A 55,516-nucleotide genomic window follows, 5' to 3' on the forward strand; every position below is an offset into this window, starting at 1 on the left:
CGCGCCAGCGTCCGGCGGGCGGATCGAAATGGAGGCGGAGGCCCCGCCGCCGCCGCAGCCGCCGGCCACCGCTGGCGCGGAGCCGGCTGCCGGTCAGGTTCGGGGCCGTGGCAGCAGGGCGAAGCGAGGCACTGCTGACGCTGCGCTGACGATCCGCGACGACCCAAACCAAGGGGTGCTTTTCCATTGAAGCGCGCCCCTCAACCGGCGCGGCGCCTAGCCGCGCCACCCACCAATCCCGCTACCGGCGCTTTTGCCGGTGGCGTCACGCAGGAGCCTACCATGGCCCTTCCCACCCCAGCGGCTCTGAGCGCTGCCCTTTCTCGCCTCGAAAGTCCGGCTCAGCGGCAGGCGGTCGCAAAAACAGCGAAGCCGCCGGCCACCTCCGAGACCCTTCGTGCGCGGCTAGTCGCGGCGAGGCACGCGCACCATGAGGCCGGCCTGCACGTCGCCCGCGTCGAAGCCAGGATCGCCAAGGCAGGCTTCACCGTGCCGCCGGCGCCCATCCGCAAGGCAGCCGGCGAGTCTCGACGCCCAGCGATTCCGCCAGCAGCGGCACCGAAGGCGCTCACCAGCGCAGATGCAGAGCTTGCGCAGTTGCGCGAGATGGGCCGCCAAGCCCGGGCGCTGCTCGCCTCTGCCTCTGGCGATGCCCAACGCGCAGAACTGGCGGCTTTGGCGGCTGGGGTGGACCGGCAGTTAGCCGCGCGGGGCGCCACCCCTTCGCCGCAGGTGGTCGAGAAAGCCAACGGCACGCCGGCGCTGCATCCGCTGCGGCGCGCGGCGCTGGCGGCTACGGGAACAGCGCCCGAACCCGTGCGAAAGGCTGCCGAGCACCCGCTGATCCGCGATGCACGGCGCCGCGCGGCTGCGGCGAAAGGCAGCCGGTGAGCGCCCCGGCTGTTGCCCTTCGCACGCGCTACGCCGAGCGGCGGCCCGCCCTGGACCAGTTGGCTGACGCGATGCGGCTGAGGGATGAGGCCGCCCGCCGCGAGGCGGTGCGGCGCGCGCTGCCCGGTGCTGCCTGCGAGGCCGCCGACGTTGCGAGCGAAGCCGGCCGAGCCGCCGCGCTGAACTCCGCTGCTGCCGACCTGATCCGCCGCGCTGTCGCGGCATCCATTTGAGGAAACCTGAGATGATCTCCGCAAAGTATGAGAGCCCCGCCGCCACCGGCGGGGCGCTGGCGGCCCTGAGCGCCGCCCTTGATCGGCATAGCGAACTGCTGCGCGGGACCGCCCGGGCCGAAGCCGACGAGGCGGCAGCAGCGAAGGCGATGGCAGCGGCTGAGGGCGCGATTGCAGTTGATCCTGAGGGGGGCGAGGCGGCGTTCCAGGCCGCGCGCGAGGCGCACGCCCGGGCTGGCCGGCTGGCGCGATCGCTCAGGGCTGCATTTCCGGCAGCGGCGGCGCAGATCGAGGCTGCGCTTCCGGCCGCCGCCGCCGAGCAGCAGGCGCTATTGCGTGCGGAGTGGGGCCGGCTCCGGGCAGGCTACGAAAAGGCGACACGGCCCTTAATTGCTGCGTTGGCCTCTCTGAAGGCCCTGGAACTTGCAACCGATTGCGGAGCGCTGCCGGTCGAGTTCTGGGCGCAGTTCCGGCTTCCGAGCGATGCGGCAAATCCCGGCGGTCCTGGCCTGAGCATCTGGGGCGAGGACACGCTTAAGCCTATGTCCTCGCCCCAGATCGCGGCTTTAACTGAAAGCACTGGCGCCATCGCCCGTGCCGAAAAGTTGCTGGATGCGGAGATCCAGCGAGCCGAGGCAGCGCGAGTGAAGGCGGTGATTGAGGCTCAGCGGGCAGGCCGGCCACATCCCGAGGCGCCACCGCCGCCACCGCCTCCTGCCATCGAAATTATCGGGCCGGGCTGACGAATGGCGACCCCGCGCAAGCCTGCTAGTTCAGGCGGAAAAGAGGGCGCCGGGCGGTTCACGCCCGGCCGGTCGGGCAATCCGGCTGGCCGCCCTGCCGGATCGCGGAACAAGGCCACCGTGATGTTGGACGCGGTGGCGGAGGGTGAGGCGGCAGAGGTTCTGCGCGCCCTACTCGCCCGGGCACGACAGGGTGATGCTCAAGCCGCCGGGCTGATCCTCGCCCGGTGCTGGCCGGCCCGCCGAGGCCGGCCGGTGGTGCTGTCCTTGCCATCGCTGGGGGCGAAGAACGGCGCGACGAAGGCCGTGGACGCGATCCTGAAGGCCACCACCACGGGCACGATCACCCCCGAGGAAGCTGAGGCCCTGGTGAAGCTGGTGGAGGCCCGTCAGCGCGTTGCGGAGATGCCCGACCTAGTGGCGCGCCTCGAAGCCCTCGAAGTCCGGCTGAAGGAGTCCACGTCGTGACGCACATCCTGAAGGGCCGCCTAGCCCGCCTTGAAGCCGCCGCCGGCAAGGCGAGCGGCGGTGCGCGGTTCCTGCTGCTGGACGGGCCGCTGACGCCCCGACAATTGCACGTCGCCCTCCGCCGCCACCGGCAGCGGACGGGCTGGCAAGGTCCGGTCGCGGTGGTTGAGAGCCGCGCGACCTGCGCGACCATGGAAGAATGGAGGAAGTTGTACGATCCCAGTTCCAAGCTGGGCTAGGAAATAGCCGTCAGCAATTAGGCAACCCTCCTCACGCCGGTCTCATACGGTCGATTAGTCCGTTCGTTAGATAGGGCAAAAGAGAAGCCCGGGTGATCCCATGAAAGGCTAAATTATCTGGGAAGCGAACATTTCGTGCCGCCTCACTGTCAGGAAGTAACATAGCTTCGAAGTACTCGACCAGCACCTCTCTCACGCGCCTTCTCTCCTCCCCCCAGCTATTTTTCAATTGGAGCGCGCTCTGAACTTCACCAAAGCTTAGGTCACCGACCTTTGCTTTGGCGTAGAGTTCCGGAAACTTTACCTTTAAGACACAAAGAGCGCAAATGAGAGAGGCTGGTCGGTATTCAGGCTCGCTGGAGCAAGCCAACGTAAGTGCGATCGAACTGACAATTCTTTCGATGTCACGCAAACCTAAATTCAACTTGTCAGCCAGAGCAATGAGGTAGTTCGTTATGGTATGAACGAGATTGCGATCCGAGCTTTCGAATTGGTGCTGCCTTATAAGCCAATCGATGAACTTCCGCCTCTCACCATCTCCTCCATCTGCATATGCGCGCTCAAGGGTGATGGAGAAGTGAATGAACTTCTGCAGGTACATGTTCGCATCGGTTTGTAGCCCGTAAGCAATCTGCACAGAATTACTGAGCTGCCCCAGATGGGTACCCAGCACAAAATGCACGTTCTGAACGGAGAAAAGGTGCTTAGCTCGCTCTAGGATCTGCAATGCAAAAAGGGGCTTACAACGGTCGAGTTCGTCGATGACGATGATAAGTGGTTTGTCCTTCTTGCGCTTGCCGATCGACCCCTCATCACTCGATGCCACTTCGACTTCGTTAGTAAGTAGTGAAGGCAGGTCACTGAGGGCCGATTTGAAGCTGGCTATTGTGGCCTTCTGATCTTTCTGCTGTGTCAGCTTCTCTCCAATCAATTTATCAACCACGCCACTTGCTTCTGCGGCGACATCTTTCTCCATGGCATCAATGACAGAACCATCAACTGCTCCCGCCGTCAGCACCCTCACACCCAAACGCAGGCCGCTTCGAGCAAGAACTTTCGAAACCTCAACTGCCGTGTCTTTAAACCTTTTGGCTTTCGTTGACGCCTCCTTTCGTTTCTCTTCCGCGAGGCCTATGATCTCCCCTGCGAGAGCGGTGAATGCGTCATCGAAGTAATCATTTTCGAACGCGTCGAAATGGATATCGGGAAAGCCTACCTTACGAAGTTCGCCCATCCACATGCGGAGGAACGTCGACTTGCCACTGCCCCACTTGCCATCTACGGCAATCACAAGCGGATCGGTGACAGTCGAGACCAAGTGAGTGAGACCCTCACCGACAGCTGCACGACCAAACAAATCTTTCTGGGGCGTGAAGCCTTCCTCAGGGCCAACATCAATCGGTGGAACAAAGAGACGCATGGCGAGTCGCTTCCTATTGATCTAGTAGCCTCGCAGGCACCTGAACCGCCGCCAATCCCGTACCGACGGCTGCGACAATTCTCAGTCGCTCAGGCTTCCTCCGATGGGGAGGGACGAACGGCCGGATACCAGCGCCAAGAGGCGCAATTCCGGCATCCGCTCGTGAGCCGCTTGGAACTCATCCGCGAGCACAGCCGCCTTGAAGCTGTCCTCGACGTGAATGGCGGCCCGGGTGCCGTCGTAGAGCAAGATCCAGCGGGCAGAGCCCGCCGGCGCATTGGCCCAGACTGTGGGCTTCAGCTTCCGCTCAATCGCCGCTCGGACCTCGCCCACCCATTCGAGTTCCGCCGCGTTGCCAACGTAGCCGTCATCGTGAGAGCGAACCCTAGCCGGCGCTAGCAAGTCTTCCTCAGCCTGCCGGCTTAACTCCTTCTGGAACTCGCGGCTGGTCGCCTCCGTGCATTCGACCGCCAAGGCGCGGCCGGCTGCGCCTGACACGGCTAGGAAGTCCGGCGACTCGCTGCGGGCGATGCTCATGGGGAAGATGCTTGGCTCAGCCGCGTGCGCTGCCTTCAGCAGCGCCACGAGAGCCCACTGTTCCCGGTGCGATGTCGTGCGCTGTTCCTCGCCGTCTGGCACCGCCCTGGGCGGCACCGCGACCTGTAGCGCCTCGATCGCCACCAGCCCGGCCGGCCCGGTCGGGATGAGGTAGCTCTCGTCCTGAGCAAGCAGCCTGTGGAAAATCATAGAGCAATTCTCATTCACGATGGCGCAGCCTTCTTCGAACGTTAGGCAGTGGGCTGGATCGCCCACATACAAGCTGCTAACATCTTCTTACGAGGTCTCCCCTCGCATACGCGCTGTAGTAACTGCGGCGTAAGAGTTAATGTCTGCGCAGAAACGTGCGCGCCACGTCATTCGTGACACCTGGCGTGATTGGAAGGGAGACCTCGTGCCAGGGTGGTTCTTCGGCATCCCCGTTGTGCGAAGTTCACTACCACCAGAGATGGTCAGTGCAATGGCACTTCTCGCCTACCTTGGCGTCTCAGCTGAGGAGTTGAAGAAAATTCGGTGGTTCCGCCATCGCATGTATCAAGAATTCAATCTCGCGAAAGGTCCGGGGAAAGTCCGAGTCATTCATGCTCCGGATGAACGCCTCAAACATCTGCAGCGCCGGATACTTCGTCTACTCGACCAGCTTTATAGAGTACGGCGTCCGGTACATGGCTTTGTGGCCGACAAATCAGTTAAAAGTAATGCATCGGCACATCTCAACAAGCGTTTTATACTAAATGTAGACCTCAAAGACTTCTTTCCTTCAATCACCGAAAACCGCGTCATTGGCGTTCTCCAATCTCTTGGCGTAGGTCACGATGTGGCAAGCGTAATTGCCATCATCTGCTGTTTCAACAAGCAGCTACCTCAAGGCGCTCCAACCAGCCCTGTACTATCTAATATGATATGCTTCCGCATGGACAAGGAGCTTCTTGCTTTCGCAAAGGGCACTCGTTGCATTTACACTCGGTACGCAGATGACGTTACGTTTTCAAGTTACCAACCTCTCACAACGCTGTTCGAAGGGCCGGTTCCCCAAGCCGGACATTTCTCGCCCGACCTTCTCATCCCGGCGCTCGGAAAAATCTTCATCAATAACGGTTTCACCATAAACCCCAATAAAGCACACTACGCTGACCGACATTCACAGCGAATGGTGACCGGCCTCAAAATCAACGAGCTACTCAACGTCGACCGACGCTACGTTAGAAATCTTCGTGCTACGCTTTACTCCGTAGAGAAATTAGGAGTGGGAGGCGCACAGGAGAAATATGAGAAAGATCACGGTGGCACCTCCAGCCTGCGCGCGCATCTTGAAGGAAAAATTAGTTGGCTTAGATTCATCCGAGGGCAGACTGATCCCGTGTTTCGATCAATTGCGGTCCGCTTCAACGCCAGCTTTCCTGACCGCAAGATTGAGGTAGCACCAACTGCTGCTGAGATTCGGGACCGTGCTGTGTGGGTAGTAGAAAGCACGGTGACGGAGACACAGGGCAGTGCGTTCTTTCTCAAAGATGTGGGTCTAGTTACTGCAGCGCACTGCGTTAGTGGGGAAGAACAGGTGCTTGTCTACCATCCGAGCAAGCCTGCCAATAAGTTCGAAGTTACGATAGGTAATATCGACGACCACCGCGACCTAGCAGTCCTGCACCATACCATTCCAGAAACTGAGTACTTCGCCCTCGAACGCTCAAGCAAACCCGCGAAGGTTGGCGATGAAACAACTGCCATTGGTTACCCAGGCTTTGGCCCAGGTGATCGACTAAATATCCGAGAGGGGAAGGTAAATTCACTGCCCACCAAAAGAGCAGTCGAATTAATAGAGGTGTCACAGAAACTTACTCAAGGTTTGTCTGGCGGCCCTCTCCTAAACAGCGACAACACGGTCATTGGCATCGTTCATAGAGGCGGCCCCAGTGAAGGGAGAGACTTCGCCGTCGCCGTTAAGATGCTGAACGACTGGATCGCCGAATGGTAGACGTACAATTCGGATCTTCGGCGACGATTGATGCTCTGGATCTCGAATGGGAACATCCAGATGGATTTCACCTTTAGAATGCGAGCGTGAATTGCCGCTGCACGACGATCTTCGGCTCAGTGACCCGCAGTACGCCGAGTAACAGCCACTGACTAGGGCGGGCCTTCACCGTACCCAGCGCCAAGAAGATGCGCTTCTCCGATGAGCGCTCGGTGTAAGCCTTACGAAGATGCTCGATGACGCCGTGCTCGCTCATACCGCGAGCGAGGTTAAAAAAGGCCGCGCTAGTTTCCCAGTCACCGCATAGGGGCGAGTGCCCGTTGCCGTCATCATCCTTAAAGGTGATTTGCACTGCAAACGGGCATGGCTTCATCTCAGCTAAGCCAGGATCAAGGAGTGATCCTTGCCTTGCGGCCTCTCGATAGCGCTCAAGCTCAGCGTTGATTGCGGCAATCGGCTTTCTTCGTGCCCGCAGTTGCAGTTCAGAGGGCTCAAGGAGGGTAAGACTCTCATTGCGAGCAGCTGCCTCATTTGTTGAAGCTCTCAGGAGCGGCAGCAGCCGCTGCAGGCGGCTGCGTGCTGGCTCCTTGGTCCCGGTGCGGAGAGTGTTCTCCTCAATACGACGACTCTCCATACGGCGATCGTCACTCGGGCGCCGCGCTCCGTAGCTGACCCACTGCCACCGGTCGAACTGCTGAGTCTGGGTGAGTTGCCGGAAGCGAACAGGGAATAGACGCCGCCACTCACCTGCCTCTGTCACGCCGGCACAGCAAACTGTTTCCTGATACTTCCTGCTAGGCCGTGGGAGCGCCTTCACCAGCATGAGGACGTTTTCCCGCTCCCCCAACAACGGCCCGCTTGCCGGCCTTGTTTTGCTTGGTGGCTGGGAAGAGGTGGTCGATACCAAGCCCGGATGCTTTCCTAACTGCCTGCGCGACGATCGTGCGGTGACAGCCGAATGGTTGAGCCTCGTAACAGAGCAGGCAAGCCTTCTCTTCCACTGCGAGCTTCGTGGCTTCCTTCAAAGCACCCTGTGCTGAGGGAGTCTTGAGATGGGTCGAGTAGATGCGCTCGAAATCACGCAGTCGGCCCTCCCGTGCCGCCTCTCGCCCTGGCTTTGGGTCGCCTAGATCCCGGAGATGCCGATAATTGATTCCGGCTTCAGCAAGCGCGTTGCTCAACGCAGTTTTGGAGAAGCCAGAGCGCCGCGAGACGGAAACGGCTCGCACATCGATCACCAACGACACACCAGCGCCTCTGAGGGTGCTCAGGAAGTCGCTTAGCTCAGTACCCTCGTAACCAATGGTGTGCAGCTTACCGGTCATCGGCGGGATTAACCTCATAGGCGAATACTGGCGCGCGGGCCGCATGGAACCGGACCTTACGCTATCGGGCGGCCTTCACCAGAAGTCAGGCTCTACTCTGAGCTAAACGACCGGCTCGAAGCTCTGCAGTCGCCGGAGGCATGGCGTGCCCTCAAACCCCTGGCAAGCAGCCGACGAGGGGCATGGCCCGATTCGCTCCAGATGGAAGAGACGCGGCAGCAGGCAAGCGGGGGAGTGACGGAGCGACGCTGAAACCCCACTGAAACCCCGAAGCATTGCGGGGGTGTGGAAAGCGCCTAGCGAAAGCCCGTAAGTCATTGAAAGGAAATGGTGCCGACGCCCGGGATTGAACCGGGGACCTACTGATTACGAATCAGTTGCTCTACCGCTGAGCTACGTCGGCGCGCCGCGGGTGGCCGCGGGCGCTATCTAGCCGCCCTTGGCCACCCCGGCAACTCCCGTGTCAGACCTTTTCCGCCACGAACACGGCCTGCGACCCGCCCTGCCGTCCGGTCCAGGCGATGCGGCCGGTGGTGCCGCAGTGGCCGCAAACGGGCGCCCAGTTCAGGTGCACCGTGCCGCACTGCCCGCACTGCCAGTGCGGCTCGGGCGGGGCGGCGGTGGCGGCGCGGAGCCACTTGGCCTCCGCGGCGCGACCGGCGGGCGTGTCGCCCTGCTCGGTCCGCTCTAGGTCCACCAGCGCCAGGAAGGCGCGGCGATCCGCCTCGCCGCTGGCCACCAGTTCCTCCAGCTCGGCCCGGGCGCGGCCGACCAGCAGCGCCCCCGTGGCCTCGCGCCCGAGCAGGAGCCGGCTTTCCGGATGGGTGCGCTGCGACTGCACCAGGGTTTCAGCCCCCTTCACGCGCTCCAGCACGTCGCGCACGCCCTCGAGGTAGGTCATCGCGATCTCGGGATGCGGCGCCGCCTTCCAGGCTTCCTGAAGGACGGTGCGCGCGCGCCGCTCGTTGCCGCTGGCACGAAGCTGGCGGGCATGGGCCAGCGCCGCCGGGGTGAAGCCCGGGTCGGCCTGGAAGGCGCGGCGCTCCAGCTCGGCGCGGCGGTCCTCGTCGCCCTCGGTTTCCGAGGCGGCCAGCGCCAGCGCGGCTTCCGACAGGCCCGGCGCCTTGAGGGCCAGGGCCTCGCTCCAGTCATGCGTGCGCAGGGCGAGGCGCGCGCGCTCTTCCCGCAGCCAGGCGGCGCCGGGCTGGGCGGCCTCGGCCTCGCGTGCCAGGCGCTGCGCTTCCGGCCAGTCCTCGCGCTGCATGGCCGAGCGCAGCAGGCCGCGCAGGCCCAGGAAGCGGGCGTCGTCGCGCTCCGCCAGGGCGCGGAAGGCCTCGTTGGCGGCCTCCTCGCGCCCCGCCTGCCGCTCCGCCTCGGCGGTCAGCAGCAGCGTGTGCGGCGTGTCGCCCAGCAGCTTGCGGGCCCGGCGCACCTCGATGCGCGCCTGGTCCGAGGCGCCGGCCGACAGCGCCAGCAGCGTCCGCGTCACCGCGGCGTCGCCTTCCGCGCGGTGGCGGGCGGCGCGGCGGGCGCGGATGCGAGACGGCCAGGACCGCAGGGCGGACCAGCCGCGCAGCAGCCCATGGAGCACCACGAAGCCCACCACCAAGAAGACCAGCATGACCCAGAGCGGCAGCGACACGAACCAGTCGCCGACCCGCATCTCGATCGCGCCGCCGATGGCGCGAAGGTACCAGGCAAAGGCGATGCTGACCGCGAGGACGATCAGCAGCCAGATGGCGCGAAGCATCAGCCGCCGCTCCCCGAACGGGTCGCGCCGGCTGGCGCCGTGCCGGAGGGGGCCGCACCGGAGGGCGTTGCAGTGGCGGGCGCCGTGCCGCCGTCCTGCGCGCTGAGGTCACGCAGCGCCACCTGTGCCGAAAGGAGGCCCTGCGCCTGGTCCAGCCAGTTCTGCATCGCGGCCTTGGGCTGCGGGCCCATGGTGTCGAGCTCGGCCACCGCCTTGGCGAGGTCGCCGGCATCCAGTGCCCGGCGCGCCCGCTCCAGCGTGCCGGACACGGTGTCGCCCACCACGACCTGATCGCCGCGGCGCACGGTCACGAGGCCCTGGATGCGTGCCAGGGCGGAGTCCATCGCGCCCTGGCCCTGCGGCTCGGCGGCGGCGCGCGCGGCGCGGGCGGCGTCCTCGAAGCTCAGCCGCAGCGAGGCCTCGGTCGGCGGTGCGGCATCGGCGTAGCGGGTCAGCGCCGCGGGTGCCGTGCCGGGCAGGTTGCCAAGCGCCGTCTTCAGCGGCCGCCCGGCTTCCAGCGCCGACTGGATCGCGCCGCGCGCCGCCAGGAAGCCCACGCGCCGTTCGGCGCTCTCGGCCTGCTGCACGCGCTGGTCGAAGGTGGCCAGGCGCGTGTCCAGCGCGGCGTTCTGCTCGGCCACCCGCTTGTCCATCTGCTGCGTCGCGGCATCGACCCGCTGCGCGATGGTCTGGTCGAGGGCCGCGAGGCGCGGCGCGATGGCGGCCTCGGCATCGGCGACGCGCTGGGCGATCTGCTTCTCGGCGTCGGCGATGCGCTGGCTCAGGTTGCGCTCGGCCTCGGCGGCGCGGGCGGCGGCGCGATTCTCGACCTCGCCCACCCGGCCTTCCACCGCGGCAATGCGCTGCGTGTTCTCGCGCGCGGCCTGCCCGGCATTGTTCTCGATGGCGCTGAGGCGATCCGACACCTGCTTCTCGGTTTCGACGCGGCGGGCTTCCTGGGCCTGCCGGCGCTGCGTCAGGTCGGCTTCCAGCGCGGCGAGGCTGTCATCCACCCGCTTGGAGGCCGTGGCCTCGCGCGTGTCGATGCCGTCCAGCCGCGCGCCCAGCGCCTCGATCGCCGGCTTGTTGGTAGGGTCGCCCGGCGGGCGGGAGGCGAGTTCCTGCGCCGCCTTTTCCAGCGCCGCCATGCGCGTCTCGTCGGCCTCGAGCTTGGCCTGCAGCCCGCCGATATTGGCGGCCTCCAGCTGGTCCACCCGCTTCTGCAGCGCCACCACGAGCGAGCGCGTGCTTTCGGCCGATGGTGCCGCGTTGGGGTTGTTCAGGAACAGGAAGGCGAGCGCGCCGCCCAGCACCACCACGCCGGCCACGATCGCCAGCACGGCCGGGTCGAAGCGCCGCGCCGGGGGCGAGGGCGGCAGGCCGCTGCCCAGCCGGACGCCCGGCGCGGCGCCGACGGTGCCGGGCGCGGACTGAGTTCCGGCGGCCTGGGCTCCGCCCGACTGCGTACCGGCGGACTGGGTGCCGCTCCCCTGGTTCGCCGCGGACGGGTTCGGGGCCGGGTGGGGCGCGGCCGGTGCCGCGGCGGGGGTCTGAACCGGCTGGTTCTCGGGGGTGTCGCTCATCGGGCGGGCGGCCCTCCTTGTTGGCCAGGCGGACCCAGGAGGTCCAGCAAGGCGGTCTGGTCCAGACGCGGCGCGACCTGGAGATCCCGCCAGGCGAGAGTCCCCAGTACCGACGCGACGCGCGCGCTCAACGCCAAGGCCCGGATGCCGGTTGCCACGGCTTCCAGGCCCGATCCTCGCAGCAGGCCGAGAATGACCCCGGCCGACCGCGGCGAGAAGAACAGGGCCGCGGAAACCTGCCCGGCCCGAAGCGCCTCGAGCGCCGGGGCGGGAAGCTGCACGGCCGGAGATGCGGCATAAACCACCCGGCGCAGGACGCGAAATCCCCCAGCGCGCAGCCCGTGCTCCAGCGCGGTGCCGTAGCCCTGCCCCACCGCCAGCAGCAGCGGCCCGCCGGCCGGGTCGAGACGTTCCGCCGCCAGCCGCAGCAGCGCCTCCGCATCGCCCGCCGCCGCCAGCACCGCGGTGGCACCGGCGGCCCGCGCTTCCGCGGCCGTGGCCTCGCCCACTGCCAGCACCGGCGTCGCGCCGAACTGCGCGCGCAGGGCACGGGCGGCGGCACGGCTGGTCAGCAGGATCGCCTGGGCGGGTGGCGGCGAAATGGGGCGCGGCCGCAGCACCAGCGCCGGCGCCAGCACCGGCACCCAGCCCAGCCGCCGGAGCCGTTCCGCCGTTTCCGCCGCGCCGGGTTCCGGCCGCGTCAGGAGGCAGCACGGCAGGCCCGCCGGGTCGCGCTCCGGCGGCAAGGGGGACGCCGCAGGTCCGGCCGACGCCGCCGGCACAGGGTTCAGCCGAAGATGTCGGCGGGGCTGTCGGCGCGCAGCTCGTCGCCCAGCGCCAGGCCCAGCGCCTCGGCCTCGCGCGCCGCGCCGTGCACCGTGCGCTTGAGCAGGAAGGAGCCGTCGGGCCGCGCGACCAGCCCCGTCAGCATCAGCTCGCCATTGGGCAGCAGCCGCGCGTGGCCGCCGATCGGCGTGCGGCAGGACCCGTCCAGCGCCGCCAGCAGCGCCCGCTCGGCCCGCGACACGGCACGCGCCTCGGGGTTCTCGATGGCCAGCAGCAGCTGGCGCAGCTCGGTGTCGCCTTCGCGCACCGTGACGCCCACGATGCCCTGGCCGGCGGCGGGCACCATCGCCTCGGGGTCGAGCACCACCATGCCCGGCGGCGAGATGCCGAGGCGCTTGAGCCCGGCCAGCGCCAGCATGGTGGCGTCGGCCTCGCCGTTGTTGAGCTTGTTCAGCCGCGACTGCACGTTGCCGCGGATCACCTCGACCCGCAGGTCGGGGCGGGCATGCAGCAGCTGGCTCTGGCGCCGCAGGCTGGCGGTGCCCACCACCGCGCCCGCCGGCAGCGAGCGCAGCGGGTCGGACGGATCGAGCGCGGCGCAGCCGGGCCCGGGGATCAGCACGTCGCGCACGTCCTCGCGCCGCAGCGTACAGGCCAGGACAATGCCCGGCGGCATCTCGGTTTCGAGGTCCTTGAGGCTGTGCACGGCGAAGTCGATGCGCCCATCGAGCAGCGCCTCGTGGATCTCCTTGGCGAACAGCCCCTTGCCGCCCACATCCGCCAGCCGGCGGTCCTGGATCTGGTCGCCTGAGGTGCTGATCACGTGCTCCTCGAAGGCGCCGGCCATGCGCAGCACCGGGCAGAACTGCAGGATCAGCTCCAAGAAGTGCCGCGTCTGCCACAGCGCCAGCGGCGAGCCGCGCGTGCCGACCCGAAGCGGCAGGTTGCGCGACCCGTGCGGCCGGACGCTGGGCGTGGCCTCCGTGGTGTCGGCGCGGAACGTCGCGGGCAGGTCTGGCAACGGCGCGCGCCGCGCGGGGTGGGCAGGAAGCATCGGCGCGTCATAGAACCCCCCCGCTGATCGTGGAAGCAGGTGCAGTCATGCAGAATGTCACACTTGGGGCGGCATCCGTCGTGACCAGCCATGCCTTCAACACGCCCCTCGCTGGTCCGGTGCTGGGCCTGGAAAGCAGCTGCGACGAAACGGCCGCCGCGGTGCTGTCGCCCGACGGGCGGGTGCTGGGCGAAACCCTCCTGAGCCAGACCGCCGAGCACGCGCGCTTCGGCGGCGTGGTGCCCGAGGTCGCGGCGCGATCCCACCTGCGCCACATGCCGGCGCTGGCGGCCGAGGCGCTGCGGCAGGCGGGCCTGCGCGCGAACGACCTCGGCGCGGTGGCCGCGACCTCCGGCCCCGGGCTGATCGGCGGGCTGATCGTGGGGGCCAGCTTCGGCAAGGGCCTGGCACTGGCGAACGATCTCCCTTTCGTGGCGGTGAACCACCTGGAAGCCCATGCGCTGACGCCGCGCCTGCCGGGCCTGCTGCCCGAGGCACCCGCTTTTCCCTACCTGCTGCTGCTGCTCTCGGGCGGGCACTGCCAGTGCGTCGCGGTGGAAGGGCTGGGCCGCTACCGCCGTCTCGGCACCACGCTGGACGACGCGGTGGGCGAGGCCTTTGACAAATCCGCCAAGCTGCTGGGCCTGCCCTGGCCCGGCGGCCCGCACCTCGAGCGTCTGGCGCGCGAGGGCGACCCGAAGCGCATCCCCCTGCCCCGCCCGCTGCTGGGGCGCGAGGGCTGCGACTTTTCCTTCTCGGGCCTCAAGACCGCGGTGTCGCAGGCGGTGGGGCGCCTGACCGACGAGGCGGGCAAGGCCGACATCGCCGCGTCCTTCCAGGCCAGCGTGGCCGCGGTGATGGCCGACCGCGCCCGCCACGCGCTGCGCATGATGGGTACGGAGATCGTGGGTGGGAAGATGAGCGCCCGCGCCACGGCGGAGGCTGCCGCCGCAAAGGGCGCGACGCGCGGCGCCACGGCGCTGGTGGTGTCGGGTGGCGTCGCCGCCAACAGCGCCATCCGCGAGGCCCTGGCCACAGTCGCCGCGCAGCACGGCCTGCCGCTGATCGCGCCGCCGATCCGGCTTTGCACCGACAACGCGGTGATGGTGGCCTGGGCCGGGATCGAGCGCCTGCGCGCGGGCCTCGCCGACAGCGTGGAACACGCGCCGCGCCCGCGCTGGCCCTTGTCGGAGATGACCGGCGTCGAAGTGGCCGGCATCGGGGTGGCTGACGGCAGCACGGCCGCGTCCGGCACGGTGGCGACGGGGATGGCTGGCGCGGCGGCCGCGGGCGTGGCAGGGCGCCCCGCATGAACTACCGCCACGCCTTTCATGCCGGAAACTTCGCCGACTGCGTGAAGCACGCGCTGCTGCACCACATCCTCGTGGCGCTGGCGCGCAAGCCGGCGCCCTTTCGCGTGCTGGACACCCATGCCGGGATCGGCCGCTATGACCTGCGTGCCGCGGAAGCCGAGCGGACCGGCGAATGGCAGAACGGCATCGGCCGGCTGGCGGAAGTCCGGGACGGCGCCCTCGCCCCCTGGCTCGACGCCGTGCGCGCGCTGGGCTGGCCGCCCGCCTATCCCGGCAGCCCGGCGCTGGCGCAGCACCTGCTGCGCCCGGACGACGCGCTCGTCCTCTGCGAGCTGCATCCCGAGGACCAGGCCACGCTGCGCACCAACATGGGGCGCGACCGGCGCGTGGCCGTCCATGCCCGCGACGGCTGGGAAGCGGCCCGGGCGCTAACGCCTTTTCCCGAGAAGCGCGGCCTCATCCTCTATGACCCGCCTTTCGAGCGCGAGGGCGAGTTCGACCGCCTGGCCGACAGCATCGCCGCCGTGTCCGCCCGCTTCCGCGGCGTGGTGCAGGCGGCCTGGTACCCGGTGAAGCACCGCGCCCCGGTGCGCGCCTTCCACGACCGGCTGCGCGAGAATGGGCCGCGCGACGCCGTGGCCTGCGAGCTCTGGCTGCGCGAGCCCACCGACCCGACGCGGCTGAACGGCTGCGGCCTGGTGGTGGTGAACGGTCCCTGGATGCCCGAAGGCGGCTTCGAGCACTGCGCCGGCGCCATCCTGGCTGCGCTGCTGTCGCATCTCGCCACCGGCGAGCCCGGTGCCGGCATCGCGGTCACCCGGCTGACCGACGAATAAGGAGGCGCGGCCCATGAAATCCGCTGCCGATCCGGCCCCGCGCCGCCTCGCCGTGATCGGCGCCGGCGCCTGGGGCACGGCCCTGGCCCTCCAGGCTCTGCGTGCCGGCAACGACGTCGCGCTCTGGGTCCGCACCGCCGAGGGGGCCGCGCGGCTGCAAGGCGAGAACCGGAACCCGCGCCTGCCCGGCGCGGCGCTGACCGGCCTGCGGATCACCCACGCCGCGGAGGACGCGCTGGCGGGCGCGACGATCGCCGTGCTGGCGGTGCCGCTGCAGCACCTGCGCGCGACACTGGGCGCGCTGCCGCCGCTGCCGCCCGCCGTGCTGGTCAGCAAGGGTGTCGAGACCGGCACGTTGTGCCTGCCGATCGAGGTGCTGCGCGCACGGGCGCCCACCCTGCCCGCCGCGGTGCTGTCGGGGCCGAACTTCGCGCACGAGGTCGCGGCCGGCCTGCCCGCCGCGGCGGTGGTGGCGAGCGACGACGCGGGCCTGCGGGCCGAGGCCTGCGAACGCCTCGGCACCGGGGCCTTCCGGCTCTACCCGGGCAGCGACCCGACCGGCGTGCAGCTTTGCGGCGCCGCCAAGAACGTGGTGGCGATTGCCGCCGGCGCCGCCATGGGCGCGGGCCTGGGCGAGAATGCCCGCGCCGCGCTGGTGTCGCGCGCCCTGGCCGAGATCGCCCGGCTGGTAGCGGCGCTGGGCGGCCGGGTGGAAACCGCCTCGGGCCTGTCGGGCCTTGGCGACCTGCTGCTGACCTGCACCGGCACCAGCAGTCGTAACTTCCGCCTCGGCCACGCCCTGGGGCAGGGCTCGACCCCCGCCGAGGCGCTCGCCGCCAGCAGCGGCGTGGCCGAAGGCGCCGCCACCGCCCCGGCCCTCGTGGCGCGCGCCCGGGCGGCGGGCGTCGAGCTGCCGGTCTGCGAGGCGGTGGTGGCGGTGCTGGCCGGCGCCCTCAGCGTGCCGGCGGCGGTGACGCGGCTGCTGGAGCGTCCGCGGCGGGAGGAGTAGCGCCCGGGGCCGGCGCGACCGCGGCGCCCACGGGCGGAACGTCGCTTCCCGGGGCCGCCTGGCTCACGGAGGCGGTTGGCGACGGGGACCTCCCACCGGCCGCGTCGGTCGCGGTGGTCGGCGGCTGGGCAGCACCTTCCCCGCGAACGCCGCCGGTCGGAACAGCCGGGATCGCGGGGGATGCAGCGGGTGGCACCGTCGCGGCCGCCGACGGCACTGCCGGGGTCGGGTTCGCCGGTGCCATGGCTGGAGCAGCGGGTGCCAGGGACGGCGTCGGCGCCGACGGAGCCGGGACCGGAGAGGCCTGGGCCGCGTCGGGAGCCGGAACAGCGGCCGGGGCGGGCGGCGGCGAGGCGGCGGCTGACGGCGCAGCGGGAACCGGCGCGGCCGGCGTCGATGCGTGCCCCGCCTCGCTGGGCGGTCCGACCGGTGCGGCGGGGGACGGCACGGCGGCCGGCATGCCTGCCGGTGGTGCCATCGTGGCACCGTCCGGGACCTGCGGAGTCACGGGCACCACTGCGCCGCCCGGAACCTGCGGCGCGGTGGGCGCCACCTTGGCACCGCCTGGAACCTGCGGCGTGCCGGGCGGCGTCGCGGCCACCGTTGCAGCCCCCCCGCGCCGGGGCGACCAGAGGCCCGTGACCAGCCCGCCCAGCCAGCGCTCCCGGTAAGGCCGGAAGGGCTGCAGCGCCGCGTCCAGCTCCGCCTGCGGCGCGGCCTGCGCCCTCAGGTCGAGACCGGCACCGGCGGTGAGCGGCGGCTTGCCGTCCAGCCAGAAATCCTTCTGGGTTGCATGCGCGAGCTCGTTGATGCGCTTCGGGTCCTGCGCCGCGGCCAGGGTGAAGCGGGTCAGCCGCTCCAGCGCCGCCGTCTCGGCCGGGGTGAGAGCGATGTTGTTGGCAGCCGCCAGCCGCTCCAGCGCCGCGATCGGCTGCAGGGCAAACAGGTGGTAGTGCAGCGCCAGCGGGCCGCGCGCGAGCTCCTGCGGCAGGGCGCCCTCCGGCGTGACCTGCGCCAGCTGCGCGCGCAGCCGCGCGACGCCCCAGTCCAGCAATTCCCGGTCGCCGCCGGCGATGCCGGCCACCGCCACCGCCAGCCCGGCCCAGGCGGACTGGTTGTTGCGCGCGTCGCTGATCGCAGCCCGGCTTTCGCGGTCGTAGTCGGGGCGGATCAGCGCCGCGACCTCCTTCATCCAGCGCCCGACGCGCCCGGCGGCCGTTTGGTCCAGCCCCTCGGCATCGCGGATCTGCAGGAAGGCGATGCCCGCACCGGCCAGCGCCCAGATGCGGTGGTAGGAACCCTGCCAGTTCACCGCCCCCGCCAGCGCCCCGGCCTTGGCCCAGCTGTCCAGCAGCGTCAGCGCGCAGGCGGCGGCGCCACGCTCCCCGGTGCGACGGCGGTCCACCGCCGCCTGGATCGCGTCGAGCCAGAGGTCGAATTTCTTCTGGATTTCCCGGTCGGCTTCGAGGCGCTTCGCGTCGGGGCGCGAGAACTTCGGGTCGGCGTAGAAGCTGACGCCCTCGATGAAGCGCTGCGGCTCGGGCGCCGTCGGACAGGCCGTGGCGGGGTGCGAGATGTTGGGCAGCGGCGCGAAGGGCGCCCGCAGCGCGTCCGGCACCTTGGCGACGGCGAAGCCCGGCAGCGCCAGCAGGAGCAGCGCCGGCAACACCGCGCGCGCGGCGGCCCGCAGGCCGGTCCCGCCAGGGCCGAAGACCGCGATGGTCCGCACGTCCTGCTTCACCCTCTGCATCGCCCCGCAGGCCCGTGCCTGCGCGCGCTGCCGATCCCGTAGTTTCAAGCCTCCCCCCCGAACAGGGGAAGCGCCGCCTGGTCTTCCTTCAGCCGGCGCGGGCGGTCCCGCTCGGCGCGCAAGCGGAGAAGCTCGTTCAGCAGCCGGTCCATGGTGACCCAGATCGGCTCGTCGCCCTTGCGCTCCGTCATCACCAGCCGGTGCGCGTCCAGCGTGACGTTGAGCGTGCCGCGCGTAGTTTCGGGGCGCGGCATGCGCATCTGCACCAGCGCCTTCTCGATCTCCTCGACCGGAACCTCCATCGCCTTGGCGATGGCCTCCGGCTCGTGGCCCTGGCGGCGTAGCTGGCGCGCCCGGTCGCGCTGCTTGGGTCCCAGCGCGATGCTGGGACGGAGCGCCTGGGTCCGGCGGGAAATCTCGCCCGCGCCGGCACCGGGCGCCTTGCCCTTGAAACTCGGCATGACCTGTTTCTCCTGAGGTCCCGGAATGAACCGGGTGGCGCGCCGATTCAAGCCCGAGCTTGCGACGCCGTGCGCATCGTCTTGCGCAGGCGGGCGGATGGACGCGGCGGGCAGGCGCCGCCTAGCCCCGGCCTACTCGGCGCCCCCGTCCCAGCCCCCCCGTGTCAGCCCCGTCTCGGTCCCCGTGTCGCCCCCTCGTCAGCCCCCGTTGTCAGCCCAGGGGCCGCCAGCCTTCCAGCACACGCCAGCTGGCCGGGTCGAAGCGGAACAGGTTGCCCTGGGCCGGCTGGTCGTGCCGGCGGGAAATCGGCTCTCCCAGCAGATGGCAAAGGAGCAGCGTGCCCACCCCGCCATGCGACACCAGCGCGAGGTCGCCGCGGCCGCCGTGCCCCTGCAGGATGTCCCGCACCGCCACCACCACACGCGCCTGCGCATCCACCGCGCGTTCCCAGCCGCGGATGCTCCGCTCCGGCTCGGCGAAGAAACGGTCGGCCAGGGCCTCGAACTCGGCCTTCGGCAGGTAGCCGGTGGCGGAGCGGTCGTTCTCGCCCAGCCCGGCATGCACCGAGAGGCCGATCCCCCGCTCGGCCGCCAGGATGCCCGCGGCCTCGATGCTCTTGGCCTCGGTGCTGCTCCAGATGGCTTCGACCCCGCGCAGCGCGGGCTCCAGGCTGAAGCGGCGCATCGCCGCGATGCCGGCGGGCGAGAGGCGCCAGCGCGGCACTGGCACGGCCGGGTCGATCACGACCTCTGGATGTGTCACGAAGAAGACCTGCACCGCGCGCAATCCACCCGCTCAGTCCGTCCGCAGCGCCGCACCGGCGGCGAGCGGCGCCAGCGGCAGCGCCAGCACCAGCATCGCCCCCAGCAACAGCAGGTAGGGCCTGGGCGTCAGCGCCGTGGCCCCCGCCTCGATCGCGGCGGCGGCGAAGATCACCACCGGCACCGCCAGCGGCAGCACCAGCACCGGCAGCAGCGCCGTGCCCCGCCGGGCGCCCAGCGTCAGCGCCGCCCCCATGGTGCCCAAGAGCGACAGCACCGCCGAGCCCAGCGCCAGCGCCAGGCAGGCCACCGGCCAGGCGCCGGGCGGCAGGCTCAGCATCGCGGCCGCGAGCGGCGTCGCCACCACCAGCGGCAGGCCCGTGGTGATCCAGTGCGCCACTGCCTTGGCCAGCGCCAGCGTCGCCGGCCCGAGCCCCGAAAGCAGCAGCAGGTCCAGCGAGCCGTCCTCGGCCTCCGCGCCCCACAACCGGTCGAGCGGCAGGATCGCCGCCAGCAGCCCCGAGGCCACCAGCGCGCCCGGCGCCAGCCGCGCCAGCAGCTCCGGCCCCGGACCCACGCCGAAGGGAAACAGCGAGCACACCACCAGGAAGAACAGCATCGCCGCCAGCGCATCGCCCGGGTGGCGCACCGCCAGGGTCAGCTCGCGCCCCAGCACGGCGGTCCAGCTTCTCATGCCGTCTTCCTCACAGCGTCACCTCGCGCATGTCGGTGACCGGCAGCGGCAGGTGCGTCGCCGCCACGATCATCCCGCCCGCCGCGCGGTGCCGCGCCAGCACCGGCCCGAGCCGCGCCACCGAGGCGGCATCCAGCCCCACCGTCGGCTCATCGAGCAGCCAGAGCGGCGCCTGCCCCAGCACGAGCCGCGACAGCGCCAGCCGCCGCCGCTGGCCCGAGGAGAGCGAGCGCGCCGGCTGGTCCGCGATGGCGTTCAACGCCATGGCGTCCAGCGCCTGCTGCACCTCGCCACCTAACAGCCGGGCAAGAAAGCGGAGGTTCTCGCGCACCGTCAGCGACGGCTTGGCGGCGTCGAGATGGCCGACCCAGCGCAGCCGCTGCCCGTGTTCGGCCAAGTCCTCGCGGATGTCCGCACCGTTCCAGCACACCCTTCCCGAGGTCGGGCGCAGCAAGCCGGCAAGTGCCCGAAGCAGCGTTGACTTGCCCGCGCCATTGCGACCGAGAAGCATTATCGCCTCGCCGGGCATGATTTCCAAGCCGAGCCCTGCGACAACATCATGGCCGCCCCGGCGCAACACCAGTTCCTCGGCCCTTAACACTGCGCCACTTCCTTTCTGCACTCTGGACCCATCCCGGCCGCCATGCTTCAAGCCGGGGGATTTCACAACACACCGCAAGGGATTTCGTCGCGATGCGCATGATCGGGCAGGACACCCTGAAGACCCGCCGGACCCTGACGGTCGACGGCAAGGAATTCCATTACTTCTCCATCCCCGAAGCGGCCAAGGCGCTGGGCACCGACTTCGCCCGCCTGCCCAACAGCCTGAAGGTGCTGCTGGAGAACGTGCTGCGCTTCGAGGACGGCCGCGCCTACACCGTGGACGACGCCAAGGCCTTCACCGGCTGGCTCGAGGCCGCGCACAGCGAGCGCGAGGTGCCCTTCCGCCCCGCCCGCATCCTGATGCAGGACTTCACCGGCGTGCCGGCGGTGGTGGACCTCGCCGCCATGCGCGACGGCATCGTGGCGCTGGGCGGTGAGCCCAAGCGCGTGAACCCGCTGGTTCCCGTGGACCTCGTGATCGACCACTCCGTGATGGTGGACGTGTCCGGCGAGGCCGACGCGCTCGAGAAGAACGTCGCCATCGAGTACCAGCGCAACGGCGAGCGCTACGAGTTCCTCCGCTGGGGCCAGTCGGCCTTCGACAACTTCCGCGTGGTGCCCCCGGGCGCCGGCATCTGCCACCAGGTGAACTTGGAGCACCTGGCGCAGGTGGTCTGGACCCGCACCGAGGTGGGCGAGACCTACGCCTATCCCGATAGCTGCTACGGCACCGACAGCCACACCACCATGGTCAACGGCCTGGGCGTGCTGGGCTGGGGCGTGGGCGGCATCGAGGCCGAGGCCGCGATGCTGGGCCAGCCGATCGCCATGCTGATCCCCGACGTGATCGGCTTCCGCCTGACCGGCAAGCTCAAGGAAGGCGTGACCGCCACCGACTTGGTGCTGACCGTGACCCAGATGCTCCGCAAGAAGGGCGTGGTCGGCAAGTTCGTGGAGTTCTTCGGCCAGGGCCTCGACCAGCTGCCGCTGGCCGACCGTGCCACCATCGGCAACATGGCCCCGGAATACGGCGCCACCTGCGGCTTCTTCCCCGTCGACAGCATCACGCTGGAATACCTGCGCCTGTCGGGCCGCGAGGAGAACCGCATCAAGCTGGTGGAGGACTACTCCAAGGCCCAGGGCCTGTGGCGCGACACCAACACCGCCGACCCGGTCTTCACCGACACCCTCGAACTCGACCTCGCGACCGTCGTGCCCTCGCTCGCCGGTCCGAAGCGCCCGCAGGACCGCGTGGTGCTGAACGACGCCGCCAACGCCTTCACCCGTGACCTGCCGGCGCTGGCCGGCACCACGGTGGCGCCCGACACCACCAAGCGCTTCGCGGTGGCCAACGCCAACCACGACCTGGGCCATGGCGACGTGGTGATCGCGGCGATCACGTCCTGCACCAACACCTCCAACCCCTACGTGCTGGTGGCCGCTGGCCTGGTGGCCCGCAAGGCGCACGCCAAGGGCCTGCGTCCGAAGCCCTGGGTGAAGACCTCGCTGGCCCCCGGGTCGCAGGTGGTGACCGACTACCTGAACCGCGCCGGCCTGCAGGCGGACCTGGACGCCATCGGCTTCCAGACGGTGGGCTACGGCTGCACCACCTGCATCGGCAACTCCGGCCCGATCAGCGACGAGATCGCGGAGTCGATCGAGGCCAACAAGCTGGTCGCGGTCTCGGTGCTGTCGGGCAACCGCAACTTCGAGGGGCGCATCCACCCCAACGTCCGCGCCAACTACCTGGCCTCGCCGCCGCTGGTGGTGGCCTACTCGCTGCTCGGCACGATCACCCAGGACATCACCACCGCCTCGCTCGGCAAGGGCAATGACGGCCAGGACGTGTACCTGAAGGACATCTGGCCGACCCAGGCCGAGATCAACGAGATCGTCGCCTCCTCGCTCGACCGCGACATGTTCCAGAGCCGCTACGCCCACGTCTTCGAGGGCACCAAGCAGTGGCAGGACATCCGCGTCGACACCGGCAGCGAGACCTTCCGCTGGAACTCCGGCTCCACCTACGTGCAGAACCCGCCCTACTTCGAGGGCATGACGATGGAGCCCGAGACCCGCGGCGGCATCGAGGGCGCGCGCGTGCTGGCGAAGCTGGGCGACAGCATCACCACCGACCACATCTCGCCCGCTGGCTCGATCAAGAAGAGCGCGCCGGCCGGCGAATACCTGACCGAGCACCAGGTCCGTCAGGCCGACTTCAACAGCTACGGCGCCCGCCGCGGCAACCACGAGGTCATGATGCGGGGCACCTTCGCCAACACCCGCATCAAGAACGAGATGGTGCCGGGCATCGAGGGCGGCATCACCAAGCACCTGCCTTCGGGCGACGTGATGCCGATCTACGATGCTGCGATGCGCTACAAGGCCGAGGGCGTGCCGCTGGTGATCTTCGGCGGCAAGGAATACGGCACCGGGTCCTCCCGTGACTGGGCGGCCAAGGGCACCTTCCTGCTGGGCGTCAAGGCCGTGATCTGCGAGAGCTTCGAGCGCATCCACCGCTCCAACCTCGTGGGCATGGGCGTGCTGCCGCTGATGTTCAAGAACGGCGAGACGCGCGAGTCCCTGGGCCTCACGGGTGAGGAAACCGTGGACATCCTGGGTCTCGACGACATCAAGCCGCGCATGGACCTGACGCTGGTGATCCACCGCCCCGACGGCACCGAGCACCGCACCACGCTGCTGTGCCGCGTCGATACGGCCGACGAGGTCGAGTACTACCGCCAGGGCGGCATCCTGCACTACGTGCTGCGCTCCATGGCCAGCACCACCCAGCAGGCGGCCTGATCCGCAGCTGACCCCTTCCGGGACGCGGTTCGCCGCGCCCCGGAGGGCCCTCCCCGCCCAGCGCCCGACGTCCGGGCGGGCGCGGGCCCGGTTCCGGCAACTGGCCGGACCGACGACGCGTTGCCGACCCGGCTTCTTCCGGGACACCAGCATGCAGCGCGCGGTACTCGTCATGAACAACAAGGCCGGAACGCTGCAGCGGCAGCCCGACCTGCGCGGCCGCATCGAAGAGATCCTGCGGCGCGACTTCGACCTCCAGGTCATCGGGGATGAGGACGGTGCCGAGATGGGCACGCGACTCGACCGCGCCGTGGCCTCGGACGCACCGGTCATCATCGTGGGCGGCGGCGACGGCACCGTGCACGGCGCCGCCCGCCGCATCGCCGGCACCGACCGCATCCTGGCGGTGGTGCCGCTCGGCACGCTGAACCTCCTCGCCCGCGACCTGGGCATGCCGCTCGATCCGGCCGAGGCCGCCGCGGCGCTGCGCACCGCCCAGACGCAGAACATCGACCTGGGCGAGGTGAACGGCGTGGTGTTCACCTGCCAGGCGGTGCTGGGCCTGCCCAACCGCTTCGCCCGCTTCCGTCAGGCCAATCGTCGGAAGTCGGGCTTCGTCGCGCGGCTGAAGCCGATCCTGGGCACGCTGCGCGGCATGGCGCGGCCGCCGATGCGGCTGCAGATCTCGATGCCGGGCAGCCCCATGCGCGAGGTCCGCGCCGCGGCGCTGTCGGTGGTGAACAACCCCTACGAGGAAGCGGTCGGCAGCCTGTTCCGCCGGCCGCAGCTCGACCTGGGATACCTCGCTGTTTACCGCCCCCGGCGCTTCGGGGTGCTTTGGGGAGTTTTCATGATCCTGGCGATGGTGTTCGGCTCCTGGCGGCGGGCGGACGAGGTGGAACACTTCCGCACCGAAACCCTCACGGTGAATGCCCGGCGGCCGCACATGCGGGTGGCCGTGGATGGGGAACTCCAGGTGCTCGACCTCCCTCTGCGCTTCAGCGTGCGGCCCGGGGCGCTGCGGGTCCTGCGGCCGGAGAACCCGGCATGAGGCGCATCGACCAGATTTCCGACCTCCATTTCGGCCGCACCGATGACGTGGTGGTGGCCAGCCTGGTGGACCGGCTGAACGAAGACCCCGCCGACCTCATTGCGGTGACGGGCGACCTGACGATGCGGGCGAGGCGACGGGAATACGCGGCCGCCATGGAGTTCCTTCGCGCCCTCAAGGCTCCGTGGATCGCGATCCCGGGCAACCACGACATCACCGCCTACTGGCCCTGGGAGCGGTTCCTCGACCCCTACGGCCGCTTCCGCCACTTCGTGTCGCCGGAAATCGAGCCCGGCTGGATCGACGACGAGGTCGCGGTGCTGAGCCTGAACACCGTCAGCCGGGGCGGACTGCGCCGCAACTGGTCGGACGGCTCCGTTCATCGCGCCGGGCTGATCCGGCTGCTGCGCAAGCTGCGGACCGTGCCGCCTGACAGGACGCGAATCGTCCTGGCGCACCACCCCTTCCTGGCGCCGCCGACTCTGCCCACGGCCACACTTGCGCGTCATTCCGGGCGTGCATTGAGGCTTCTTGCGCGCGCAAACGTGACAGCAATCCTTACAGGACACCTGCATCGAACGTATACTTCGCCTTACACGATTTTGAATTCTTCTAAATTTCTACCTTTGGTTGTTTCTTGCGGCTCGTCTACTTCGACGAGGTTGCGAGAAGAAAATAACAGTTACAACCGCCTGTACGTAGAGCAGCGCAGCATTTTTTTAGAAAACTGTCGCTGGAGCGGCAGGTGCTGGATTACTGAGCGTGGGTTCTAAGCACGGGCGATAATTCTCATCCCCTGTGCGAAACATGTCTCTGGCGTCTCATTTCCTGGCCACCCGCTCCATTTTGATCCTCGTCGCACTGCGCCGGGGCAACAGAGCGGGAAGGCGAAACAATGGCGATCAGCTTCGATCCGGGCACTCTCTACGTCGGCACCTCGGGCGGTGACCTGAAGGAAGGCACCGACCGCGACGACGCGCTGCTCGGCCTGGCCGGCAACGACGTCCTGTTCGGCAAGGGCGGTGACGACGTCATCGACGGCGGTTCGGGCAACGATACCCTGTACGGCGGCACGGGCAACAACCTGCTGTACGGCGGCGCCGGCGACGACGTGATCTACGCCGACGCGAACAGCAACAACATCATCGTTGGCGGCGAGGGTTACGACACCGCCGTGTTCCAGGGCTCGGCCAGCGACTACACGGTCAACGGCATCGGCGACAACAGCTACACCGTCGTCAACAACACCACCCACTACTCGAGCTTCCTGCAGGAAATCGAGGCGATCAGCTTCCAGTCCACGACGCCGCTGCCCTGCTACGTCACGGGCACGATGATCGAGACGCGCCGCGGCGCCGTCGCGGTCGAGAACCTGCGCGCCGGCGACGAGGTCCGCGTGGTGTCCGGCCGCCAGGGTGAGTGGGCGCCGGTGAGCTGGATCGGCTTCCGTCAGGTCGACCTGCTCCGTCACCCCCGCGCCGAGGCGGTGCAGCCGGTTCGCGTCCTGGCCGGTGCGCTGGGCAACAACCTGCCGGTGCGTGACCTGGTGATGTCGCCCGACCACTGCCTGCTGATCGATGGCCTGCTGATCCCCGTGCAGCACCTGGTGAACGGCCAGACCATCGTGCAGGAGCGCGCCCGCGCCGCCGTGACCTACTGGCACGTCGAGCTGCCGCAGCACGACGCCATCCTGGCCGAGGGCGTTGCCGCCGAGAGCTACCTCGACACCGGCAACCGCGCGTCCTTCGCCAACGGCGGCGCCGCGATGACCATGTACGCCGACTTCGCCCAGGACGACGGCCGCGCCACGGCCGAGCGTCTGGTGCCCCGCCTGACCGCGGCTGACATGCCCCGCGTCGCGGCGATCCGCGCCAGCCTCGTCCCGGCGGCGGTGGCCCTGGCGGCCTGAGGAAACACACCGGCGCGGGATCACCCGCGCCGGCAAGGAAAAGGGGCGGCTTCCTTGCGGGAGCCGCCCCTTTTTTCATCCGGTGGCCCATGCCCCGGCAATGATCCCGGTGCGGCAGGGGCGCACCCCTACCCGCCGGCGCAACCCGCTCCCGTCAGCCGGCCTCGGCCAGGATCCGCGCCCCGGCGCGCACCGAGGCCTCGCTCACCCGGATGCCCAGGCCTGGCCCATCCGGCACCACCACCGCGCCGTCGCGGTTGGTGACGCGCTCTTCCAGCACATCCTCGGTCAGCACGTGGTGGGGCATGTAGAACTCGCAGCCCAGCGAGATCCCCGGCGTCGCCGCGATCATCTGCGTGCCCGCCGCCAGGGCGATGCCGCCCTCCCACAAGGTCCCGCCGTAGCCCGGCAGCCCGGCCGTGTCGGCGATCGCCATCATCGCTTGCGCCCGCAGCATCCCGCCGCACTTCATCAACTTGACCGAGATCGCGTCCGCCGCCTGTCGGCGCACGACCTCCAGCAGGTCGGTGGCGTCGAAGCAGCTCTCATCCGCCAGGATCGGCGTATCGAGCGCCGCGGCGAAGCCCGCCATGGCGTCGAGGTGGCGCCGCGGCACCGGCTGCTCGATGAAGGTCGGGCGAAAGCGGTCCACGTCGCGCAGCACCGTCATGGCGCCGAAGGGCTCCAGCGCCTGGTTGTAGTCGAGGCGCAGGTCCACCGTGTCGCCGAAGGCATCGCGGATGGCCTCCAGGTGCGCCATGTCCTCGCGGTGCGGCTTCACGCCGGTCTTGACCTTGAACAGCCGGTTGCCGGCCGGAACCATGGCGTGCATCCGCGCGAGGTCGGCCGCGAAGTCCGGATCGGCGATCGAGAAGCTCAGCGGGATGGTGTCGCGCACCCGCCCGCCCAGCAGCTCCGCCACCGAGAGTCCGGAATGCCGGCCGAGCAGGTCGAAGAAGGCCATCTCGGCGCCGGCCTTGGCGTCGGTGTGGCCGACCACGGTGCGGTCCATCCGCGCCAGCAGGTCCCGCACGCGGTTGATCGGCTGCCCCAGGATCACCGGGCGCAGGTACACGTCCAACGCGGCGAAGGCGCCCTCGGCGGTGTCGGTGAAGACTTCCCAGGCCGCGGCCTCGCCCCAGCCCACCAGCCCGCCCGTGGCGGTCAGGCGGATCAGCACGCGCTTGACCGTGCCCTTCACGGCGCCGACGCCCTGGGCGCGCGCCATGCGGATCGGGCTTTCCACCAGGAAGAGCTGCATGCGCTCGACCGTCGGGACGGTGCTGGTCATCTCGTGTGAACTCCTCGTTGTGCCGGCCGCGGCGCCGGCAGGGGCATGGCCCCCTGCCCGCCAGGTTGGCGACCCGCGCGCCCCGTGGGCGACGCCGCCCTGCGGCGGCCGTTCCGCGTTAAACCGCCTGGCGGTGGAAGTGCGACAGGAAGCTGCGCGTCGCGGCTTGCTGCGGGGCGTCGATCACCTGGGCGGGCGGGCCCTCCTCGACCACCACGCCGTCGCGCATGAACACCACGCGGTCGGCCACGTCGCGGGCAAAGGCGATCTCATGCGTCACGATCACCATGGTCATGCCCTCCGCCGCGAGTTGCTGGATCACCGCCAGAACCTCGCCCACCAGCTCGGGGTCCAGCGCCGAGGTCGCCTCGTCGAACAGCATCACCTCCGGCCGCATGGCCAGGGCGCGGGCGATGGCGACCCGCTGCTTCTGCCCGCCCGACAGGCGCGACGGGTACTCGGCCGCGCGATCCTCGAGACCCACGCGGCGCAGCAGGTCGCGCGCCAGCGCCTCGGCCTCGGCGCGCGGGGTGCGGCGGACGGTGCGCGGCCCCTCCATGACGTTTTCCAGCGCCGTCATGTGCGGAAACAGGTTGAACTGCTGGAACACCATGCCGGTATTGGCCCGGAACCGCGCCAGCGAGCGCCGGTCCGGCAGGCGCTGCCCCGCGCCGAAGTCGAAGCCGTCGCCGCCCACCCGCACGCGACCGCCATCGGGCACCACCAGCAGGTTCAGGCAGCGAAGCAGCGTGGACTTGCCCGAGCCGGAAGGGCCCAGCAGCACCACGACCTGGCCCGCGTCGACGCGGAAGTTGATGTCGCGCAGCACGGCGTGGTCGCCGAAGCTCTTGCGCAGCGCTGCGACCTCGATCTTGGGCTGCCCGGGCGGGGCCGCGCGCGGCGTGGCGGGGGGCACCGTGGAACCGCTCATCACGCGTCGCTCCGCCGCAGCCGCGCCTCGATCCGCCCGACCAGCAGCGTCAGCGGAAACAGCACGGCGAAGTAGATCACCGCCACCAGCGAGTAGACCTCCAGCGGCCGGTAGGTGTCGTGCGCCACCGCCTGCCCCTGGTAGAGCAGGTCCGGCACCGCCAGCACGGACACCAACGAGGTGTTCTTGAACTGGATGATCGACTGGTTCATCAGCGCCGGCACCATGCGGCGCACCGCCTGCGGCAGGATGATGCGGCGCATCGCCTGCCCCGGCATCATGCCCAGCGCTTCGGCCGCCTCGCGTTGCCCGGCCTCAATCGAGACGATGCCGCCGCGGATGATCTCGGAATAAAAGGAGCCGCCGTAGAGCGTCAGCGCCAGGGCCGCGGCGGTGGTGGCCGACATCTCCACGCCCAGCAGGATCGGCAGCGCGTAGTAGAACCACACCAGCTGCACCAGCACCGGCGTGCAGCGGAACACCTCGACATAGGCCTGCGCCACCCAGCGCACGACGCGCCAGCGCGACAGGCGCATCAGCCCGGCGAGCAGCCCGACCACGAGGCCCGCCACCACGATCGCCACGGTGAACAGCACCGTGACGCCGAGGCCCTGGAGAAACAGCCAGCGGTAGCCCCAGATGAAGTAGAAGTCCCACTCGTACACGCGCGCACCGTCCCCGCTGGCTTAGTCCGTGGTCAGAGCGTCAGGCCGGACGGGAAGTCGGACTCCTCGACGCCCACCAGCTTCATGTTGTTGACGATCGCCTGCCGCACCACGCCGAGCCCGCGGTTGTAGTCGATCCAGACGTTGACGAAGTCGCGCCACGTCTTGTCGGCCTCGCGCCGGAAGCCGGCGTTGGAGGTCGTCACGAAGGTAGGCTTGGGCGTCACCACGGTGCCGAGGTTGGGCACCTTCTTCATCACGGTCAGCGCCAGGATGATCACCAGGCACTGCGCGTCGGCGCGGCCGGAGCGCAGCGCCATGGTCGCCTCGTCGGCCGAGTTGAAGCGCAGGATCTGCGCGTTGGGGCAGAGCCGCGTCACCGCGCCGTCGTGCGAGGAGCCGCTGTCCACCGCGATGCGGATCTCGGGCTTGTTCAGGTCGCTCCAGCTCTCCGCCGCCAGGCCCTTCTTGGTGATGAAGGAGAAGGCGTTGTTGAACACCGGCACCGAGAAATCCACCGCCAGCGCCCGCTTGGGCGTCGGGTTCAGCCCGAAGAACACGTCGAGCTTGTTGCTCTGCAGGTCCAGCACCGCATTGCCCCAGGTGGTCTCGTTGATCTCGAGCTCGGCCTCGACCTCCTGCGCCAGGGCCTTGCTCAGGTCGATGTAGAAGCCCTTCCATTCCCCGCTGGCGAGGTCCTTGGTGTAGTAGGGCGTGCCGCCCGACACCGCGCCGATGCGCAGCTTGCGGGTACGCTTGATGCGGTCGAAGGTCGTCTCGCCACCGGCCGCGGCAGCCGGGGCGGAAGCCGGCGCCTGGGCGGCGGCCGTGCCGATCAGCCCCGTGCTTAGAACACCGGTTCCCGAGGCCAGCGCGGCGAAGCTGCCGGCCGTGGCCACCATGCGACGTGAGATCATGCTCGGGCTCCTCCAACCGGCGGGCCGCCGCTCCGGTGGAAGCAGGGTCCGCGCCTCGTCCGCAGTGGTGCGAACCATATCGCCGCGCATCTCAGGCCGCGCGAACACGGAGCCGTTATCGGCGCTCCGCCGGGACCTCGCCAATCCCCGGGCGCCAGAAAACAGGCCCGCCCAGGCCAAATCCGGCGGAAAATCGCCCGATCCCGCGGCATCCTGGCGCTCCATAGGGCGTCTTGGGGGATGTTCGGCGCGGCGGCCACGGGGCGGGACGCTGGGGCAGGAACCGCACCATCGCGACCCTCGCGCATCGGCACGGTTGCCAAGCGCTCCCGGCAGCGCCACACACTCCCCTCGAATGAGTTCTCATGACACGCCGATGTTCGAGCACCGGGTCAAGGCCGTGCTCGGCCCGACCAACACGGGCAAGACACATCTCGCGATCACCCGGATGCTGGCGCATTCCTCGGGCATCATCGGCTTCCCGCTGCGCCTGCTGGCGCGCGAGAACTACGACCGCATGGTCGCGGCCAAGGGGGCCCGCTTCGTCGCGCTGATCACCGGCGAGGAAAAGATCCTCCCCCCCGAGGCGCGCTGGTTCTCCTGCACGGTCGAGGCCATGCCGCTCGACCGCAAGGTGGAGTTCGTCGCCGTCGACGAGATCCAGCTCTGCGCCGACCCGGACCGCGGGCACATCTTCACCGACCGCCTCCTCCACGCGCGGGGCATGGTGGAAACCATGTTCCTGGGTGCCGAAACGATCCGCCCGCTGCTGCACCGGCTGGTCCCCAGGGCGGAAATCGACACCCGTCCCCGCCTGAGCCAGCTGACCTACGCCGGCCCGGCCAAGCTGACCCGCCTGCCGTCGCGCTCCGCCGTGGTCGCCTTCTCGGCGGGCGAGGTCTACGCCATCGCCGAGGCCATCCGGCGCCGGCGCGGCGGCTGCGCCGTGGTGATGGGGCGCCTGTCCCCCCGCACCCGCAACGCCCAGGTCGCGCTCTACCAGAACCGCGAGGTCGACTTCCTGGTGGCCACCGACGCGATCGGCATGGGCCTGAACATGGACGTGGACCACGTCGCCTTCGCCTCGCTCACCAAGTTCGACGGCCACCGGGCGCGCGAGCTCAATGCCCAGGAGGCGGCGCAGATCGCCGGCCGCGCCGGGCGCGGCATGCGCGACGGTTCCTTCGGCGTCACCGCCGACTGCCCGCCCTTGTCCGACGAGATCGTGGACAAGATCGAGGGCCACCAGTTCGAGGCGCTGCAAACGCTGGCCTGGCGCAACTCGGCGCTGGACTTCGCCTCGCCCGACGACCTGCTCAACAGCCTGTCGGCCCCGCCGCCCTTTGCCGGCCTCACGCGCGGCAGCGACGCCGACGACTACGTGACGCTCTCGGCGCTCAGCCGCGATCCGGACGTCCGCCGCCTGGCCAACAGCCGCGCCCGCGTGCGCCTGCTTTGGGAGGCCTGCGGCATTCCCGATTTCCGCAAGTTGGCGGACGAGACGCACCAGAGCCTTTGCGCCCGGGTCTTCAAGCATCTGGCCGAGGACGGGCGCCTGCCCGAGGACTGGATCCGCTCCGGCATCCGGAACTGCGACAACATCGAGGGCGACCTGGACACGCTGATGTCCCGGCTCGCCTCCATCCGCGTGTGGAGCTTCATCGCCGCACGCAACGACTGGTTCCGCGACGCTGCCGCCTTGCAGGGTGAAGCACGTTCAGCCGAGGATAAGGTGTCCGACGCGCTGCACGAACGCTTGACGGCGCGCTTCGTGGACCGCAGGGCTGCCCATCTCATGCGCAAACTCGACGAAAACGACGAAGAGCTGATGTCCTCCGTGACCCGCCGCGGCGAGGTCATGGTGGAAGGCCACCCGGTGGGCAAGCTGACGGGCTTCCTGTTCGAGCCGGACACCACGGCCGAAACCTCGGAGGAGGAGCGCAAGGTCGTGCTCCGCGCCGCCCGCCGGGCGCTCCGCGACGAGGTGCCGCGCCGCGTGTCGCAGGTGGAAGCCTCCGCCGACGACGCCTTCGGCCTGACCCCGCTGCAGCGCGTGACCTGGACCATGCCGGGCTCGCCGCCGCCGGGCTCGCCGGGGCACGAGGCCGCCGAGATCGCCCGCCTCAAGGCCGGCCCCTCGCCCGACAAGCCGCTGGTGGAGCCGCTGAACTCCGACCTGCTGGACACCGCCCAGCGCGACCGTATCCGCGCGCGGCTGGCCACTTGGCTCGAGAACACGATCAAGGCCGCGCTGGCGCCGCTGGAGGCCGCCGAGGCCAAGGCGGCCGAGGACTCGGCACTCCGCGGCCACCTGTTCCGCCTGCGCGAGTACCTGGGCCTCCTGCCCGGCGGCACGGAGCGTGAGATCCCGGCGGACCTGCGCGCCAAGCTCAAGACCGTGGGCGTGCGCGCCGGCCGCTTCGCGCTCTACCTGCCCGAGATGCTCAAGCCCAAGCCGATGGCGCTGCGGGCGCAGCTCTGGTCGCTGGCGGCCGAGAGCGCGGTGCCGCCACTGCCCGTGGGCGGCCTCGTCTCGATCACGCCGCCTTCCAACTGGCCCGCGGGCTTCGCGGCGCAGATGGGCTGGGTGCCGGCGGGCGAGGTGCTGATCCGCCTCGACGTGGCGGAGCGCGTGGCGGGCGAGCTCGGCCACCTGGCGCGGCGTGCGCCGGCACTGCTGCCGCACGACGTGGCGAGCCGCCTGGGGCTGAAGTCCGACGCGCTGGCCCCGGCCCTGCAGGCGCTGGGCTTCCGCCTCCTCAACGCCGAGCCGCTGCCCGAAGACATGTTCGGCCCGCCCGCCCCGGTGATGGTGGCGGTGCGGCGCGACGACCACGGCCCGCGCCACCGCCGCCCCGAAGGCCGCGGACGACCCGAGAACCGCGACGGCCACCGCGGCAATAACCGCCGGCCGGAGCGTGGGGGTGGCCAGCGCCCCGCCCCCGGCGAGACTGCACCTCCCGGTGAGGCACCGTCCGCCGAGGGCATCGCCGTGGAAGCCGGCGCCGAGGCACCGGCGGCCGACGAAGCGCGCCGCGACAACCGGCCGCCCCGCCGCGACCGGCCGCAGGGTGAACGCTCCCAGGGGGAACGCAACCAGGGTGACCGTCCCCGCGGAGATCGCCCCCAGGGAGACCGCCATGGCGGGGACCGCCCGCGTGGGGACCGGCCGCAGGGTGATCGACCCCATGGCGACCGGCCCCAGGGCGACCGTCCGCGCGAGGCGCAGGGCGAGCGCGGCAACAGGCCGGGCGGTGACCGCAACAACGACCGCGGCGGCTTCCGCGGCCCGCCGCGCGGCGATCGCCGCGACGACCGGCGCGACAATCGGGAGCTCCGCCCCTTCAGCAGCAGCGGCCCGCAGCGCGGCCCCGGCCCCGATCCGGACAGCCCCTTCGCGGTGCTGCAGAAGCTCAAGCTCGGCAAGTAAGGCTTGAGCGGCGAGGACGCAGCACCGCCAGGGGGCCACGGGCCGCACCAGCGGCTCGACTGGTGGCTCTGGTGCGCGCGGGTGGCCAAGACCCGCGCCGCCTGCGCCCGGCTGGTGGAAGAGGGTGCGGTCCGTCTCAATCGCCAGCCCACCGACAAGCCGCACGCGCGGCTGCGGGCGGGTGACGTGCTGACCCTGGCGATCGGCGGGGCGGAGCGCGGCAGCATCCGCGTCTGGCGGGTGCTGGCGCTGGCGGAACGCCGCGGCCCAGCGCCGGAAGCCCGCACCCTCTACGAGGAACTGGCGGACTGAGGGCGCACCCGGCTGACCGGGCAAGGCAAGCCTCGCGCAGCCATCAGGCTGGGCTGCCGGCCCGCAGCCTCCCTCGCATCCGCATCACCGCGCGTTCGAACACCGCCGGCTCATTCAGGGCGCGTGCCAGCACGATGGCGCCCTGGAGGCCCGTCACGACCTCCTCGGAAAGCGCCAGCGCCGCGGCCGCGTCGAGACCCCGGCGCTGCAGTGCACCGGTCAGTGCGCCGATCCAGCGCGCGAAGTAGCGGCTGACGGCGGCGGCGAAGCGGTCACGCCCCTCGCCCAGCGCCAGCGTCCCCATGAGGCAGACGCGCCGGCCAGACCTGAAATAGCCGGACACCGCGTCGAACATGGCGTCGATGGCCTGGTCCGGACTGTCGTCGCTCAGCAGCGGCGCGAAGATGCGGGCCTCGAACCAGCCATCGATCTCGGCGAGCACGGCCGACACCATCTCGTCCTTCCCGCCCGGGAAGAAGTGGTAGAGGCTGCCCCTGCCCAGCCCCGTCGCCTTGCCGAGCAGGGCCAGGGTGGCACCTTCGTAGCCATGCTCACGAAACACCTCCGTGAGCGGTGCCAGCGTGTCCTCCCGCTCGGCGACCAGGCGCGGCACGCGGCTACAGGCCCAGCTCGCTCAGGCCGGGATGATCGTCCGGACGGCGGCCGAGCGGCCAGTGGAACTTGCGGTCCTCTGTTCTGATCGGAAGGTCGTTGATCGAGGCGTGGCGGTGCGACATCAGCCCGGCCCCATCGAACTTCCAGTTCTCGTTGCCGTAGGAGCGAAACCACTGACCGCTATCGTCGTGCCACTCGTAGGCGAAGCGCACGGCGATGCGGTTGCCGTCATGCGCCCAGACCTCCTTGATCAGCCGGTAGTCCAGTTCCCGCCGCCACTTGCGCGCCAGGAAGGCGGTGATCTCCTCCCGTCCCGTGATGAACTCGGCGCGGTTTCTCCAGCAGCTGTCCTCCGTATAGGCCAGCGACACCCGTTCGGGATCGCGGCTGTTCCAGGCGTCTTCGGCCAGACGTGCCTTCTGGGCTGCCGTCTCAGGGCTGAAGGGCGGAAAAGGAGGACGGGACATGGATCGATCCTTTACCATTCGGTCTTGGCTGTACCGAACGGTAAAGAGGAAGGCGTGGAGGTGCAACAGCTCCCGTTCGCGGCTGCCCCCACGCCCGTCGCTCCGGGATCGCTCACGGCGAGGTGCGGCAAGACCGCGCTCAGAAGCCGCGCTGGCACAGGGAGCGGCGCCCGGCGCAGACGCCGGCCATTCGGGCCATGACCGCCCGTCAGGCTCGCGCGGCGGTCTAGGCCGCGGCGAGAGCCTCCTCGATCCTGCGTAACTCCTCCTCCGAGAGCGGCGCGCCCGACGTGGCATCGAGGAGCTCGTCCAGTTGCTCCAACGTTCGCGCCCCCACCAGCGCCGAGGTCACGCGCGGGCTGCGCAGCACCCAGGTGACCGCCATCTGTGCCAGGCTCTGCCCGCGCTCCCGCGCGACGGCCGCCAGCTTCCGCAGCACCTCGGCGCGTTCCGGCGACAGCGCGCTGGGCGAGAGAGAGCCTCCCCGGGCGGCGCGCGCGTCGGCCGGGATGCCGTGGAGGTACTTGTCGGTCAGCAACCCCTGCGCCAGCGGCGAGAACACGATGCAGCCGATGCCGCGCTCCTCGAGCGTGTCGAGCAGCTCCCCCTCGATGCCGCGCTCCAGCAGCGAGTAGCGGGGCTGGTGGATCAGCAGCGGCACGCCTTCCGCCCGCAGGATGTCGCCGATCGCCCGCGTCCGCTCCGCCGTGTAGGAGGAGATCCCGATGTAGAGGGCCTTGCCCTGGCGGTGCAGCTGCGCGAGCGCGCCCGCCGTTTCCTCCAGGGGCGTCGCCTCGTCCATCCGGTGGGAATAAAAGATGTCGAAGTAGTCGAGGCCCGTGCGACGGAGACTCTGGTCGGCACTGGCGATGATGTACTTGCGGCTGCCCGACGGGCCGCCATAGGGGCCGGGCCACATGCCGTAGCCGGCCTTGGACGACACGATGAGCTCGTCGCGATAAGGGCGGAAATCCTCGGCGAGCCAGCGGCCGAAGTTGCTTTCCGCCGAGCCGTAGGGCGGGCCGTAGTTGTTGGCCAGGTCGAAGTGGGTGACGCCGCGGTCGAAGGCGCGGCGCAGCAGGGCGCGGCCGGTTTCGAACACGTCCACCCCACCGAAGTTCTGCCACAGCCCCAGCGAGATCGCTGGCAGCAGCAGCCCGCTGCGCCCGCAGCGCCGGTAAGGCATGGCGCCGCCGTAGCGTGCCTCGTCAGCCTCGTAGCCCATGACGTTCCCTTTTTCTTGTCAGCCGAGGGGCCAGCTTCGGTCATCCCGGCGCGAAATGGGAGACGCACGGGCATCGGGCCGGGCTCGACCGGCATGGGGAGGCGCGGGCAGACCGGCATCCGGGGTGACGGACACCCGGCGGGCCGGTCGGTCATCCGCGGCCCGGTTCCGATCTGGCAGTCCCGGTGACAGCCTGCCCGGTGGACGGCGCCGGCACGGCCGCGCGAGCCCCACCGCGACACCCGGGCGATCGCCCCGAGCGGCAGCCTTCTGCCCCCGACCGGGCCATCGTTGCGCCGAACAGGGCTGCCCCGGTGAAGCAACAGCTTGCCGGATTGCTCTGCGCTTGCCATGTGAGCGCCCACACACCGACATACGCCGCCACCGCCGCGCGCCGGGCCTCCCGACACGGGGCCCGCCGATCAGGAGCCTGCCGAAGTGACCTACGTCGTCACCGAGAACTGCATCAAGTGCAAGTACATGGACTGCGTCGAGGTGTGTCCGGTGGACTGCTTCTACGTCGGCGAGAACTTCCTGGTGATCCATCCCGACGAGTGCATCGACTGCGGCGTGTGCGAGCCCGAATGCCCGGCCGAGGCGATCCTGCCCGACAGCGACGACAAGGCCACCGCCTGGGCCGAGATCAACCGCACCTACTCGACGCAGTGGCCCAACATCACCCGCAAGGGCGAGGCGCCGGCGGACGCCGAGGAATGGAACGGCAAGCCCGACAAGGCCAAGCTGCTGAGCCCCGAGCCTGGCAAGCCCTGAGGCTGGTCAACCCTGAGCCCGGCAGGCCCTGAGGCCGCAGGGCCGCCACGAGCGTGCCAGCACGGCCGCCGGTCGCACCCCGCGGCGCCGCTGAAAAGCACCACGATCCGAAGCCCCCGACCCGAAGCCCTGGGTTCGGGGGCTTTTTTGTGCTAGGGACGCGCATCGTTTCCGGTTCGCGATGCAACCCGCCGCCCCCTGCGGCGTCGGGTTCGCGAACCCGTCGGTCCGGCGCCGCGCCCCCGATTGCCCCGCCGGACCTGTGCCGTGGGTGATTGAACGGCGCGAGCACCCGGCGCACGAGACCTGATCCGGCCCGGGCGGCCGTCCGGCACACCGCACCGGCACTCGCCCTGGCCGAACTGGAGGTAGCAGAATGAAGGCTGTTCGCGCCACGCCCCCCGGGAAGATGAACCCCTCCTCCCCCAAGGACGACGCCGTGCCGGCCGACGCGGTGGAGGCCCGTGCCTCCGACGCCGGCGAAACGCCGACCGCCGCGGCCCCGGTGGCCTCCCCGTCGGTTCCGGCCGGCCCCATCCGCCCGGCGCCCCCGCCCAAGCCGCTCGGCAACAAGGGCTCGGACTTCAAGGCCGGCGACCACGTGGTCTATCCGACCCACGGCGTCGGCCAGGTGCAGGGCATCGAGGAAGTTCCCGTTGCCGGCACGACCCTGAAGGTGATCGTGATCACCTTCGAGGAGAACCGGATGACGCTGAAGGTTCCCATGGCCAAGGCGCCCTCGTCCGGGCTGCGCAAGCTCGCCTCGCCCAAGGTGATGGACGACGCCATGGCGACGCTGCGCGGCAAGGCGCGGATCAAGCGCACCATGTGGTCGCGCCGTGCCCAGGAATACGAGCAGAAGATCAACAGCGGCGACCCGATCGCCATCGCCGAGGTGGTGCGCGACCTGCACCGCAACGCCGGCCAGCCGGACCAGTCCTTCTCCGAGCGGCAGATCTACGAGCTGGCGCTGGACCGCCTGTCGATGGAGGTCGCGGCGCGCGACGGCACCGACAAGGTCAAGGCCACGGCCAAGCTGATGGAGCACCTCAACAAGGCGGAGAAGGGCGGCAAGAACGACCCGGCCGACAAGGATGAGGATGTCGAGGACGAGGACGAGGATATGGACGGCGAGGAGTGATCCCCTCCGCGCCAGGGGCGTGACAAAGAAAAGGGCCCCGGGGATCGCTCCCCGGGGCCCTTTCGCGTTGTGTCGCCGAAGCTTAGTTCGACTGGTTCCGCGCGCCCATGAACTGCAGCAGGAACTGGAACAGGTTCACGAAGTTCAGGTACAGGCCCAGCGCGTCGAAGACCGAGCGCTTGGCCGCCTCGTCGCTGCCCTCGGCATAGGCGTACTGGATGTAGTCCGCCTTGATGCGCTGCGTGTCGTAGGCGGTCAGGCCCACGAAGATGATCACGCCCATCACGCTGATGCCGAACTGCAGGGCCGTCGAACCCACGAACATGTTCACCAGCCCGGCGATGATGATGCCGAACAGGCCCATCATCATGAAGCTGCCCATGCGCGTCAGGTCGGTCTTGGTGGTGTAGCCATACAGGCTGACCGCCGCGAACATGCCCGCCGTCACCAGGAAGGTGCTGGCGATCGAGGTCTGAGTATAGACCACGAACAGGTTCGCCATGCTGGCGCCCATCGCGGCGGCGAAGGCCCAGAACAGCGCCTGCACCGTGCTCTTCTGCATCCGGTTGACGCCGAAGCTCAGCACCAGGACGAAGGCCAGCGGGGCGAAGATGGCGGCCCAGCCCAGCAGCGTCGGCTGCGTGACCAGGTAGCCCGCGCGGGTGCGGCCCACCGTCCAGAAGGCCTGGGCCACGGACGTGTTCGCGATCACGTAGGCCACGATCGCGGTCAGCGCGAGGCCGGACGCCATCCAGTTGTAGACCCGCAGCATATAGGCGCGGAGCCCGGCATCCAGGACGGCGGCGTCAGTGCCGGCCCGCCCCTGAGGCTGGGTCCACACCGAACCGCCCGTCGGGAAGCGGTTGTCGGGACGCAATGCCATAGCTCAGAGAACTCCTCCTGGCGGGATGAGGTTTGGGACCACCCCGCCGTCATGGGATATATGGACATCCTGTAATGCGGATCAATGGGAGAGTTTGGGCCCGGTCCCTTCAGGCCCCCTCCGTCCAGTATCCGCGATGCGGCTCGGCGCCCTCATTCTCCAGGCATGGGCCCAGAACATGGGGTGGCGCGTGGGCCCGCAACAGCACTTCCCTGCAACCAAGCGTAAGCCCGGCGGTTTCCGGCCGGGCATTGCGAAGCGCCAGGATCGCCCCGGCCGAGAGACCGTACACCACGCGCCCGATTCCGCTGTAGAAGATCGCGGCCGCGCACATGGCGCAGGGCTCGCCCGAAGAATAGATCGTGGCGCCGCCCAGCCGGTCCCGCCTCACGCCCGCCCGGATCACGGCGCCCAGCACGTTCATCTCGCTATGCGCCAGCGTGCCGTCGCCGCTCGCCCCTTGGGTGGAGCCCGCTTCCGCCAGCATGGCGCCCGAGCCGTCCACCACCACCGCCGCGAAGGGCCGGTCGCCCCGCGCCCGCGCCGCCGCGGCACCCCGGAAGGCCCGGCGCAGCCAGCCGGCATCCGCCTCGGTGAAGGCTTCAACGGTCACGACGGTGCCCGCTTCCGCCGGCCCAGCGTGGTGGGGCCGGGACGGTCCCGGCGCCCCCTCGCCGGCAGGGCCGCGCCCTTCCCTGGGTGCCGTGGCATCGATTCCCTCCTCTTCAGTCGAAGCCGAGGAAGTTCGGGCTTTCCTTGATCGGTCGCGCCGCGCGCAGCTTCGCCAGGTCCGGCACCGGCCGCGCCGTGCGTGGGTCGCCGGCCAGCAGCCGCTCCAGCGCCGCCGCCACCGCGATCACCTTGGCGTCGCCTCCGCGCGGTCCCACGATCTGCAGGCCGAAGGGCATGCCGTGGCGGTCCAGCCCCACCGGCAGGGAAATGGCCGGGTGCCCCACCAGCGTCGGCGCGTAGGCCAGCGCCAGCCAGTGGAAGTAGGTGCGGGTTTTCACGCCGTCGATCTCGGCTGGGAAGAGCTCGCTCCAGGGACGCGGGCTGAGCGTCACCGCCGGCGCCAGGATCACGTCGAAGCGGTCGAAGAAGCTCTGCCAGCGGCGGTACATCACGGTCTGCGCCTGCATCGCCTTGGCGGCGTCCAGCGCGGAATAGCCCAGCCCTTCCTCGACATTGGCGCGGACGTTGGGGCCGATCTGGTCGGGGGTGTCGCGCACGCGCTCGTACATGCCGGCCATGAAGCTCATGGCGCGCAGCACCTCGAAGGTGCGGTCGGCGCCCTCGCAGTCGGGCGTCGCGTCCTCGGCGAGGGCGAAGCTGTCGCGAAACAGCGCGGTCTTTTCGGCGAAAACCTCGCGGATGTGGCGCTCCGTCGGCGCGAAGCCGAAATCGGGCGTGATCGCCACCCGCAGCGAGGCGAGGTCCACCGCACCCGGCACCGCGAATTCCGCCGCCGTGCGGACGGTCGTGCCGTCGATCCGGCTCGACAGCGGATCGAGCCCGCTGTCGGAGGCCATGGTGGAGAGCAGCAGCGCCAGGTCCGCCACGTTGCGCGCCATCGGCCCCAGCACGCTCAATCCCGACCAGCCCAGCGGCCGCTTCTCGAAGGGCACCAGCCCCGGCGAAGGGCGGAAGCCCACGATGCCGTTGAAGGCCGCCGGGTTGCGCAGCGATCCGCCGGTATCCGACCCGGTGGCGATCGGCACCATGCCCGTGGCCAGCACCACGCCCGACCCGCCGGAGGAACCCGCCGCCGACTTCGTGGGATCAAACGGATTGCCGGTCACGCCGTAGACCGCGTTGCGGGTATTGGCGCCGGCGCCGAATTCCGGCGTGTTGGTCTTGCCCAGCACGATCGCCCCGGCTCCCCGCACGGAGCGCACGATGCCCTGGTCCTCGGTCGGGACGTGGTCGCGGAACAGCACGCTGCCGTAGGTGGTGCGCAGCCCGGCGGTGTCCTGGAGGTCCTTCACCCCGATCGGCAGCCCATGCAGCGGCCCCAGAGCGTCGCCCCGCATCACCGCCGCGTCCGCCAGCTTCGCCGCGGTGCGCGCGCCGTCCACGTCCAGCGCCACCATGGCGTTCACGGCCGGGTCCACCGCCTCGATGCGCGCGAGGCAGCTTTCCAGCAGCTCCGTGGCCGAAAGCCGCTTCGCGCCGATCAGCGCCCGCGCCTCGGTGGCCGGCAGGTCGCAGGGCTCGGTGGCGCTGGGGGTGGCCCGGGCAAGGGATGGGCTCGGCTGGCTCATGCGGTACTCCGTGGTGGTCTGGGCGGTCGGCACCTGGCTCGCCGCTCCGCCGCGGGCGCTGTCACGCGGCGCGGCGGAAGGGGACCCTGAACCGCCGCCGCCACCGCCTCAAGCCCCGCAGCGGCAGCCGGCACGCCCGGCACGGTGGCGGCGGATTCCGGCACGCTTCTGCCCAAGGCCCCTACCGCCCGGCCTACTCGTTGCGCAGCAGCGGTGCCGGCCGCACCCGCAGCGCCAGCGCCGTGCCGGCCCAGCCCATCGCGAGCGTGAGCAGCGCGCAGCCCAGCACCGTCACCGCCAGCGTGCCCGGCAGGAAGGCCCAGTCCAGCTTCATCACGAAGCGCACCACGCCCCAGGAGGCCAGCGTTCCCGCCGCCGCCGCGATCAGCCCGGCGGTCAGGCCCAGCAGCCCGAATTCCACCAGCCAGGCGTTGCGGATCTGCCCGCGCGTGGCGCCCACGGTCTTGAGGATCACCGCATCGCGGATGCGCTTGGCCTGCCCCGCCGCCACCGCGCCCGCCAGCACCAGGATGCCGGCCAGCAGCGTCAGCGCGGCGGTGGAGGTCAGCGCCGTCGCGATCTGCCCCAGGATGCCGCCCAGCGCGTCCAGCGCCTCGCGCACCGAGATGCCGGTGACGTTGGGCAGCGCGTCGGTGACGGCGCGCAGCACCCCGGCCTCGCTCGCCTGGGCGGCACGGACGGTGGCGATGTTGGTGTGCGGCGCCGACTCCAGCAGACCCGGCGAGGCGATCAGCGCGAAGTTCAGCCCCAGTCCTCGCCACTGGATGTCGCGCAGTGACCGCACCTCGAAGCTGACATCGCGCCCCAGCACGTTCAGCGTCACGGTGTCGCCGATGTTCACGCCCCAGCCGCGCGCCAGGTTGGCATCGAGCGACACCAGCGGCGCCCCGCGGTAGTCCGCCGGCCACCACTGCCCGGCCACGAGGCGCGTGCCCTCCGGCGGGGTCGCGGCATAGGTCAGCCCGCGGTCGCCGCGCAGCGCCCACTCGCTGTCCTCGCTGACATGGACCTGCTCCACCGGCACGCCCTTGATCGCGGTGATGCGGGCGCGCAGCGAGGGCACCTGTACCACGTCCTCGACCCCCGGCACGCCGCGCGCCAGCGCCTCGAAGCGCCCGGCCTGATCGCTCTGGATGTCGATAAAGAAGAAGCTCGGCGCTTGGTCGGGGATGCTTTCCCCGATCTGCCGGCGCAGGTTGCCCTCTATGAGGGCCACCGCCGCCAGCGTGGTCAGGCCGATGCCCAGCGACACCAGCATCAGCGCCGTTGGCGCTCCGGGCCGGTGGAGGTTCGCCAGCCCCAGCCGCAGCACCGGCTGCCGCACCCCCCGGAAGCGCCGTGCCACGCTTTGCAGCGCCCAGGCGCCGGCGCGAAACAGCCCCAGCGTCAGCAGCGCGCCGAGGCAGAACCACAGCGCAAACATCTTCTGGTCCGAGGTCAGCACCACCAGCGCCACCAGCACCAGCCCCGCCGCGGCGTTGAGCAGCAGCAGCCACAGGCGCGGCCAGCCCCGCACCGGCTGCACCGCGTCGCGAAACAGCGCGGCACCCGGGATCTCGCGTGCGCGGGCCAGCGGCCAGAGCGAGAAGGCCAGCGCCGTCAGCAGCCCGTAGAGCGCCGCCAGCGCCAGCGGCGCCGGGTAGAAGCCCAGCCGCGGCGGCACCGGCAGCACCCCCGCCAGCGCCGTGGCCGCGATCCAGGTCAGCGCGGTGCCCGCGACGAGGCCCGCCACGATCCCGGCCGCCGCCAGCACCAGCACCTGCAGCAGGTAGCACACGAAGATCGCTGAGGCCGGCGCGCCCAGGCAGCGCAGCGTGGCGATGGTACGCGCCCGGCGGTCGAGCCAGGAGCGTACCCCCGTCGCCACGCCGATGCCGCCCACCAGCAGCGCCGTCAGCCCCGCCAGCGTCAGGAAGGAGGCCGCACTGTCCACGAAGCGCCCGACGCCCGGCGCGCCCTCGGTGGCGTCGCGCAGGCGCCAGCCGCTGTCGAAGAAGCGCTGCGCCCGGAAGCGGTCGGCGAAGCCGTCCGCCGCAACGCCCGCGGGCAGGCGCAGGCGATAAGCGTAGGTCACCAGCGAGCCCGGCTGGATCAGCGCGGTGGCCGGCACCGCCGCGAGCGGGATCGTAGCGCGCGGCCCGAACTGGAAGGCGCCCGACACCTTGTCGGGTTCCTCCGCCACCACGCCGCGCAGCGCGAAGCGCGCCTCGCCGATGCGCACCGTGTCGCCGGTCTTCAGCCCCAGCCGATCGAGCACCACCCGTTCCAGCGCCAGCGGCCAGCGCCCATCCGCCTCCGCCTGCTGGGCCAGCCCGCCTGGCGGGTCGAGCACCAGCGCGCCGTAGAGCGGGTAGCTGCCATCCACCGCCTTGAGCTCCACCAGCGAGCGGTTGCGCCCCGAGGTCGGCGCGGGCGCCTCGGCCCCGGCGGGCGTTCCGGCGTCGGCGGTCCCGGGCGCAGCAGCGGCAGCCGGCGTACCGGGGGCCGGTGCAACGGCGCCCGGCGCGCTGGTGTCCGACGCGCTGCTATCGGGCGCACCCGTGCCCGGCGCGCCGCCAACGGGCGCCGTTCCGCCGACCGCCGCCGGACCCCCGGCCACCGCCATGGCCCGCATCTGGATCGTTTCGCTGACCGTGGCGCCCTGTTCCCGCAGCCAGCGCAGCGCCTCCTCGGGCAGCGGCCGGTAGGTGGAGCGCACCTCCAGGTCGCCGCCCAGCAGCTTCGCCCCGTCCGCAGCCAGCCCCGCCTCGGTGGCCGAGCGCAGGGTGCCCACCGCCGCGATCGCCGCCACGCCCAGCGCCAGGCAGGCCAGCACGATGCGCAATCCCTTGATGCCGCCGCGCAGCTCCCGCCGCGCGAAGCGCCAGCCGGTCGCGAGCGTGCTCACGAGGCCGAGGCCCGCTCGCCCGCGGTGCCGGCACCGGAGCCCGCGTTGGGCACCGCGCCGTGCGCCGCGGCTCCGCCTGGAACGCGCCCGGCACCCACCCCCGGCACGCCGCCCGTGGCCAGCCCGGTCGCGGCCGCCGCATCGTCCCCGGCGCCCTCCCCCGTCGCCGTGTCGCTCACGATCCGCCCGTCCTCGATCCGCACCTGCCGCTCGCAGCGCGCGGCCAGCGCCGGGTCGTGGGTGATCAGGATCAGCGTGGTGCCGAAGCGCTCGCGCATTCCGAACAGCAGGTCCATCACCACCTCGCCGGTCGCGCGGTCGAGGTTGCCGGTGGGCTCGTCGGCCAGCAGCAGCGCGGGCTCGGCCACGAAGGCGCGGGCGAGCGCCACGCGCTGCTGCTCGCCGCCCGAAAGCTGGCCGGGATAATGGTCCAGCCGGTGCGCCAGGCCCACCTGCCGCAGCGCCGCCTCGGCGCGGGCGAAGGCATCGCCGCGGCCGGCGAATTCCAGCGGCACCGCCACGTTCTCGCGCGCCGTCATGGTGGGGATCAGGTGAAAGGCCTGGAACACGATGCCGACCTGCTCGCGGCGCAGCCGCGCCAGCGCGTCCTCATCCAGGCGCGACAGGTCCTGCCCCGCCACCCGCAGCGTGCCGGTGCTGGCCCGCTCCAGCCCCGCCAGCAGCATCAGGATCGAGGTCTTGCCCGAGCCCGAGGGGCCCACCACGCCGATCGCCTCGCCGGGGCGGACGCTGAGGTCCACGCCCTTGACGATGTTGACGGTCCCCCCAGCCGTGGCCACCTTGAAGGTCAGGTCGCGCGCCTCGATCAGCGGTGCCGCCCCCGTGGGGGCGCCCAGGGGCGTGCGATGGGGCGAGGAGGAGGTCATGGTGTCCGGCATCGCCCAGAGATTGCCCCGGCGCACTGCGCTGCACAGGGGCATATGCGGTTTCGCAATGTGTCTTCTGGGGAGTTTACCGCCTGCCGCCGGCCAGGCCGCGGCCCAGGGCGCCCCCGCAACGCCGAACAACGGGGGCGGGACGCCGGGCGCCACCACCCGCCCGCTCCGTCTCCTGATGCTGGGCGACTCCATCACCGCCGCCTACGGCCTCGCGCATGAGCAAGGCCTGCCGGTGCAGCTCGAGGCCGCGCTGCGGGCCAAGGGGCTGCCGGTCACGGTGCTCGATGCCGGCGTGTCGGGCGACACCACCGCGGGCGGCCGCTCGCGCCTCGACTGGGCACTGGCCGACAAGCCCGACGCGGTGATCGTGGCGCTGGGCGGCAATGACGGGCTGCGCGCCCTCGACCCCAAGGACACCGAGGCGAATCTGGGCGCCATCCTCGATGCGCTGAAGGCCCGCAACCTGCCCGCGCTGCTGGCCGGGATGCTGGCGCCGCCCAACCTCGGCGCCGAGTATGGGCGCGAGTTCGCCGACAGCTTCACCCGCCTGCACCAGGCCCATCCGGAAGCGGTGTTCTACCCCTTCCTGCTGGACGGCGTGGCGGGCGACGCCGCGCTGAACCAGGCCGACCGCATCCACCCGAACCCGCAGGGCGTGAAGGTGATCGTGGCGCGGATGCTGCCCGCCGTGGAAGCGCTGCTGCGCAAGACCGAGCCCAGCTGAACTTCGCGCCCCCGCCGCGCGGCCAGCCGGGGGGCGGGCGACGCGGCGGGGGCGCGGAAGACCTTTGTTGCGACATCACCCGAGCCTTGGGGGGCTCCGATCCGATGCTTCGACTCTTCGTTGCCCTGGCCCTGCCCGAAGCCCTGCGGGTGGAGCTGTCCGCCCTGGCCGGCGGCATTCCGGGCGCGCGCTGGCTGCCGCCCGACAACTACCACCTGACGCTGCGCTTCATCGGCGGCATCGAGCGCTGGCGGGCCGAGGAGGTGGACGAGGCGCTGAGCGCCATCCGCGCCCGGCCCTTCGACCTCACGCTCCGGGGGCTCGGCACCTTCGAGAAGAACGGGCGCATCCAGGCCCTCTGGGTCGGGGTGGAGCGCACCGAGGCGCTGAGCCACCTGCAGAGCAAGATCGAGACCGCCCTGCAGCGCGTGGGGCTGGAGCCGGAGCGCCGCCGCTTCGCACCCCACGTCACGATCGCCCGCACCGACCGGGCGGAGGTGCCCAAGCTGGTGGCCTTCGTGCAGGCGCACAACCTGTTCCGCGCCACGCCGGCGCGCATGGAACAGTTCACGCTCTTCTCCTCGCAGCTCGGCAAGGAGCATTCGGTCTACACGCCCGAGGTCGACTACGCCCTGAGCTGAGCCGGCCGCGCCCCTGTCACTGGACCCTGTCACCGGTCCCCATCGTCGGGCTCACATCGTCGGGGCACCGCGCCCGGGCGCGGCGTCCGGCTCCCTTGTCCAGCCCCCTTCGCTGGGCTTCCCTCCCCATCGCCCTGCCGGGCCCGGCGTCACCGGCTTGCCCATCCCGCCACCCACGGCCCGCCGCCGGCCGACACGGATCGCCCCATGTCCCAGCCCGTTCCGCCGCTGCCGCGCCGCGCGACCCTCCGCCGCCTGATGCTGGGCGCCTGCCTCGCCGTCGCGGCCACCTTCCCCGCGGCCCGGGCGCAGGAGGGGGGCGCGGCACGGCGCGACGCGGCGGGCGACATCGCGGTCACCGCCGCCTGGTCCCGCCCGGCGGTGGCGGGCGGAACGGGCGCCGGCTTCCTCACGATCCGCAACAGCGGCGGCACGGCGGACCGGCTCGTGGGGGCGGACAGCCCCGCTGCCGCCGCCGTGGAACTGCACGAGAGCACGAGCGAGAACGGCGTCATGCGGATGCGGCCGCTCGCGGCGGTGGAGCTTCCCCCGGGCGGCGCCGCGACGCTGTCGCCGGGCGGCATGCACCTGATGCTGCTGCGCCTCCGGGCGCCGCTGCGCCTCGGCGACCGGGTGCCCATCACGCTGCACTTCGCCCGCGCCGGCGCCGTGCCGGTCGAGCTGGTGGTGCGGACCTCGGCGCCACCGGCGCCGTAACGCCGGGCGTCGCACGGGCGCGCCCCGCACGCCGCCCCACGACGCACCGAGGCTTGATCCCGCGTGGCATTGACCCCGGCCGCTCCGCCATGCCCCTGTCCGCCGATGCCGCGCCCCACCGCCGCGACGCCGCCCCGGCCCGAACCGGCCGCCCCTTCGGACCCCGCCCGGCCCCCGATCCAGCTCCCCACCCAGGCGCATGGCCCAGCGGACACCGACACGCTGGAGACCGCCGCCGCCGCGGCGCGCCGCTGCACGGTCTGCGCCCCGGTGCTGCCGCTGGGGCCGCGGCCGATCCTGCAGGTCGGCACGGGCGCCAGGCTGCTGATCACCTCCCAGGCGCCGGGCACCAAGGCGCACCTGTCCGGCATCCCCTTCGAGGATGCCTCGGGCGAGCGGCTGCGCGACTGGCTGGAACTGGACCGCGCCACCTTCTACGACACGAGCAAGGTCGCGATCCTGCCCACCGGCCTGTGCTACCCCGGCCGCCTCCCGCGCGGCGGCGACTGCCCGCCGCGCCCGGAATGCGCGCCGATCTGGCACCCGCGCATCCTGCCCCTGTTGCGCGAGGTGCGCTGCCGGCTGCTGGTGGGCGCCTATGCCCAACGGCTGGTGCTGGGCCCCGGGCCGGGGCTGGCGGAACGGGTGCGCGACTTCCGCCGCTACCTGCCGACGCATTTTCCGCTGCCCCACCCGTCCTGGCGCACGCTCCGCTGGGCGGCCGCCAACCCCTGGTTCGAAGCCGAGGTCCTGCCGGCCCTGCGGGAGGTCGTGCGCGGGGTCCTGCGCTGAGCACGCCCCGCCCCGCGCGTCACCGGCCAGGCGCCGCGCACCGGTCCGGCGCAACCGCCCCGGTTGCGGAGGCGTTTGTTCAAACAGCCCTTTTCGGCCCACCGCGCGGCTGGTTGGTTCGGCTTCGGCATGACACGGGTGCGTGGCGCCCGGCATGGGCATCCACGCCGGCTCAGCCTCCCCATCCGGGAAGATCGAGATGACACGAAGCCATCCCTCGCCGGCGGGCCAGACGCTTTCCTCGCCCCGCGCCGCGCCGCAGGCCCCGCGTCACCCCGCCCCGCACGTCGCCGATGGTCGCACGGATCGGGCGCGCGAGCGGGCATGCCCGCGGCGGCGCGCGGTGGAGGGTGCCCGGGCATGACCGAGCCGGCGCGTTCCTGGGATGTCGAGGCCGGGTCGCCGGCCCACGCCCCGCTCGCCGCGTCCGCCCGTCCGGCCGCCGCGCCCGACATGACGTCCGCCGTGAACCCCTTCGCCCTGGCGATGGAGCGGATCCCGGTGGCCATGATGCTCACCAACGCGACGCGGCCGGACTATCCCGTGGTCTTCGCCAACGACGCCTTCCTGCGGCTGACCGGCTACAGCGCCGCCGAGGTCGTCGGCCACAACTGCCGCTTCCTCCAGGGCCCCGACACCGACCCCGCCGCCGTGACGCTGATGCGCGAGATCATCGCGGCGGAGCAGCAGGGCACGGTGGAGCTGCTGAACTACCGGCGCGACGGCAGCCCCTTCTGGAACCGCCTGTTCCTGTCGCCGATCCGCGACGCGGAGGGGCGCCTCGCCTACTACTTCGCGGCCCAGGTCGACATCACGCGCGAACAGGCCGCGGCGGCGACCCGCCGGGCGCTGACCCAGGCCGAGGAACGGCTGCGCCTCGCGCTGGAGGCCGGGCCGGTGCTGGGCACCTGGCGCTGGGACCCGGCTGCGGGGCGCTTCAGCACCGACGCGCTGCTGGCGGCGCATCTCGGCCTGCGACCCCACGCCACCGCGCCGGGACTTTCCCCCGAGGAGTTGCTCGCCGTCGTGGCGCCGGAGGATCGCGACCGGCTGGCGGGGGTCCTGGCCGAACCGGCGCTGGCCTCGGCGCTGCGGCTCGACCTTCACCTCGCGGATGGGCGCTGGGTCAATCTGGCCTCCGAGGAGGTGGGCGGCGAGGCGGAGGAAGGCGCATCCGGAGATGCCGCGTCCCGCCCGCCGCTGTCCCAGGGCACCGTCACTGACATCACCGCCCGCAAGACCGCCGAGCTGGAGCGGCGCGAGGGCAGTTTGCGCTTCCTGCGCGCCATCGACCGTGCCGACAGCCGCGTGGGCCGGCTGATGCGCGACAAGGACTGGCGCGAAACCCCGCTCGGCCCCCTGGAGGACTGGCCCTCCACGCTGCGCTCCTCGCTCGGCATCTGCCTGAACTCGCGCTTCCCGGTCTGCATCTACTGGGGGCCGGAGATGGTGCTGCTCTACAACGACCCCTGGAGCGAGATCCCGGCCGAGAAGCACCCCTGGGCGCTGGGCCGCCCGGCGCGCGAGGCCTGGGCCGACATCTGGCCGGTGATCGGGCCGATGTTCAACACCATTCGCGAAACCGGCGTCGCCGTGCACACCGAGGACGGGCTGCTGCCGATGCGCCGGCGCGGCTACGTCGAGGAATGCTACTTCAACTACAACGTCAGCCCGATCTACGGCGAGGACGGCGCCGTGGCCGGGCTGTTCAACGCGGTGATCGAGACCACCGCGCGCGTGATCAGCGAGCGGCGCGGCAACCTCCTGCGCCGGCTGTCCGACGTCGCGTCGCAGGGGCGCAGCGCCGAGGCCGCGTGCCGCCGCTTCGCGACGCTCGCCGGCGAGGACCCGGCCGACCTGCCCTTCCTCTTGATCTACATGCTGGAGCCCGGCCCCAACCCGCGCCACGCCGTGCTGGCCGCCGCCACGGGGCTGGAAGAAGGCGGCCCGCTCAGCCCCCGCACCGTGGCGCTGGGCACGGCGGACCAGCCCTGGCCGCTGACCGAGGCCGCGCACAGCCACGCCGCGGTGACGGTGGCGGAGCTGGAAACCCGCCTGGCGGAGCCGCTGGTGCGCGATCCCTGGCCCGAGGCGGTTCGGCACGCCACCGTGTTGCCGGTGGTCAATGCCAGCCGCCCGAACGAGACCGCGGCGCTGATCGTGGCCGGCCTCGGCGCGCGGCTGCAGCCGGACGAGAGCTACGCCACCTTCCTGTCCGACCTGGCCGGCCACCTCGCCACCGCCCTCGCCAATGCCCGCTCCTTCGAGGAGGACCGGCGCCAGGCCGAGGAGCTGGAAGCCCGCGTGGCGCAGCGCACGGCGGAACTGCTGCGGACCCAGGAAGCACTGGTGCAGTCGCAGAAGATGGAAGCGGTGGGCCAGCTCACCGGCGGCATCGCGCACGACTTCAACAACCTGCTCACCGGCATCGTCGGATCGCTGGAGCTGATGCGCACCCGCATCGCGCAGGGGCGCACCGACACGCTGGAGCGGTACCTCGGCGCCGCCGTCACCTCGGCCAACCGCGCCGCGGCGCTGACGCACCGGCTGCTGGCCTTTTCGCGCCGGCAGACCCTCGATCCACGCCCCACCGACGTGAAGCGCCTCGTGGCCTCGATCGACGAGCTGATCCGCCGCACCATCGGCCCCGCGATCCACCTGGAAACCGTGATGGCGGGCGGGCTCTGGACCACGCTGTGCGACCCGAACCAGCTCGAGAACGCGCTGCTCAACCTCAGCATCAACGCCCGCGACGCCATGCCCGAGGGCGGACGGCTGACGGTGGAGGCCGCCAACGCCCATCTCGACGACGCCTACGCCGCGCGGGAGCGCGAGGTGGCGCCCGGCCAGTACGTCGCGGTCGCCGTCACCGACACCGGCACCGGCATGTCGCCCGAGGTGATCGAGCGGGTCTTCGAGCCCTTCTTCACCACCAAGCCGCAGGGCCAGGGCACCGGGCTCGGCCTGTCGATGGTCTACGGCTTCGCCAAGCAGAGCGGCGGCCATGTCCGCCTTTACAGCGAGCCCGGCCAGGGAACCACGGTGCGCCTCTACCTGCCCCGCTACCTCGGCGAGGCCGAGCAGGCGGAGGCGCTGCCGATCGATCAGGCGCTGCCCCGCGCCTTCGCCGGCGAGACCGTGCTGGTGGTGGATGACGAGCCGGTGGTGCGGATGCTCGCCCTCGAGGTGCTGGAGGAGATGGGCTACGGCGCGCTGGAAGCGGCCGAGGGCGCCCCGGCGCTGGAAATCCTGCGCGGCGACACCCGGATCGACCTGCTGGTCACCGATGTCGGCCTGCCCGGCGGCATGAACGGCCGGCAGCTGGCCGATGCCGCACGCGTGCTGCGACCGGGGCTGAAGGTGCTGTTCATCACCGGCTACGCCGAGAACGCGGCGATCGGCAACGGCGTGCTGGAGCCGGGCATGCGCGTGATCACCAAGCCTTTCGCGCTGGAAGCGCTGGCGACCAAGATCCGCGCCATGATCAACGAGGACTGAGCGCGGGCGCGGTTTCTCCCGCCGCCGCCCGGTCAGGGCGCCGCGTCGTCGCCTTCTTCTTCCAGCCGCGCGATCTCGGTGTCGGAAAAGCCGAAATGGTGGCCGACCTCGTGGATGATCACGTTGCGCACCAGCCGGAACAGGTCCTCGCCGGTCTCGATCCATTCCACCAGGATGGACTCCCGGAACAGCACGATGGTGTCCGGCCCGCGCGGCAGATCGGTCACCGATCGTTCCGTCAGCGGCACGCCGCGATACAGGCCGGTCAGCTCCCAGGGGTGGTCGAGGCCCATCTCCTCCAGCACCTCGTCCTCGGGAACCTCCTCCACCAGGATGGCGATGCCGCGCACCGAGGTGCGCAGCTCCAGCGGCAGCGCGCCGAGCGCGGCCTCGGCCAGCGAGGCGATGTCGTCCACGGATGGGGGGGTGGTGTGGTGCATGACGGCGGAAGGGGGCGCACACCCGCCCCCCTGCCGTCAAGCTCGGCCGTTCAGCCGCGCTCGCGCCAATGGAGGCCAAGGCCGAACCACACCATCAGCAACGGCAGGCCGGGAGGCTCAACTCCGGATCGCAGCAGCCCCGCCGTGCCGCCCGCCGCCGCCGCCGCTCACGGCTTCGGCTGCACCGTGTCGAAGAAGGTGAAGGAATCCGCCCGCGGCACCATGGTCAGGTCGCGCCGCAGGCCCCAGTCGGCATGGGTGAAGTAGACCGGCACCACCGCCACCTGCTCCATCGCCCGCGCCGTCGCCGCCCGCACCGCCTCGGCGCGCTTGGCCGGATCGAGGTCGTTCAGCGTGGTGTCGACCATGCGATCCAGCGCCGCGTCGGAGAAGCCACCGTAGTTGTTGCCGCCGATGCCGCGGTCGCGGTCCATGGTCTGCACCAGCGACTGCAGCGCCGAGCTCGCCAAGCCGTTGGGCGCGCCGTAGCCCGCCATCAGTGCCGACACGTCCGGCCCGCCGCCCGGCCCGCCGCCCACGCGACGGCGGAACAGGATCGACACGGGCATCGTGTCCACCTGGGTGCGGATGCCCACCGCGCCGAACATCTGGCCGAGCGCCTGGCACACCCGCGCGTCGCCCGGATACCGGTCGTTGGAACAGGCGAGGCTCAGGTTGAAGCCCTTCGGGTAGCCGGCCTCGGCCAGCAGCCGCCGCGACAGCGCGGGGTCGAAGGTGGCGGGCTTCAGCGACGGGTCGTGCGAATCAAGCCCCGGCGCCATGAACTGCCCCGCCGGATCGGCGCTGTTCTGCAGCGCGCGCTCGGCGATGGCGGCACGGTTGATCGCGTGCGTCACCGCCTGCCGCACCCGCAGGTCGCGGAACGGGTTGTGCGGCAGCGGCTTGCCGTCGTCGCCGGTGGCGTAGGGCGTTTGCTCGCGCGACTGGTCGAGCTGGAGGTAGAGCATCATGATCGCGTTGGTGCTGATCACCTGCGTCTTCGGCTCGGCGCGGATGCGGCCCAGCAGCTCGGCCGGCACGGCATCCACCACGTCGAGGTCGCCCGACAGCAGCCCCGCCACGCGCGCGCTGTCGTTGGGGATGAAGCGCGCCTCCACCTTGCTCCACCGCGGCGTCCCACCCCAGTAGTTGTCGTTGCGCGACAGCGTCACGCCGGCGCCCGGCGTCCACTGCACCCAGCGGTACGGCCCCGTGCCGATCGCGGCGCGGCCGCCGTTGAAGTCCGCCGAGGTGGCGCCCTCGGTCGCCTTGGCCGAAACGATGCCGAAGGTGGCGAGGCCGGCGGTCAGCGTCGGCGCCGGGTTGCGCGTGCGGATCACCACGGTCAGCGGGTCCTCCGCTTCCACCGCCACGACCTCGCGCAGGTCGCTCTTGTAGGTTTGCGGCGCGTCGGTGTTCTGCGCCCGCCGGATCGAGGCGATCACGTCCTGCGCCGTGAGCGGCGATCCGTCGGTGAAGCGCACGCCCTCGCGCAGCTTCAGCTCCCAGGTCAGCGGGTCGCGCATCCGCCACGACACCGCCAGGCCCGCCACCGGCTTGATGCTCGCGTCCTGCAGCAGCAGCGGCTCGTAGATCTGCAGCGTGATGTTGCGGTTGGGCGAGTAGGAGCTGGCGGGATCGGGATTGTCCAGCGCGGCGCGCAAGCCGACGCGCAGCTCCTGCGCCGCCGCGCTGCCTCCGCCGAGGGCCAATGTGAGGGCCGATGCGGCGAGGCAGGAGAGGATCGGCAGCGCGCGGTGTTTCATGCGCGGCAGCCCAACACGATCGCGACGGCACCGCAACATGGTGTCACGCGACGCCGGCGCTTTCCGCCAGCGCCAGCACCGCTTGCGGACTGGCGCCCGCCTCGCGCCAGGCGCGGATGGGGCGCGACCCGGCGCTCTTGCTCAGGCGCTGGCCATCGGGGCCGAGCAGCAGCGGGTGATGCGCGTAGAGCGGCTCCGGCCAGCCCATCAGCGCCTGCAGCAGACGATGCAGGTCGGTGCTCGGCCGCAGGTCCTCGCCGCGCGTCACCAGCGTCACGCCCTGCAGCGCGTCGTCATGCGTGACGCAGAGATGATAGGAGGCCGGCACGTCCTTGCGCGCCAGCACCACGTCGCCGAAGGCCGCCGGGTCGCAGCGCACCAGGCGCCCCGCGCCCGGCGCGACACCGGGGGTTTCGCGGCGCAGCGGCCCGCCGCTGGCCGGCATCGACCCGCCCAGCTCGCGGTAGAACAGCGGACCCGGCACCGCCTGGAGGGCACGCGCCATGTCGAGGCGCAGCGCGTGCGGCTCCCCAGCCCGCAGGCGCCGTGCCCGCTCCGCCGCCGGCAGGGCGCGGCAGGTTCCGGGATAGACCGGACCGTCCGGTCCCATCCGCGCCCCGCCCTGCGCCGTCACCGCGCGCGCGACGTCGGCGCGGGTGCAGAAGCACGGATACAGCAATCCCCGCCCCCGCAGCCCGTCCAGCACCGCGGCGTAGTCCGGCAGGTGGCGCGACTGCACGCGCACCGGCCCGTCCCAGCTGAGGCCGAGCCAGCGCAGATCCTCCTCGATGGCCGCGGTGAACTCCGGGCGGCAGCGCCCGAGGTCGATGTCCTCGATGCGCAACAGGAACCGCCCGCCCGCCACCCGCGCCCGCCGCCAGCCTTCGATGGCCGAGCGGACATGGCCCAGGTGCAGCAGCCCGGTGGGACTCGGGGCGAAGCGCGTGACCAAACCGCGATCCGCGCGTTCAGGGGCGGTGTTCTCCGCCTGCACCGTGGCTGCTCTCCCCCGACCCGCCCCCTGCCCTGCGCGGGCGGCCGGCCCCCTCCGTTAACCCAGGGTGCCGATCCGTGCGAGAGTGTCGCCCCGCCCGGGCGTCGGGCGGCGGAGCCTCCCGCGGCCCGGCCGGTGCCGTCCCGGTCCGGCGGGCCAGCGACCCGACCCCGCCGGCCGGTTGTCCCGACCGCTGCTCCACCGGACACCCTATTTACCGGGCGCCCACTCTGGGCACTCCCACACCGGGTGCACCACACCGGGCACCCCACACCGGGCACCCTCACCCTTCGGGCGCACCCCTCACCGGGCACCCGGCCCGCCGCGACCTCCCCAACCCACCTCCCGCAGGAGAGCCCCGATGAGCCCGATCCCACGACTCGAACCGGCCTCCGGCCGCAGGCCGCGGCAGCTGGTGGTGATCCTGCACGGCGTGGGCGCCAGCGGCGCGGACCTGATCGGCTTCGCGCCGCCGCTCGCCGAGGCGCTGCCGGACGCGCTGTTCCTGGCCCCGGACGCACCGAACCCCTTCGACGGTGCCCCCACCGGGCGGCAATGGTTCCCGCTGCGCGACTGGCGGCTCGCGGTGCTGGTGCCCGCCGTGCGCGCCGCCGCACCTGCCCTCACGGCCCAGTTGGAACAGCTGCTGCGCGAGAACGAGGTGGCGCCGGAGAACCTCGTCCTCGTGGGCTTCTCGCAGGGCGCGATGATGGCGCTGCACGTGGGCCTGCGCCTCGCGACTCCGCCGGCCGCCATCCTGGCCTATGCTGGGATGCTGCTCGACCCCGCCAGCCTGGTGACGGAGCTGCGCAAGCCGCCGGCACCGGTGCTGCTGGTGCACGGCGAGGACGACGGGATCGTGCCGGCCGACGCGTCGCGCCGCGCCTATACGGCCCTGTTCGCGCTGGGCGTGCCGGTGGAGTCGCGCTTCACGCCGGCGCTGGGCCACACCATCGACGTGGGCGGCATCATGGCCGGCGCCGACTTCCTGCGCCGCAAAGTGGGGGCCGGCG

Annotated in this window: 52 protein-coding genes and 1 tRNA gene (2 of these 53 running past the window's edge); 24 read left to right on the forward strand and 29 right to left on the reverse strand. The window is 71.0% G+C overall.

Annotation, left to right across the window (positions count from 1 at the left end; translation table 11 throughout):
- The 6 genes from ACFFGY_RS11930 to ACFFGY_RS11955 all read left to right on the forward strand — a co-directional run.
- Positions 1-190: the end of an AAA family ATPase gene (locus ACFFGY_RS11930; protein ID WP_377044721.1), read on the forward strand. It extends 1,151 nt beyond the left edge of the window; 190 of the gene's 1,341 nt are visible here — the last part of the coding sequence; the start codon falls outside the window, past its left edge; it ends in the stop codon at positions 188-190.
- A gap of 92 nt (positions 191-282) precedes the next feature.
- The gene (locus tag ACFFGY_RS11935; protein WP_377044722.1) at positions 283-891 is read left to right on the forward strand and encodes a hypothetical protein; all 609 of its coding nucleotides are present in this window, start codon (positions 283-285) and stop codon (positions 889-891) included.
- Positions 888-1,124, forward strand: a complete 237-nt coding sequence (locus tag ACFFGY_RS11940) for a hypothetical protein (protein WP_377044723.1) — start codon at positions 888-890, stop codon at positions 1,122-1,124. The genes ACFFGY_RS11935 and ACFFGY_RS11940 overlap by 4 nt, the downstream gene beginning before the upstream one ends.
- An 11-nt stretch (positions 1,125-1,135) precedes the next feature.
- Positions 1,136-1,867, forward strand: a complete 732-nt coding sequence (locus tag ACFFGY_RS11945; protein ID WP_377044724.1) for a hypothetical protein — start codon at positions 1,136-1,138, stop codon at positions 1,865-1,867.
- Between the two features lie 3 nt (positions 1,868-1,870).
- Positions 1,871-2,335: a DUF5681 domain-containing protein gene (locus ACFFGY_RS11950; protein ID WP_377044725.1), complete on the forward strand. Its 465-nt coding sequence runs from the start codon at positions 1,871-1,873 to the stop codon at positions 2,333-2,335.
- Complete coding sequence (locus tag ACFFGY_RS11955) at positions 2,332-2,574, forward strand: hypothetical protein (protein ID WP_377044726.1); 243 nt, start codon at positions 2,332-2,334, stop codon at positions 2,572-2,574. Before ACFFGY_RS11950 ends, ACFFGY_RS11955 begins: the two co-directional genes overlap by 4 nt.
- A 31-nt stretch (positions 2,575-2,605) precedes the next feature.
- Here the strand turns inward: ACFFGY_RS11955 and ACFFGY_RS11960 are convergent, their stop codons facing one another.
- Both ACFFGY_RS11960 and ACFFGY_RS11965 read right to left on the reverse strand, forming a co-directional pair.
- The gene (locus tag ACFFGY_RS11960) at positions 2,606-3,994 is read right to left on the reverse strand and encodes a KAP family P-loop NTPase fold protein (protein ID WP_377044727.1); all 1,389 of its coding nucleotides are present in this window, start codon (positions 3,992-3,994) and stop codon (positions 2,606-2,608) included.
- Positions 3,995-4,075: 81 nt separating this feature from the next.
- Positions 4,076-4,741 carry a hypothetical protein gene (locus ACFFGY_RS11965; RefSeq protein ID WP_377044728.1) on the reverse strand — a complete coding sequence of 222 codons (666 nt, stop codon included), beginning with the start codon at positions 4,739-4,741 and terminating at the stop codon, positions 4,076-4,078.
- A gap of 271 nt (positions 4,742-5,012) precedes the next feature.
- Here ACFFGY_RS11965 and ACFFGY_RS11970 point away from each other — a divergent pair, with 271 nt between their 5' ends.
- Complete coding sequence (locus ACFFGY_RS11970; RefSeq protein ID WP_377044729.1) at positions 5,013-6,527, forward strand: reverse transcriptase domain-containing protein; 1,515 nt, start codon at positions 5,013-5,015, stop codon at positions 6,525-6,527.
- 73 nt (positions 6,528-6,600) lie between these two features.
- Here the strand turns inward: ACFFGY_RS11970 and ACFFGY_RS11975 are convergent, their stop codons facing one another.
- The 7 genes from ACFFGY_RS11975 to hemC form a co-directional block, all read right to left on the reverse strand.
- A complete protein-coding gene (locus ACFFGY_RS11975; RefSeq protein WP_377044730.1) occupies positions 6,601-7,350 on the reverse strand; it encodes a hypothetical protein in 750 nt (249 codons plus the stop codon).
- Complete coding sequence (locus ACFFGY_RS11980; RefSeq protein WP_377044731.1) at positions 7,322-7,852, reverse strand: DUF488 domain-containing protein; 531 nt, start codon at positions 7,850-7,852, stop codon at positions 7,322-7,324. Before ACFFGY_RS11980 ends, ACFFGY_RS11975 begins: the two co-directional genes overlap by 29 nt.
- A gap of 328 nt (positions 7,853-8,180) precedes the next feature.
- Positions 8,181-8,255 (reverse strand) — tRNA-Thr (locus tag ACFFGY_RS11985).
- 60 nt (positions 8,256-8,315) lie between these two features.
- A complete protein-coding gene (locus tag ACFFGY_RS11990; protein ID WP_377044732.1) occupies positions 8,316-9,602 on the reverse strand; it encodes a heme biosynthesis HemY N-terminal domain-containing protein in 1,287 nt (428 codons plus the stop codon).
- A complete protein-coding gene (locus ACFFGY_RS11995) occupies positions 9,602-11,185 on the reverse strand; it encodes a COG4223 family protein (protein ID WP_377044733.1) in 1,584 nt (527 codons plus the stop codon). The genes ACFFGY_RS11990 and ACFFGY_RS11995 overlap by 1 nt, the downstream gene beginning before the upstream one ends.
- On the reverse strand, positions 11,182-11,931 hold the full coding sequence (locus tag ACFFGY_RS12000; protein WP_377044734.1) for a uroporphyrinogen-III synthase: 750 nt from the start codon (positions 11,929-11,931) through the stop codon (positions 11,182-11,184). Before ACFFGY_RS12000 ends, ACFFGY_RS11995 begins: the two co-directional genes overlap by 4 nt.
- A gap of 41 nt (positions 11,932-11,972) precedes the next feature.
- On the reverse strand, positions 11,973-13,025 hold the full coding sequence (gene hemC / locus ACFFGY_RS12005) for a hydroxymethylbilane synthase (RefSeq protein ID WP_377044735.1): 1,053 nt from the start codon (positions 13,023-13,025) through the stop codon (positions 11,973-11,975).
- Positions 13,026-13,072: 47 nt separating this feature from the next.
- Here hemC and tsaD point away from each other — a divergent pair, with 47 nt between their 5' ends.
- The 3 genes from tsaD to ACFFGY_RS12020 are packed head-to-tail and all read left to right on the forward strand — an operon-like array spanning position 13,073 to position 16,183.
- Positions 13,073-14,338 (forward strand): tRNA (adenosine(37)-N6)-threonylcarbamoyltransferase complex transferase subunit TsaD, encoded by a 1,266-nt coding sequence (gene tsaD / locus ACFFGY_RS12010; RefSeq protein WP_377044736.1) that lies wholly within the window; start codon positions 13,073-13,075, stop codon positions 14,336-14,338.
- Positions 14,335-15,174 (forward strand): 23S rRNA (adenine(2030)-N(6))-methyltransferase RlmJ, encoded by an 840-nt coding sequence (locus ACFFGY_RS12015; protein WP_377044737.1) that lies wholly within the window; start codon positions 14,335-14,337, stop codon positions 15,172-15,174. The genes tsaD and ACFFGY_RS12015 overlap by 4 nt, the downstream gene beginning before the upstream one ends.
- Before the next feature lie 13 nt (positions 15,175-15,187).
- Positions 15,188-16,183, forward strand: a complete 996-nt coding sequence (locus ACFFGY_RS12020) for an NAD(P)H-dependent glycerol-3-phosphate dehydrogenase (RefSeq protein ID WP_377044738.1) — start codon at positions 15,188-15,190, stop codon at positions 16,181-16,183.
- Here the strand turns inward: ACFFGY_RS12020 and ACFFGY_RS12025 are convergent.
- From ACFFGY_RS12025 to ccmA, 5 genes are all read right to left on the reverse strand, one after another.
- Positions 16,128-17,933, reverse strand: a complete 1,806-nt coding sequence (locus ACFFGY_RS12025) for an alginate lyase family protein (RefSeq protein ID WP_377044739.1) — start codon at positions 17,931-17,933, stop codon at positions 16,128-16,130. The two genes, ACFFGY_RS12020 and ACFFGY_RS12025, sit on opposite strands and share 56 nt — an antisense overlap.
- A gap of 44 nt (positions 17,934-17,977) precedes the next feature.
- Positions 17,978-18,394: a hypothetical protein gene (locus ACFFGY_RS12030; RefSeq protein ID WP_377044740.1), complete on the reverse strand. Its 417-nt coding sequence runs from the start codon at positions 18,392-18,394 to the stop codon at positions 17,978-17,980.
- Positions 18,395-18,605: 211 nt separating this feature from the next.
- Positions 18,606-19,172 carry a histidine phosphatase family protein gene (locus ACFFGY_RS12035; RefSeq protein WP_377044741.1) on the reverse strand — a complete coding sequence of 189 codons (567 nt, stop codon included), beginning with the start codon at positions 19,170-19,172 and terminating at the stop codon, positions 18,606-18,608.
- 18 nt (positions 19,173-19,190) lie between these two features.
- Positions 19,191-19,850 (reverse strand): heme exporter protein CcmB, encoded by a 660-nt coding sequence (gene ccmB / locus ACFFGY_RS12040; RefSeq protein ID WP_377044742.1) that lies wholly within the window; start codon positions 19,848-19,850, stop codon positions 19,191-19,193.
- A gap of 10 nt (positions 19,851-19,860) precedes the next feature.
- On the reverse strand, positions 19,861-20,472 hold the full coding sequence (gene ccmA, locus ACFFGY_RS12045; protein WP_377044743.1) for a heme ABC exporter ATP-binding protein CcmA: 612 nt from the start codon (positions 20,470-20,472) through the stop codon (positions 19,861-19,863).
- A gap of 71 nt (positions 20,473-20,543) precedes the next feature.
- Between ccmA and acnA the strand changes: the two genes are divergently transcribed.
- The 4 genes from acnA to ACFFGY_RS12065 all read left to right on the forward strand — a co-directional run bounded on the left by acnA (position 20,544) and on the right by ACFFGY_RS12065 (position 26,215).
- Positions 20,544-23,255, forward strand: a complete 2,712-nt coding sequence (gene acnA, locus ACFFGY_RS12050; RefSeq protein WP_377044744.1) for an aconitate hydratase AcnA — start codon at positions 20,544-20,546, stop codon at positions 23,253-23,255.
- Between the two features lie 151 nt (positions 23,256-23,406).
- Positions 23,407-24,306 (forward strand): diacylglycerol/lipid kinase family protein, encoded by a 900-nt coding sequence (locus tag ACFFGY_RS12055; RefSeq protein ID WP_377044745.1) that lies wholly within the window; start codon positions 23,407-23,409, stop codon positions 24,304-24,306.
- Positions 24,303-25,079 carry a metallophosphoesterase family protein gene (locus ACFFGY_RS12060; RefSeq protein WP_377044746.1) on the forward strand — a complete coding sequence of 259 codons (777 nt, stop codon included), beginning with the start codon at positions 24,303-24,305 and terminating at the stop codon, positions 25,077-25,079. Before ACFFGY_RS12055 ends, ACFFGY_RS12060 begins: the two co-directional genes overlap by 4 nt.
- 122 nt (positions 25,080-25,201) lie before the next feature.
- Positions 25,202-26,215, forward strand: a complete 1,014-nt coding sequence (locus ACFFGY_RS12065) for a Hint domain-containing protein (RefSeq protein WP_377044747.1) — start codon at positions 25,202-25,204, stop codon at positions 26,213-26,215.
- 154 nt (positions 26,216-26,369) lie between these two features.
- On the opposite strand, the gene ACFFGY_RS12070 is transcribed toward ACFFGY_RS12065, so the two are convergent.
- The 4 genes from ACFFGY_RS12070 to ACFFGY_RS12085 form a co-directional block, all read right to left on the reverse strand.
- Positions 26,370-27,506 carry an enolase C-terminal domain-like protein gene (locus tag ACFFGY_RS12070; protein ID WP_377044748.1) on the reverse strand — a complete coding sequence of 379 codons (1,137 nt, stop codon included), beginning with the start codon at positions 27,504-27,506 and terminating at the stop codon, positions 26,370-26,372.
- 118 nt (positions 27,507-27,624) lie between these two features.
- On the reverse strand, positions 27,625-28,437 hold the full coding sequence (locus ACFFGY_RS12075; RefSeq protein ID WP_377044749.1) for an amino acid ABC transporter ATP-binding protein: 813 nt from the start codon (positions 28,435-28,437) through the stop codon (positions 27,625-27,627).
- Positions 28,437-29,102, reverse strand: a complete 666-nt coding sequence (locus ACFFGY_RS12080; RefSeq protein ID WP_377044750.1) for an amino acid ABC transporter permease — start codon at positions 29,100-29,102, stop codon at positions 28,437-28,439. Before ACFFGY_RS12080 ends, ACFFGY_RS12075 begins: the two co-directional genes overlap by 1 nt.
- A 32-nt stretch (positions 29,103-29,134) precedes the next feature.
- A complete protein-coding gene (locus ACFFGY_RS12085) occupies positions 29,135-30,019 on the reverse strand; it encodes a transporter substrate-binding domain-containing protein (RefSeq protein ID WP_377044751.1) in 885 nt (294 codons plus the stop codon).
- Positions 30,020-30,395: 376 nt separating this feature from the next.
- On the opposite strand from ACFFGY_RS12085, the gene ACFFGY_RS12090 reads away from it, so the two are divergent.
- Positions 30,396-33,449 (forward strand): helicase-related protein, encoded by a 3,054-nt coding sequence (locus tag ACFFGY_RS12090; RefSeq protein ID WP_377044752.1) that lies wholly within the window; start codon positions 30,396-30,398, stop codon positions 33,447-33,449.
- Between the two features lie 3 nt (positions 33,450-33,452).
- Entirely contained in the window at positions 33,453-33,761 is a 309-nt protein-coding gene (locus ACFFGY_RS12095; RefSeq protein ID WP_377044753.1) for an RNA-binding S4 domain-containing protein, read from the forward strand.
- A 43-nt stretch (positions 33,762-33,804) separates the two neighbouring features.
- Here ACFFGY_RS12095 and ACFFGY_RS12100 read toward each other — a convergent pair whose 3' ends face one another.
- The 3 genes from ACFFGY_RS12100 to ACFFGY_RS12110 form a co-directional block, all read right to left on the reverse strand.
- On the reverse strand, positions 33,805-34,374 hold the full coding sequence (locus ACFFGY_RS12100) for a TetR/AcrR family transcriptional regulator (protein WP_377044754.1): 570 nt from the start codon (positions 34,372-34,374) through the stop codon (positions 33,805-33,807).
- A 4-nt stretch (positions 34,375-34,378) separates the two neighbouring features.
- Positions 34,379-34,843: a nuclear transport factor 2 family protein gene (locus ACFFGY_RS12105; RefSeq protein ID WP_377044755.1), complete on the reverse strand. Its 465-nt coding sequence runs from the start codon at positions 34,841-34,843 to the stop codon at positions 34,379-34,381.
- A 226-nt stretch (positions 34,844-35,069) separates the two neighbouring features.
- Complete coding sequence (locus ACFFGY_RS12110; RefSeq protein ID WP_377044756.1) at positions 35,070-36,068, reverse strand: aldo/keto reductase; 999 nt, start codon at positions 36,066-36,068, stop codon at positions 35,070-35,072.
- A 438-nt stretch (positions 36,069-36,506) separates the two neighbouring features.
- Here ACFFGY_RS12110 and fdxA point away from each other — a divergent pair, with 438 nt between their 5' ends.
- Entirely contained in the window at positions 36,507-36,839 is a 333-nt protein-coding gene (gene fdxA / locus ACFFGY_RS12115) for a ferredoxin FdxA (RefSeq protein ID WP_377044757.1), read from the forward strand.
- Between the two features lie 376 nt (positions 36,840-37,215).
- Positions 37,216-37,980: a CarD family transcriptional regulator gene (locus tag ACFFGY_RS12120; protein WP_377044758.1), complete on the forward strand. Its 765-nt coding sequence runs from the start codon at positions 37,216-37,218 to the stop codon at positions 37,978-37,980.
- Between the two features lie 82 nt (positions 37,981-38,062).
- Here ACFFGY_RS12120 and ACFFGY_RS12125 read toward each other — a convergent pair whose 3' ends face one another.
- The 5 genes from ACFFGY_RS12125 to ACFFGY_RS12145 form a co-directional block, all read right to left on the reverse strand.
- Positions 38,063-38,863 carry a Bax inhibitor-1/YccA family protein gene (locus ACFFGY_RS12125; protein ID WP_377044759.1) on the reverse strand — a complete coding sequence of 267 codons (801 nt, stop codon included), beginning with the start codon at positions 38,861-38,863 and terminating at the stop codon, positions 38,063-38,065.
- Positions 38,864-38,972: 109 nt separating this feature from the next.
- A complete protein-coding gene (locus ACFFGY_RS12130; RefSeq protein ID WP_377044760.1) occupies positions 38,973-39,476 on the reverse strand; it encodes a deaminase in 504 nt (167 codons plus the stop codon).
- A gap of 112 nt (positions 39,477-39,588) precedes the next feature.
- The gene (locus tag ACFFGY_RS12135; RefSeq protein ID WP_456316160.1) at positions 39,589-41,157 is read right to left on the reverse strand and encodes an amidase; all 1,569 of its coding nucleotides are present in this window, start codon (positions 41,155-41,157) and stop codon (positions 39,589-39,591) included.
- Between the two features lie 160 nt (positions 41,158-41,317).
- Positions 41,318-44,032 carry an ABC transporter permease gene (locus ACFFGY_RS12140; protein ID WP_377044761.1) on the reverse strand — a complete coding sequence of 905 codons (2,715 nt, stop codon included), beginning with the start codon at positions 44,030-44,032 and terminating at the stop codon, positions 41,318-41,320.
- On the reverse strand, positions 44,029-44,931 hold the full coding sequence (locus ACFFGY_RS12145) for an ABC transporter ATP-binding protein (RefSeq protein WP_456316161.1): 903 nt from the start codon (positions 44,929-44,931) through the stop codon (positions 44,029-44,031). The genes ACFFGY_RS12140 and ACFFGY_RS12145 overlap by 4 nt, the downstream gene beginning before the upstream one ends.
- 175 nt (positions 44,932-45,106) lie before the next feature.
- Between ACFFGY_RS12145 and ACFFGY_RS12150 the strand changes: the two genes are divergently transcribed.
- The 5 genes from ACFFGY_RS12150 (at position 45,107) to ACFFGY_RS12170 (ending at position 51,303) form a co-directional block, all read left to right on the forward strand.
- Positions 45,107-45,655 (forward strand): arylesterase, encoded by a 549-nt coding sequence (locus ACFFGY_RS12150; RefSeq protein WP_377044762.1) that lies wholly within the window; start codon positions 45,107-45,109, stop codon positions 45,653-45,655.
- A 104-nt stretch (positions 45,656-45,759) separates the two neighbouring features.
- Entirely contained in the window at positions 45,760-46,296 is a 537-nt protein-coding gene (gene thpR, locus ACFFGY_RS12155; RefSeq protein WP_377044763.1) for an RNA 2',3'-cyclic phosphodiesterase, read from the forward strand.
- Between the two features lie 207 nt (positions 46,297-46,503).
- On the forward strand, positions 46,504-47,013 hold the full coding sequence (locus ACFFGY_RS12160; RefSeq protein WP_377044764.1) for a copper chaperone PCu(A)C: 510 nt from the start codon (positions 46,504-46,506) through the stop codon (positions 47,011-47,013).
- Positions 47,014-47,118: 105 nt separating this feature from the next.
- A complete protein-coding gene (locus tag ACFFGY_RS12165; protein WP_377044765.1) occupies positions 47,119-47,805 on the forward strand; it encodes a uracil-DNA glycosylase family protein in 687 nt (228 codons plus the stop codon).
- A 360-nt stretch (positions 47,806-48,165) separates the two neighbouring features.
- The gene (locus ACFFGY_RS12170; RefSeq protein WP_377044766.1) at positions 48,166-51,303 is read left to right on the forward strand and encodes a PAS domain-containing protein; all 3,138 of its coding nucleotides are present in this window, start codon (positions 48,166-48,168) and stop codon (positions 51,301-51,303) included.
- 32 nt (positions 51,304-51,335) lie between these two features.
- On the opposite strand, the gene ACFFGY_RS12175 is transcribed toward ACFFGY_RS12170, so the two are convergent.
- The 3 genes from ACFFGY_RS12175 to gluQRS form a co-directional block, all read right to left on the reverse strand.
- A complete protein-coding gene (locus ACFFGY_RS12175; RefSeq protein ID WP_377044767.1) occupies positions 51,336-51,743 on the reverse strand; it encodes a metallopeptidase family protein in 408 nt (135 codons plus the stop codon).
- A 167-nt stretch (positions 51,744-51,910) separates the two neighbouring features.
- Positions 51,911-53,509 (reverse strand): ABC transporter substrate-binding protein, encoded by a 1,599-nt coding sequence (locus ACFFGY_RS12180; RefSeq protein WP_377044768.1) that lies wholly within the window; start codon positions 53,507-53,509, stop codon positions 51,911-51,913.
- A 43-nt stretch (positions 53,510-53,552) separates the two neighbouring features.
- Positions 53,553-54,461 (reverse strand): tRNA glutamyl-Q(34) synthetase GluQRS, encoded by a 909-nt coding sequence (gluQRS, locus tag ACFFGY_RS12185; protein ID WP_377044769.1) that lies wholly within the window; start codon positions 54,459-54,461, stop codon positions 53,553-53,555.
- Positions 54,462-54,864: 403 nt separating this feature from the next.
- On the opposite strand from gluQRS, the gene ACFFGY_RS12190 reads away from it, so the two are divergent.
- A protein-coding gene (locus ACFFGY_RS12190) for an alpha/beta hydrolase (protein WP_377044770.1) crosses the window boundary here: on the forward strand, positions 54,865-55,516 show its 5' portion. 47 nt of this gene lie beyond the right edge of the window; 652 of the gene's 699 nt are visible here — the first part of the coding sequence; the start codon lies at positions 54,865-54,867; its stop codon lies off the right edge, out of view.

The sequence above is a fragment of the Roseomonas elaeocarpi genome (assembly GCF_042433915.1).
GTDB classification, from domain to species: Bacteria; Pseudomonadota; Alphaproteobacteria; order Acetobacterales; family Acetobacteraceae; genus Roseomonas; species Roseomonas elaeocarpi.

Coding starts and splice junctions, on each gene's coding strand:
- ACFFGY_RS11990 (WP_377044732.1), bottom strand. CDS start 9,602: ATGCTTCGCGCCATCTGGCTGCTGATCGTCCTCGCGGTCAGCATCGCC.
- ccmB (WP_377044742.1), bottom strand. CDS start 19,850: ATGAGAAGCTGGACCGCCGTGCTGGGGCGCGAGCTGACCCTGGCGGTG.
- ACFFGY_RS11975 (WP_377044730.1), bottom strand. CDS start 7,350: ATGCTGGTGAAGGCGCTCCCACGGCCTAGCAGGAAGTATCAGGAAACA.
- ACFFGY_RS12105 (WP_377044755.1), bottom strand. CDS start 34,843: ATGTCCCGTCCTCCTTTTCCGCCCTTCAGCCCTGAGACGGCAGCCCAG.
- ACFFGY_RS11995 (WP_377044733.1), bottom strand. CDS start 11,185: ATGAGCGACACCCCCGAGAACCAGCCGGTTCAGACCCCCGCCGCGGCA.
- ACFFGY_RS12015 (WP_377044737.1), top strand. CDS start 14,335: ATGAACTACCGCCACGCCTTTCATGCCGGAAACTTCGCCGACTGCGTG.
- ACFFGY_RS12070 (WP_377044748.1), bottom strand. CDS start 27,506: ATGACCAGCACCGTCCCGACGGTCGAGCGCATGCAGCTCTTCCTGGTG.
- ACFFGY_RS11965 (WP_377044728.1), bottom strand. CDS start 4,741: ATGATTTTCCACAGGCTGCTTGCTCAGGACGAGAGCTACCTCATCCCG.
- ACFFGY_RS12120 (WP_377044758.1), top strand. CDS start 37,216: ATGAAGGCTGTTCGCGCCACGCCCCCCGGGAAGATGAACCCCTCCTCC.
- ACFFGY_RS12145 (WP_456316161.1), bottom strand. CDS start 44,931: ATGCCGGACACCATGACCTCCTCCTCGCCCCATCGCACGCCCCTGGGC.
- ACFFGY_RS12180 (WP_377044768.1), bottom strand. CDS start 53,509: ATGAAACACCGCGCGCTGCCGATCCTCTCCTGCCTCGCCGCATCGGCC.
- ACFFGY_RS12030 (WP_377044740.1), bottom strand. CDS start 18,394: ATGCCGAGTTTCAAGGGCAAGGCGCCCGGTGCCGGCGCGGGCGAGATT.
- ACFFGY_RS12065 (WP_377044747.1), top strand. CDS start 25,202: ATGGCGATCAGCTTCGATCCGGGCACTCTCTACGTCGGCACCTCGGGC.
- tsaD (WP_377044736.1), top strand. CDS start 13,073: ATGCAGAATGTCACACTTGGGGCGGCATCCGTCGTGACCAGCCATGCC.
- acnA (WP_377044744.1), top strand. CDS start 20,544: ATGCGCATGATCGGGCAGGACACCCTGAAGACCCGCCGGACCCTGACG.
- ACFFGY_RS12075 (WP_377044749.1), bottom strand. CDS start 28,437: ATGAGCGGTTCCACGGTGCCCCCCGCCACGCCGCGCGCGGCCCCGCCC.
- ACFFGY_RS12125 (WP_377044759.1), bottom strand. CDS start 38,863: ATGGCATTGCGTCCCGACAACCGCTTCCCGACGGGCGGTTCGGTGTGG.
- ACFFGY_RS12165 (WP_377044765.1), top strand. CDS start 47,119: ATGCCGCGCCCCACCGCCGCGACGCCGCCCCGGCCCGAACCGGCCGCC.
- ACFFGY_RS12055 (WP_377044745.1), top strand. CDS start 23,407: ATGCAGCGCGCGGTACTCGTCATGAACAACAAGGCCGGAACGCTGCAG.
- hemC (WP_377044735.1), bottom strand. CDS start 13,025: ATGCTTCCTGCCCACCCCGCGCGGCGCGCGCCGTTGCCAGACCTGCCC.
- ACFFGY_RS12110 (WP_377044756.1), bottom strand. CDS start 36,068: ATGGGCTACGAGGCTGACGAGGCACGCTACGGCGGCGCCATGCCTTAC.
- ACFFGY_RS11970 (WP_377044729.1), top strand. CDS start 5,013: ATGGCACTTCTCGCCTACCTTGGCGTCTCAGCTGAGGAGTTGAAGAAA.
- ACFFGY_RS12175 (WP_377044767.1), bottom strand. CDS start 51,743: ATGCACCACACCACCCCCCCATCCGTGGACGACATCGCCTCGCTGGCC.
- thpR (WP_377044763.1), top strand. CDS start 45,760: ATGCTTCGACTCTTCGTTGCCCTGGCCCTGCCCGAAGCCCTGCGGGTG.
- ACFFGY_RS12025 (WP_377044739.1), bottom strand. CDS start 17,933: ATGCAGAGGGTGAAGCAGGACGTGCGGACCATCGCGGTCTTCGGCCCT.
- ACFFGY_RS12020 (WP_377044738.1), top strand. CDS start 15,188: ATGAAATCCGCTGCCGATCCGGCCCCGCGCCGCCTCGCCGTGATCGGC.
- ACFFGY_RS12090 (WP_377044752.1), top strand. CDS start 30,396: ATGTTCGAGCACCGGGTCAAGGCCGTGCTCGGCCCGACCAACACGGGC.
- ACFFGY_RS11980 (WP_377044731.1), bottom strand. CDS start 7,852: ATGACCGGTAAGCTGCACACCATTGGTTACGAGGGTACTGAGCTAAGC.
- ACFFGY_RS11960 (WP_377044727.1), bottom strand. CDS start 3,994: ATGCGTCTCTTTGTTCCACCGATTGATGTTGGCCCTGAGGAAGGCTTC.
- ACFFGY_RS12060 (WP_377044746.1), top strand. CDS start 24,303: ATGAGGCGCATCGACCAGATTTCCGACCTCCATTTCGGCCGCACCGAT.
- ACFFGY_RS12170 (WP_377044766.1), top strand. CDS start 48,166: ATGACCGAGCCGGCGCGTTCCTGGGATGTCGAGGCCGGGTCGCCGGCC.
- ACFFGY_RS11950 (WP_377044725.1), top strand. CDS start 1,871: ATGGCGACCCCGCGCAAGCCTGCTAGTTCAGGCGGAAAAGAGGGCGCC.
- ACFFGY_RS12085 (WP_377044751.1), bottom strand. CDS start 30,019: ATGATCTCACGTCGCATGGTGGCCACGGCCGGCAGCTTCGCCGCGCTG.
- ACFFGY_RS11945 (WP_377044724.1), top strand. CDS start 1,136: ATGATCTCCGCAAAGTATGAGAGCCCCGCCGCCACCGGCGGGGCGCTG.
- ACFFGY_RS12160 (WP_377044764.1), top strand. CDS start 46,504: ATGTCCCAGCCCGTTCCGCCGCTGCCGCGCCGCGCGACCCTCCGCCGC.
- ACFFGY_RS11935 (WP_377044722.1), top strand. CDS start 283: ATGGCCCTTCCCACCCCAGCGGCTCTGAGCGCTGCCCTTTCTCGCCTC.
- ACFFGY_RS12150 (WP_377044762.1), top strand. CDS start 45,107: ATGCTGGGCGACTCCATCACCGCCGCCTACGGCCTCGCGCATGAGCAA.